The following is a 50,354-nucleotide window of genomic DNA, read 5'->3' on the forward strand; positions in this document are numbered from 1 at the left end:
GGACTGGACAGTCCGGCGGCGTTTTGCTGTTTGGGGGATGGCGCGAGGCGGCGCGTCGTGCGACGCTAGCCGCACCGGGGCTATCAGTTGGCCGCGCGGGCCGAGGCCATCAGGCTGTTGTCCAGGCGGCGGGCGCCGTTGTAGCGCTTGGTCCAGTACGCCATGGTCATGTTTTCGACACGCACCACGCCACCGGCGCTGGGCGAGTGCACGAAGCGGTCGTCGCCCAGGTAGATGCCCACGTGGGAATACCGGCGGCCCATGGTGTTGAAGAAGACCAGGTCGCCGGCCTTGAGTTCGTTCTTGTCGACAGAAACACCCTGCTGGGCGATTTCGGCGGCGTTGCGGGGCAGTTTCAGGCCCAGCGAGCGTTCGGCGGAATAGGCCACCAGGCCGCTGCAATCGAAACCGGTATCGGGGGAACTGCCGCCGAAGCGATAGCGGATACCCAGGTAGTTCAGGGCTTCGCTGACCATGGCGTTGTCGCTGTTGACGCCCGATTGGGTGCGCTGGCGGTCACGCTTGAATTTCTGTACCACCAGCATGCCGATGGGGTCATCGGCGGTGGCGACCCATTCCGTTTCGTACGGATCGATCTCGGACGAATAGGCGGTGGACTTTTGATGAGTGCCAGCACAACCCGCCAGACCCGCGACGCACGCCATCAGCGCCAGCAAACGCAGACCGCGGTGTGCTTGGCCAGTGGATGAATTCAGTCGCGCGCTTTTGGAGTGTCGATGCATTCGCCTGGGGATGATTGCCACTTTTTCGCAGATCAGAAGCAATAAAGCGTCAAAAACGCTAAAAAACACCTGAATAGCTGGAATAAAGCAGCGAATCAACAGATATGTTGTCACAACTTCGCGGGGATTCTACCAAACTTTTAAGACTGGTTCGTTACTGTAACCAGCCCGGCGCCCGTGAGGCGTAGACGCGTGGCAGAATTTTTTGACCTGGGGCAAGCCTGGTGCAAGGTTTGCCCACCAAAATGACCGAAGGATTCAAAAAGAAAGCAATCAGCCTTAAGGCGTATGCACAATAACAGGAGACAAAAATGCAAAAAACCAGGGATTTCCATTACCGCTCGGTCCACGATCGTGATGCGTTCTGGCGCGAGGAGGCCAGCCGGGTGCACTGGGAGACGCCATTCGAGTCGGTCCTGGACTTTTCCCGGCCGCCCTTCGCCAAGTGGTTCGTGGGCGGCAAGACCAACCTTTGCTACAACGCGGTGGACCGTTGGCTGCCCACCCAGGCCGACAAGCCGGCCCTGATCTGGGTGTCGACCGAGGTCGATCGCGAACGCATCTACACGCGCCAGGACGTCTATGACGAGGTCAATGCCGCCGCCGCCATGCTGCGCGACCTGGGTGTGGGCCGGGGCGACCGGGTGCTGCTGTACATGCCGATGGTGCCCGAAGCCGTGTTCACCATGCTGGCCTGCGCCCGCATCGGCGCGGTGCACTCGGTGGTGTTTGGCGGATTCGCCTCGGTCAACCTGGCGCAGCGCATCGACGATGCCGCGCCCAAAGTGATCGTGTGTACCGACGGCGGGTCGCGCGGCGGCAAGGTGGTGCCCTACAAACCGCTGCTGGACCGGGCGCTGACCCTGTGCAAGACGCCGCCGGCCTCGGTGGTCGTGTTCGACCGCGGCCTGGCGCCGTTCGAGCCGGTGGCGGGGCGCGACCTGGACTACGCCACGCTGCGCGCCGCCCAGCATGGGGTGCACGTGCCCGTGACCTGGCTGGAATCGTCCGAACCCAGCTACATCCTGTATACGTCCGGCACGACAGGCAAGCCCAAGGGCGTGCAACGCGACACGGGCGGCTATGCCGTGGCGCTGGCGTCGTCGATGGAATACCTGTTCAACGGCCGCGCCGGCGACACGTTCTTCTGCACCAGCGACATCGGCTGGGTGGTGGGGCACTCCTATATTGTGTATGGGCCGCTGATCGGCGGGCAGGCGACCGTGCTGTACGAGGGCACGCCGGTGCGTCCGGACGGGGCTGTCCTGTGGAAGCTGGTCGAGCAGTTTGGCGTCAACACGCTGTTTTCGGCCCCCACGGCAGTTCGGGTGCTCAAGCGGCAGGACCCGGCGCTGCTCAAGAAGCACGACCTGTCCACCCTGCGGGCGGTGTACCTGGCGGGCGAGCCGCTGGACGAGCCCACGGCGCAATGGATTTCGGAAGGCCTGGGCAAGCCCATCATCGACAACTACTGGCAGACGGAATCCGGCTGGCCGATCCTGTCGGCGCAGCCGGGCGTGGAAAAGGTGGCCACGCGTTATGGCAGTCCGTCGTTTCCGGTGTATGGCTTCGATGCGCGCATCGTCAGCGAGTCCAGCGGCGAAGACCTGGGCGCCAACGAGAAAGGCGTGGTGGCGATCGTGCCGCCGTTGCCGCCCGGCGCCATGTCCACCATCTGGGGCGACGACGAACGTTTCGTCCAGACCTATTTCACGTCGATTCCCGGCCGCCAGGTCTATTCCACCTTCGACTGGGGCCTGGTCGATGCGGACGGCTACTGGTTCATCCTGGGCCGCACCGATGACGTGATCAACGTGGCGGGCCACCGCCTGGGCACGCGCGAGATCGAGGAATCGGTCAACAGCCACAGCGGCATCGCCGAATGCGCGGTGGTGGGCGTGGCCGACGCGCTCAAGGGCCAGGTGGCGATGGCCTTCGCCGTGCTGAAGAATCCCGCGATGGCGGACGCATCCGAGGGCGCAAAGCAGCTGGAAGCGGATATCATGCGGCTGGTGGAAGATCAGCTGGGCGCAGTGGCGCGGCCCGCCCGGATCCGGTTCGTGGGCGCCTTGCCCAAGACCCGCTCCGGCAAGGTACTGCGCCGCGCGATCGTCGCCGTCTGCGAAGGTCGCGACCCCGGAGACCTGACCACCATCGAAGACCCCACCGCCCTGGAACAGATCAAGGAGTCGCTGCAATGAACACCAAACCCGTGCTGACCGCCGAAGACGTCAAGAAAATCCTGGCCGCGGCCGAAGCACACGCCCTGCAGAACAAGTGGGCGGTCACCATCGCCGTGTCGGACGATGGCGGCCATCTGCTGGGCATGCTGCGGCTGGACGACGCCGCCCCCATCTCTTCGCACATCGCGCCGGCCAAGGCCAAGACCGCGGCCCTGGGCCGCCGCGAATCGCGCGTCTACGAAGAAATCATCAACAACGGCCGCTACTCCTTCCTGTCGGCGCCGCTGATCGAAGGCATGCTGGAAGGCGGCGTGCCTGTGATCGCCAACGGCCAGGTGGTCGGCGCCGTCGGCGTGTCGGGCGTGAAGTCCACCGAAGACGCCCAGATCGCCCAGGCGGGCATCGCCGCGCTGGGCCTGTGAACCCAGAAGAATCGCGGCAGCCGCCGGCGGGCCAGGTGCCCGCCGGCCTTGCCGCGCCGGCCGACGGGGCTGCGGACTCCGGTCCGCTGAACCCCGGCGTGGCCAAGCGCGAAGTCTGGGCCTGGGCCATGTACGACTTCGCCAATTCCGGCTACACCACCGTGATTCTCACGGCGGTGTTCAGCACCTATTTCGTTGGCGTGGTCGCCGGCCGTGCGCCGTGGTCCACGCTGGCCTGGACGGCGGCGCTGTCGCTGTCCTACCTGCTCATCATGCTGACCATGCCCACGCTGGGTGCGCGGGCCGATGCCCGCGCCGCCAAGCGGCGCCTGCTCTACACCAGCACCACCGGCTGCGTGGCGGCCACGCTGGTGCTGACCCAGGCGGGACCGGGCGACGTCTGGCTGGCCCTGGCGGCGATCGTCGTCTCCAATTACTGCTATTGCATCGGCGAATCCATGGTCGCGGCCTTTCTGCCCGAGCTGGCCAGGCCGTCGGCGCTGGGCCGGGTGTCGGGCTGGGGCTGGAGCTTCGGCTACTGCGGCGGCATGCTCACGCTGGGCCTGTCGCTGTGGGTGGTGACGCTGTCCGAAGCCAATGGCCTGGACGCCCAGCATTTCGTGCCCCGGGTCATCCTGGTGACCTGCGCCGTGTTCGCGTTGGCGGCGTTGCCGTCGTTCTTCCTCTTGCGCGAGCGTGCCAGGCCGCTGGCTGAACCCAAAGAGGCGCTGGACGTCTTCAAGCGCCTGGCGTTCGCGTGGCGCGAAACCGGCCAGCACTTTCCCGAATTCCGCCGCCTGTTGATGTGCATCGCCTGCTACCAGGCAGGCATCTCGGTGGTCATCACCCTGGCCGCGGTGTACGCGTCCGAGGTCATGGGTTTCAGCACCCCGCAGATCATGCTGCTGGTGTTCACCGTCAATATCGGCGCGGCCGCGGGCGCGTTCTCGTTCGGCTACGTGCAGGACCGCATCGGCCACAAGCCGGCATTGGCCATCACCTTGTGCGGCTGGATCGTGATGGTGCTGGTGGCCTATGCCGCCGTCACGGCGCCGGTGTTCTGGGTGGCCGCCACGCTGGCGGGCCTGTGCATGGGTACCACGCAAAGCGCGGGCCGCGCGATGACCGGCGCGTTGGCGCCGGCCGGACGCCTGGCGGAATTCTTCTCGCTCTGGACCTTCGCGGTGCAACTGGCCGCCGTCATCGGGCCATTGACCTACGGCCTGGTCACCTGGCTCACGCACGGCAACCACCGCCTGGCCATCCTGGTGACCGGACTGTTCTTCGTGGGCGGCCTCATCCTTTTGTCGCGCGTGGACATGGCGCGTGGCCTGGCACGGCGTGTTGCCTAGCGCCACGGCCGTTCGCCGCAACTGATATTCTTATGAAGTTCCGGACGTTGCCCCGCGCGCCTTGCAGTGCGCGGCGTCCGGTGGGTTTGCGTTTGCGCAGTCAGGTTGTCGATGCCGTTGCCGCCCTGGCCGGCGGTTGTACGCTTGCGGTGATGCGGGCTCTGGCCCGCATTTTGCGTAAGGTGCCCGTAAGAGCGTGGCGATACGGTTGCGAGTGGGCAATAAAAGAAAACGGCATCAACAACAGAATCACAGATTGGAGACAAGATCATGTCGAATGCTATTGAGTCCGTACTGGTAGAAACCCGGGTCTTTCCGCCGCCCGAGCGCGCGGCCCAAGGCGCCGCGATTCCCAGCATGGACGCCTACAACGCGCTATGTGCGCAGGTCGAAAAGGACTTCGACGGCTTCTGGGCCGGCCAGGCCCGCGACAACCTGCAATGGACCAAGCCGTTCACCGAGGTGCTGGACGAATCGAATGCGCCGTTCTATCGCTGGTTCGGCGACGGCGAACTGAACGTCTCGGCCAACTGCCTGGACGTGCACCTGACCAACGGCAATGCCGACAAGACCGCCATCATCTTCGAGACCGACGATGGCAAGGTCAACAAGGTCAGCTACCGCGAACTGCTGGCCCGCGTGTGCCGCTTCGCCAACGGCATTGCCGCGCTGGGCTACAAGAAGGGTGATCGCGCCATCATCTACATGCCCATGTCGATCGAAGCCGTGGTGGCCATGCAGGCCTGCGCGCGCCTGGGCGTGACGCACTCGGTGGTGTTCGGTGGCTTTTCGGCCAAGAGCCTGCAAGAGCGCATCGTCGACGTGGGCGCCTCGCTGGTCATCACCGCCGACGAGCAGGTGCGCGGGGGCAAGACCATTCCGCTCAAGCCCGCCGTGGAAGAAGCCATCGCCATGGGCGGCTGCGAGGCCGTGCGCAAGGTCATCGTCTACCGCCGCACCGGCGGCAAGGTGCAATGGAACGACAGCCGCGACCTCTGGATGCACGATGTCGAAGCCGGCCAGCCCGACACCTGCGAACCGGTGCCGGTCAATGCCGAGCATCCGCTGTTCATCCTGTACACGTCCGGTTCGACCGGCAAGCCCAAGGGCGTGCAGCATTCGTCGGCGGGTTACCTGCTGTGGGCGCTGTTGACCGTCAAGTGGACCTTCGATGCCCGCAAGGACGACGTCTACTGGTGCACGGCCGACGTGGGCTGGGTCACCGGCCACACCTACATCACCTACGGCCCGCTGGCCGCCGGCCTGACGCAGGTGGTGTTCGAAGGCGTGCCCACGTTCCCCAACGCCGGCCGCTTCTGGGACATGATCGCGCGCCACAAGGTCACCACCTTCTACACGGCGCCGACCGCGATCCGTTCGCTGATCAAGGCGGCCGAGGCGGCGCCCGAAACCCATCCGTCCAAGTTCGACCTGGACAGCCTGCGCATCATCGGCACGGTGGGCGAGCCCATCAATCCCGAAGCCTGGATGTGGTATCACAAGAACATCGGCCGCGAGCGCTGCCCGATCGTCGATACCTGGTGGCAGACCGAAACCGGCGGCCACATGATCACTCCGCTGCCGGGCGCCACGCCCACCAAGCCTGGTTCCTGCACGCTGCCGCTGCCGGGCATTGCCGCGGCCATCGTGGACGAAACCGGTGGCGACGTCGACCAGGGCAATGGCGGCTTTCTCGTCATCAAGCGTCCGTGGCCCGCCATGATCCGCAACATCTGGGGCGACCCCGAACGCTTCAAGAAGAGCTACTTCCCGCCCGAATTGCGCGGCTACTACCTGGCCGGCGACGGCGCGCAGCGCGATGCGGACGGCTACTTCTGGATCATGGGCCGCATCGACGACGTGCTGAACGTGTCGGGCCACCGCCTGGGCACCATGGAAGTCGAATCGGCGCTGGTGGCGCACGAGCTGGTGGCCGAAGCCGCCGTGGTCGGTCGGCCCGATGACACGACCGGCGAGGCCGTGGTGGCGTTCGTGGTGCTCAAGGGCGCCCGTCCCGAAGGCGCCGATGCGCAAGCCATCGCCAAGACGCTGCGCGACTGGGTGGCCAAGGAAATCGGCCCCATCGCCAAGCCCAAGGACATCCGCTTTGGCGACAACCTGCCCAAGACCCGCTCCGGCAAGATCATGCGGCGCCTCTTGCGCGTGGTGGCCAAGGGCGAAGAAGTGACCCAGGACGTCTCGACGCTGGAAAATCCGGCGATCCTGGATCAGTTGTCCAAGCCGCTGTAAACGGCGCGCGCCGTCCGCCTTCCGGACGGCGCGGGCCGATCCCGCGCCGCGGGAGCATAATGCGAGATGCCCATACCGGTTTGCCGGTATGGGCATCGTCGTTTTGTTCCCCTTCAATGCTTTTACCGGAGACGCCGCCGTGAGCCGCAGCAGTTTCGATCGCGCAGGGCTTGCCCTGATGTTCAGCACCATCCTCGTGTGGGCAGGCAGCTGGATCGCGATGAAACTGATCGTGCCTTACATCGGCCCCTTCGATTTCGTGGCGCTGCGCTATGTGGTGGGCGCGCTGGTGCTGTTCGCGCTGGTGATCGCCACGCGCCGGCCCCTGGCCATGCCGCCCTGGAAACTGACCCTCTTGATCGGCTTGACCCAGACCGCCGGGTTCCAGGGCTTCGTGCAGACCGCGTTGGTGTCCGGCGGCGTGGGCAAGGTGTCGCTGATGGCCTATACGATGCCGTTCTGGGTCGTGCTGTTTGCCTGGGGGCTGCTGGGCGAGCGGCCGTCGGCGCGTCATGGCGCGGGCATCGGCCTGGCGGCGATCGGACTGGTGCTGTTCATCGAACCCTGGCATGGCCTGGGCGACCTGAAACCCGTATTGCTGGGGTTGGGCAGCGGGCTGTGCTGGGGCGTGGGCACCGTGCTGTCCAAGCGCATGTTCGACCGCCATGCGCCGGATGTGATGACGTTCACCGCGTGGCAGATGCTGTTCGGCGGGCTGGCGGTGACGCCGGTGGCGTTGCTGGTGCCGCAGATTCCCGCGCAGTGGGGCTGGCAGCTCTGGACCGGCATGACCTACATCGTGCTGATTGCCACTGCGGCGGGCTGGCTGCTGTGGCTGCAAGTGGTGCGGCGGGTGCCGGCGTCGATTGCCGGACTGTCCAGCCTGGGCGTGCCCGTGGTGGCGATGCTGATGGCGTGGGCGGTGCTGTCCGAACGCCCGTCGGTGGCCGAGCTGGGCGGCATGGCCTTGATTCTGGCCGGCATCTTCGTGGTGAGCCGCGCGGCGCCGGCCGCGCGCGCCCGTTGAACCCGCCCGTCTTTTACGAATTCCGTTTCCTATCCGAGGATGTCTCATGATCGATTTGCGCAGCGATACCGTTACCCGGCCGACCCCGGCCATGTTGCAGGCCATGACCTCTGCGCCGCTGGGCGATGACGTGATGGGCGACGACCCGACCGTGAACCGCTTGCAGCAGGCCGTGGCCGAGCGCGCCGGCAAGGCGGCCGGCCTGTTCTTCCCGTCCGGCACGCAGAGCAACCTGGCCGGGCTGATGGCGCATTGCGAACGCGGCGATGAATACCTGGTGGGCCAGCTCGCGCACACCTACAAGTACGAAGGCGGCGGCGCGGCCGTGCTGGCCAGCATCCAGCCCCAACCCATCGAGCATGCCGAAGATGGCTCGCTGCCCCTGGAAAAACTGGCCGCGGCATTGAAGCCCGAAGGCGATCCGCATTTTGCCCGTACTCGTTTGCTGGCGCTGGAGAACACCTTCCACGGCAAGCTCATTGCGGCCAGCTACATCCGGGCGGCCACCGACTGGGCGCGCGGACACGGCCTGGCCACGCACCTGGATGGCGCCCGCGTCTTCAACGCCGCCGTCGCCAGCGGCAAGCCGCTGGCTGAGATGTGCGAACCGTTCGACTCGGTCTCGATCTGCTTTTCGAAGGGCCTGGGCGCGCCCGTCGGGTCCGTGCTGGTGGGTAGCGCCGACTTGATCGCCCGCGCGCGCCGCTGGCGCAAGATGCTGGGCGGCGGCCTGCGCCAGTCCGGCGTGCTGGCCGCGGCCTGCCTGTATGCGCTGGAGCACAACGTCGACCGCCTGGCCGATGACCACGACAATGCACGCCAATTGGCCGAGGGCCTGCGCGGCATCGCGGGAGTACGCGTGCTGAGCCAGGACACCAACATGGTGTTCGCGGAATTCGAACCGGCGCGCTGCGACGCGCTGACCGCGGCGCTGGCCGCCGACGGCATCATGATGCGCGCCGTCTACGGTGGCCCGACGCGCCTGGTGACCCATCTGGACGTGTCCGCCGAGGACGTGCGCCGCGTGGTCGAGGCCGTGGCGCGCCACCTGGGCTGAGCGGTGCGCAGTTGCCCACGCCGTCGCCACGGCGTGGGTGTTGTCAGGCAGGCGGGCCGTGCCGCCGGGCGCTGGCCTCAGGCCGCGGCGCGCAGCACGTCCGACAGCCCGGTGAACAATTCGTCGATCTGCGCCCGCTCGATGATGAGCGGCGGCGACAGCAGCATGGTGTCGCCGGCCGCCCGGATCAGGCAGCCGCGTTCCAGGCAGGCCTGGTGCACCGCGAAGCCGCGTTGCCCGGGCTTGCCGTCCTGCGGCGCCAGTTCGATGGCGGCCAGCAGGCCGATGTTGCGGATGTCCACCACGTGGGGCAGGCCCTTCAGGCTGTGGGCGGCGTCTTCCCAGTAACGCCATAGCTCGCGGCTGCGCTGGAACAGGCCTTCGCGCCGGAAGATGTCCAGCGTGGCCAGTCCGGCCGCGCAGGCCACGGGGTGGCCCGAGTAGGTGTAGCCGTGGGCCAGTTCGATGGCGCTGTCCGGGCCTTGCATGAAGGCGTCGTAGACAGGCTGGCGCACCAGCGTCGCACCCATCGGAATGGCGCCGTTGGTCAGCCCCTTGGCGCTGGTGATGAGGTCAGGCGTGACGCCGAAATGGGCCGATGCGAAGGCGCCGTCGATTCGGCCGAACGCGCAGATCACTTCGTCGAAGATCAGCAGGATGCCGTGCGCATCGCAGATCTGCCGCAGCTTTTGCAGGTAGCCCTTGGGCGGCACCAGCAGGCCGGTGGATCCGGCCACCGGCTCGACGATGACCGCGGCGATGGTGGACGCATCGTGCAGCGCCACGATGCGCTCGAGCGTGTCGGCCAGGTGTGCTCCCCAGTCGGGCTGACCGCGGGTGTAGGCCATGTGCTCGCGGTCGTAGGTGTGCGGCAGGTGGTCGACGTAGGGCAGCAGGTTGCCGAAGGGCTTGCGGTGGCCGCCGATGCCCGACACCGACAGGCCGCCGAAGCCCACGCCGTGATACCCGCGTTCGCGGCCGATCAGGCGCACGCGCTGGCCCTGGCCGCGGGCCCGGTGGTAGCCCAGCGCGATCTTGAGGGCGGTATCGACGGCCTCGGAACCGGAATTCGAGAAGAACACATTGGAAAAGCCGGCCGGGGCCTCCTGGCACAGGTTTTCGGCCAGCTCGAACGCCAGCGGATGGCTCATCTGGAACGACGGCGCGTAATCCAGCGTGTAGGCGGTGCGGCTGATCGCCTCGACGATCTCGGGGCGGCGATGGCCGGCATTCACGCACCACAGGCCCGCGATGCCGTCCAGCACCCGGCGTCCGTCCGGGCGGATGTAATGCATGCCTTCGGCGGCGCTGAACAGTACCGGGTCACGCTTGTAGCGCCGGTTGGCGGTGAAGGGCATCCAATAGGCTTCGGCGTTCAGGGCGGGGGATCGAGGGGCGGGCGACGACATGGGAATCCTGTTTTCGGGAAGTTCAGGGTTCGGTCATTTTGTATTAATACAAAGAAAAATACAATTCGGGTCAAAGTATCCCTGGCGTCCCGGTCGCCCTGACCGTCAGGATGCCTGCCGTGAAGCCTGCAAATGGCGGCGCATCAACTGGGCTGTCCGTTCCTGGTCGCCGGCTTCCAGGGCGGCGATGATCTCCAGATGTTCCTGGGTGGATCCGACGTAGCGCGCGTCGCGGTGGAACGCGGCGTGTTCTTCCAGGCGTCGCAATTGGTTCTGTTGCTGCACGGCCTGCAGGATGTAGCGGTTGCCCGAGAAGCGCGCCAGCAGCTCATGGAACGACGCGTTCAGGGCAAAGAATTCGGTGGCCGAGAAGTCGGCGTCCTGGCGCTGCGCCAGGGCCTCATGGGCGGCGCGCATGCGGGCCAGCGCATTGCGGTCCAGCTTGAAGGTCGGCTCCAGCAGGCCGGCGCATTCGATCGCCATGCGGAAACGGTAGCTTTCATCCAGGGCCGCGCGGCTTTCCAGGGAAGGCGCGAATTGCCAGCCGTGGCCTTTGCGCTTTTCGATCAGGCCGTCGGCCGACAACTGCAGCAGCGCCTTCATCAGCACGCTGCGCGGCGCGGGATAGCGTTGCAGCAGCTCGCTTTCGGTGAACTGATCGGGCAGCACGCGGGTGGCGCGGTCGTCGATCAGCCGGCGGTACAACTCTTGCTGGGTCGGGCCTGAGCCGGAGATGGCCGGCGGCGGCAGGGCACCCGTGTCGGCCACGGTGTAGCCGCTGTTGGGCCGATGCGTGATCAGGCCTTGCGTGGCCAGCAACCTGAGCGCGCCGCGCACGGGGGTGCGCGACACGTCATAGTCGGCCGCCAGCGCTTCTTCGGACAGGTGCGTGCCGGGCGCGTAGCGCCGGGCCAGGATGTCCTGGGCGATCAGGCGGGCCAGATCGACTTGCAGCGGGGTGGGGCGGGCAGGGGCGGCGGGGGGCATGGACGAGCGCAGGGGCGGCGGTGGGGCAATGGTAACGGACGGACAGGGCAAACCGGTCCGCGGTGACGCTCATGCGGACGGTATCCCCTGCGCGGAAGAAAAAAAAGGCGTACCGACTTGCGTCGATACGCCCCAAGAGACCCGGTTGGCCCACCAGGCCCCTCTCCAGCGATATCCGCGCTTGCACGCGGATATCCAGCGATCTTGCCTTCAGAAGCGCCAGCTGACGTTCACGGTGCCCGTGTTCTGCTGGTTGCCGTTGCCGAACTGGCCGGAATAGGCCAGGCCGAGCGTGGCGCTCTTGCTCATGGCCATGTCCACGCCCAGCGCGACCACCGCGGCGTCGCGCGACAGCGGGGTGCCGGCCACCGTGAAGGGCTGGCTGCCGTCGAACGACATCGTGGTTTCCGGATTGACATCGCCGTAGGCATGGCGCCAACCCAGCGTGCCGCGCAGGCGGGCGGCGTTCTGGCCCATGTCGAACGTGGTCTGCGCATGCAGGCCCAGGGTGGTGGTGGCCACCTTGTTGCTGTTGCTGCGGCCGCTGAGCGCGGCGTCGCCGCCCGATTCCGAGAAGCCGCGGGTGCGCAGGTCGCTGAAGTCGGCGCCGACGAACGGTTCGAGCGTGACGCGGTCGTTCAGCGGGATGGCATAGCCGACTTCGGTGAAGACCTGGCCGGTGCTGGCGCTGTAGTCCGCCTTCAGGGCCTGCAGTTGGCCAGCCGCGTTGATGTTGCGCTTGCTGCTGACATCGTGCCACGTGTAGGCCACGCCTGCGCTGACGTTGAGCTTGCCCGCGCCGGCTTCAAAGGCCTTGCCCCCGTAGATGATCGCGCTGTAGCTGTCGACGTCGGTCTTGGCCGAGCGATCGTTCACGGTGATGCGGCTGCTGGTGTAGCCCAGCGCGCCGCCCAGGCGCCAGCCATTGCCTACGCCGTGGTCGCCACCGACGAACAGGCCGGCGTCGGTTTCGCGGGCCTTGGCCGCGTTGCCGTTGCCGTCCATGGTGCGCCAGTTGCCGAACACCTGCGCCCACATGGGTTGGGCGGCCGAGCGCGGCAGGGCGGACGCGTCGCCGCGGCCGACCTGGGCCGTGGCCGGGCCGGGCACCCAGCCGGCGTTCATGTTGGCGTGCAGGTGGGCCAGCGGCAGGTTCACCACGTTGTTGGTCACGTTCTGCATTGCCGATACGGTGCTGACGTGCGATTCGCCCGCCAGGTCGGCGAACACGCCGGCCGGGGCCCCTTCAGGCAGGTTCAGCACGCGGCTGTACAGGGCATTGGTGGTCGGCAGGCTTTGCAGCGCGCGGGCGGTCGAGCGCTGGTTGCTCGTCACGGCCAGGTCGGCGAACTCGATGGGACGGGTGGCGCCGCCCGAACCGCTCGAACCGCCGGGGGCGGCGGGCGGCGTGCCGGTGTCGACCGGGGGCGTGGCCGGGTCAACCGGCGGCGTGCCGGGATCGACTGGCACGGTCTTGAGGTCCACTTTCAGCACGACATCGTTGCCGTTGTAGGCAAGCTTGGGGTCCAGGAAGGCCAGGTTGCTGGAGACGCCGGTGAACTTGCTGCCGTTCAAGCCGCCGTCCGCCGTCAGGATGGTGTAGGCGGTGGAGGCCGCGTAGGTACCGCCGGAACCCACGTGCAGCACGGAACCGGCCAGGTTGGCCACGCCCAGCGCATGGACTTTGTCGCTTCTGCCGTCGGCGGTGGCGTCGACGCGGTAGGTCGAATTCGCGTCGAAGGTCAGGTCGCCGTTGACCTGCAGGGTGCCGACCGGGGTTGCCGTGGTGCCGGGCGACAGGGTCGCGCCGGCCAGCAGCGTGGTGGGGCCGACTTCGCCCGAACCGGCCAGCGTGCCGGCGACCGACAGCAGGCCCTTCACTTCGAAGCTGGCCATTGTCAGGGTGGCGTAGCTGGCCACCGTGACGTCGCGGCCGCGGATGATGGCCAGCGGGGTGTAGTCGGTGTTGATGTTGACAGTGCCGGCGCTGCCGTCGACCACGCCGTTGACGGTGCCGCCGTTGATGTCCAGCGTTCCCGAGCCCAATCGCACGATGCCGTTGATCGTGCCCGTGTTGGCGATCGACACGGGGGTGGTCGCGGCCGACACATCAATGGCGACACCGTCGAGCTTGCTGTTGATCGTGCCGGTATTGGTGATGCCGCGCCGAACCGTCGCGCCCGACACCACGAGGCCTGCGTCGATGGTGCCGCTATTGCTGATGCGTCCGCTGACCGTACTGCCGCCGGTCACCTCAAGGCCCACGCCGGTGCCGTAGCTGCCGGAGATGCGGCCAATGTTGACGATGTCGCCGGTGATCGAGCTGGCATTGCGAATGCTGATGGCCGTGTCGCCGGTCACCTGCCGGGTGGCTTCATTGCGGATCGAACCGTCCACGGTCGAAGCGTCGACCTTGATGCCCGAGCCCCCCGTGGCCGAGTTCCACACCGTGCCATTGTTGATGACGTTGCCCCGCAGGGTGGCGCCATTGATGATGTTGATGGAGACGTCGGTGCCGGTATTCGTGAGGTTGCCGCTTTGCGTCGTGCCGTCGAGATCTACCGCGAAGGCGGTCGTGGCGGCCAGGGGCGAGAAGCTGACGGCCAGGACGAGCGCCAGCGGGGTGAGTTGGAAGCGGGGATGCATGTGTAGGGACCATGTAAATTTCGTGTCTGAAATATACCGATCATTGCATCGCCAAATCTGAGCAAATCTGAGCGCTTTGTAAGACGGCCAAAGAACGAGGAAATTGACCGATAAATAGGCAGAAAATGAATTCAGATGCCTGAAATTATAGGCTTTCCGGATTGGCGCGAAAGATACAAACAGATGCTTTCGCGCAACATATTGTCGACAGCCGACATCGGGGGGCGGCGTCAGCCTACCTTGCGTCGCGCTGCGGCAAGCTCAGCCGAAAGCACACCGGTTCGTCGCCGCCGGCACCCGCCAGCACCACCGTGCCGCCCAAGCGTTCGGCGATCGCCTTCACCAGATACAGCCCCAGCCCGGCGCCCGGGTGGCGCAGCGCGTTCTGGCCCCGATAGTATTTCTGGAACAGGCGTTCCTGTTCTTCGGCGGGAATGCGGTTGCCGGGGTTGGCGACCTCGATGTGCAGCTTGTCGCCCTGGGCATGTACCGAGACGGCCACCGCTTCCCCGTCGGTGCAGTGCCGGTCCGCGTTCGCCAGCAGGTTGCGCAGGGCGATATGCAGCATGCTGGCATCGCATTGCAGCCTGTGTTCGCCCGGGCCATAGCGGCACTGGATGCGGCCGGGTGCGAAGTCCCGTTCCAGGTCGGCCAGCATGGCCGGCACGTCGCAACGGGCCAGGCGCAGTTCGGCCCGTGGTTCACGCATGCGGTCGTGGGTCAGGTATTCATCCACCAGCGCCAGCAGGCGCACGGCGGCGTCGCGGATGTTGCCGCAGCGCGCCAGGGTCTTCTCGGCCGGCGCCGCCAGGTTGCGCCCCAGTTGCTGTGCCGAGGTGGTGATGATTGCCAGGGGGGTACGGAACTCGTGCGACACCATGGCGACGAAGTCGCGCTGTTCGGCGAACACCTGCCGCTCTTTGTCCAGCGACGTACGCAGCTCGCCTTCCAGTTCCACGCGGCGTTCGATCTCGTTCTGCATCTCGGCCGTGCGCAGCGCGACTTCCTTTTCCAACCGGTGGCTGTGCTGCCGCGCCAGGTCCGCGGCCAGGTTGGCCTGCTGCCGCTCGCGGATGCGCCGTTGGCGTTCATGGCGGCCGACAATGTACAGGCTCAGCAGCAGCATGTGCAGCATGGTGCCCAGCGTCGACACGTATTCGGTAAACGTGTTGACCGGCAGCACGCCCAGATTGCGCAGGAAGGCGATCAGCACGCTGATGTAGAACACGCCGAAAGCCAGCGCGAAAAAGCGCGCCGGACGCCAGCCGCGCTTGAGCAGGTAGCCGGTCAGGGTCGAGAAGCCGACGATCGCCAGCAGGGCCAGCGTCTGGATGGGCTGCACGCCCCAGGCGTAGTGGCCGGACACGACCAGCGCCGAGCAGACGATCGCGATGGTCCAGACGATCCGGTCCAGCCACCGCACCGCCCGCGGATACAGCGTGGCCAGGTTCAATTGGCGGAAGGCGACACGCAGCGCCACCGGCAGGCTGATGGCGATGCCCACGCCCAGCAGGCGGTCGCTCCAGCCTACCGGCAGGCCCGTCAGTTGCTGCACCAGGCCCAGCGACAGCACCTCGTTGAAGACGCAGTTGCCGATATAGGCCAGGAACAGGCCGCTCATCGAGGCGCGAGTCACGAGCCAGAAGGCCCCGTGCGCGCAGATCAGCAGCAGATAGAAACCGAAGTACAGGCCGAACATCAGGCCTTCGCGGCGGGACTGGTTGTCGTAGGCCAGGCGCTGCCAGATTTCCAGCCGGGTCGCCAGCGCATTCTTGCTTTGCAGCCGCACCAGGATGACGTAGTTGCCGGGGGCGGGCGGCTCGAACGAGATCACGGGGCTGCGGTAGTCCACCGGCCAATCCTGGCGCGGCAGGTCTTCGCCGCTGCGTCCCAGCAATGTCCAATAGCCGTCCTGGCCCATATAGACCCGCACGTCATCGAGCAGCGCATTGCTCAGGCGCAGCATCCATCCGCCCTGGGGAATGCGGTCCACCCGCACCGGCAGGCGCAGCCACACCGTCGCGGGCGTGAAGCCCGCGCTCAAGCTGTCGGGCAGCGTGGTCCAGCCGGCTGCCTGGGCGACATCCGCGGCCCCGAGCTTGCCGCTCGCGTCGTCCAGCCGTTCGAGGTGACCGCCCGCGTACAGCATCCGCGCCTGTCCATCAAGGACCAGCGGCTCGCCACGAGCGGGGGCCGCGGCCGCCATGGCCGCGATCAACAATGCCAGCAGCCACAGCCACGCGTGCGCCGTGGGATAATGATTCCGTCTCATCAAGTCATGATTCCCGTGCAGCCGGCAAGATTACATCAGGGCCGGGGGAATCCGCCGCCGCACTCCATGCTTGAAGTCATTCTCCTCGAAGACGAACCCGTGCTGCGTCAAGAGCTTGGCGAGTTTCTCGACGAGTTGGGCTACGCACCGCTGTGCGTATCCAGCCTGCAGGAATTCGACCAACATTTCGACGCCGGCCGGCACCACCTGGCCGTCATCGACATCGGTTTGCCGGATGGTTGCGGCCTGGACCTGATCCAGCGCCTGCGCCGCGACGGCCAGCAGGTGGGCATCGTGGTGTTCAGCGCGCGCCAGACCAGCCCGGACAGGATCATGGGGTTGGGCATGGGGGCCGACCACTACCTGGGCAAGGGATGCGACCTGGATGAGCTTGCGGCCACGCTGGCCGCGCTGGTGCGGCGTCTGGGCCTGCCGCGGTCCGCGTCGAACCCGGGGCCCGACAGCTGGGTGCTGGATGTCGGCCCGCGCCGGCTGCTCATTCCAGGCGCGCCCGCCGTGCCGCTGTCGCAGCAGGACCTGACGGTGCTGCGTTGCCTGATGGACCAGCCCGGCGAAAACATCAGTCGCCGGCAGATCGTCGAAGCCCTGGGCGCCGATTACCTCGACTACGACCAGCGCCGCCTGGACACGCAGATGCGGCGCTTGCGCCGTCGTGTCGAGGCGGCCAGCGGCCAGGCGCTGCCCGTCAAGACCCTGCGCAACAGCGGTTACTGCTTCTACCAGGCCGCGCGAGTCCAGGCCTGATCCCCGTTCCCGATGGCCTGACCGGCTCAGCCGTGCCGTGCGCGGCTGTCGTCCGGCGCCTCGCCGCGTTCGTGCATGCCGTAGTCGCGCAGCACCTGCGCCACGCGCAGCCGGTAATGGGCGAACACGCCGCCGCGCCCGGCCTCCTGCGCCTGGCGATGCGATTCCAGCGAACGCCAGCGCTTGACCGCTTCTTCATCGCGCCAGAACGACAACGACAGCAGCTTGCCCGGCGTGGACAGGCTCTGGAAGCGCTCGACCGAGATGAAGCCATCGATGGATTTGAGTTCATCGATCAGGCGGGCGGCGATGCGCAGATAAGGATCGGGGTTGCCCTCGGCGGGCTCGACTTCGAATATCACGGCGATCATGGGAGGGTGTCCTTGGAATAGGAAAACAGGGGAATACGGGCATTGGGCAGGGGGCGATAGCGAACGCGCGCCGCCAGCGCGCAGGCATCGGCGCCCGCCCGCAGCAGATGGACCAATGCACCTGCGGCATGCTGGCGCGCCAGGTCGCGACCGGGACAGGCATGGGCCAGGGCGCCGAAGGTCCAGTGGGACTGAGGCTGCACGGTCGCGGCGGCGGCCAGCACCAGCAGCACGGTGGCACCGGCCTCGATGCGCTGGCCGCCGATGTGGGCGGATTCGGCCAGGAAACGGCGCGTGTTGTGGATGGGGGGATCTTGCCGCAGCGTTGCGTCCACCCAGGCTTGGGCCTGTGTCGGTGTCCATGGGGCCGATGCGCCTTGCCGGCCGGCAAGCACCAGGGCGTTGCCCAGCAGACCGGCGCCCGCCTCGCAGGACTGGAACAACAGGCCCGCGAGATTGGCGGCCAGCATGGTGGCGGGCAGGCCGGCGCGTGCGCCGTCATGGCGCAGTTCACGCAGGGCCGGGCTGGCGTCAGGGTGTGTCAGATGGGCGTGCAAGGTTGCCGACAATTGCCGGGCGGCGACGTGTGCGGCCGCAATGACAGGGGCCGGCGCGGCGGGCGTCAGCGCCGCGAGGAAATCGCGGATGTCGCGGGCGCACCCTTCCAGGATGTCGGGCGCCAATCCCAGGAACGCGGCCTGCGCGTGGACGGGGGCGGCATGCAGATAGCGATCGACATCCGCCGCGCAAGGGCCGGTGCCTGACGCTGTTTGCAGATCAGGCCATCGTGGGGTACAGGCTTGTTGCGATTGCCGCGCGAGGAAAGCGGCCAGCAGCGGCTTGATCCGGGCGTGCGATTCACCGTCCGTCATGCGCGCGAACTGGCCGAACAGCGCGCCCGCCGGGCCGCCGCAAACATTGTTGGGCACCGGCTCGGCCACGGGCCGCACGTGTGCGGCGGGATGGCGCATGACCTCCAGGATCAGCGCGGGACGGCTCACCACCCACAGGCTCAGCGAGGCGTCGTAGTACAGCGGTCGGTCGCGGACAAGCGCGCGGTAATAGGGATAGGGATCGGGATGTACGACCGCCTGGAGCGGATCGAGCGGATCAGGGGCTGGCATGGCAGGTCCGGCGGGGAAACAGGGGCCAGTATCTCCCTGCCGCTCATGCAACGATTCGTTGGCGGCCGAACTATGCCTGCGCTGCGGCAGCCAGCAACGCGGCATAGCCGGCCCGCGAGTCGGGCCATTGCAGCGTCAGGCCGCTGGCCCGCAGGCGGGCGTTGCTGAGTTTCTTGCTGCCGATGTTGGCGGGGGCGGGGGCTTCGGCCGGGGCGGGGGCGCCGATCAGGCAGGCCAGGTCCGCGTACAGCACGTGCAGCGGCAGCGGGGTGTCGTCGCAGCCGATGTAGACCGGCTGCGCGTCGGGCAGCCGCGCCAGGTGGGCGATGGCGGCCGCGGCGTCGTCGATGTGGATGCGGTTGGCCCAATGCGGCGGCTGGGTCGGCGCGCCGGCCGCGCCTGCCCGCAGGCGTTCGATCAATTGCAGGCGGCCGGGGCCGTACAGGCCGGCAAAGCGGATCGTGGTGTGCGGCAGCGGCCGTGCGGCCAGTGCGGCTTCGGCCTCGAGCAGGATGCGGCCGTTGAAGCCTTGCGGCGCGGGCGGCGTGTCTTCGGTGACCCAGTCGCCGTGGTGTTCGCCATAGACCGCGCTGGACGACACGAACACCACGCGTTCGACCTGGGACGTATCCAGCGCGTCCAGCACGCGGTTCAGTCCGTCGACGAACACGCCGCGGTAGGCGGCGGGGTCGCGTGCCCCGGCGGTGGCGACATGGATCGCGCGGGTGATGCCGGCCGGCAGGGCCGGCAGGCCATCCGGCCGGGTGATGTCGCCTTGCAGCCAGTGGATGCCGCTGGCGTCGTCCGCGGGCGGGTGGCGGCGCAGCGCGAAAACCTGGTCGCCGCGCGCCAGCAGCAGACGGGCGGCACGTTGGCCGAGGTCGCCGCAACCGATGAAGAGCACGCGTTCAGCCATGTTGCGCGGCGCCGGTCACATGCCGCTGTAGACGGGCCCTTCGCCGCCTTGCGGGGCCACCCAGACGATGTTCTGGGTCGGGTCCTTGATGTCGCAGGTCTTGCAGTGCACGCAGTTCTGCGCGTTGATCTGCAAGCGGTCGTCGCCGTGGTCGTCCTTGACGAACTCGTACACGCCGGCCGGACAGTAGCGCGATTCCGGTCCGCCGTACTTGGCCAGGTTGACCTGCACCGGCACCGATGGGTCTTTCAGCGTCAGGTGGACGGGTTCGTTTTCATCGTGATTGGTGTTCGAGATGAACACCGAGCTGAGCTTGTCGAAGGTCAGCTTGCCATCGGGCTTGGGGTAGTCGATGCGGGCGCATTGCGACGCCGGCTGCAGGCAGGCGTGGTCCGGCTTGCTGTGGCGCAGGGTCCAGGGCATCTTGCCCTTGAACACCAACTGCTCGATGCCGGTCATCAGCGTGGCCACGGTGCGGCCCTTCTTGAACCACTGCTTGAAGTTGCGCGCCTTGTTCAGTTCGGCGTGCAGCCACGAGGCCTTGAAGGCTTCGGGGTAGGCGGCCAGCTCGTCCTGGCGGCGGTCGGCGACCAGCGCGTCGAACGCGGCTTCGGCGGCCAGCTTGCCCGACTTGATGGCGGCATGGCTGCCCTTGATGCGCGAAGCGTTCAGGAAGCCGGCTTCACAGCCGACCAGCACGCCGCCCGGGAAGGTCAGCTTGGGCAGCGACAGCAGGCCGCCGGCCGTGATGGCGCGCGCGCCGTAGGCGATGCGCTTGCCGCCTTCGAAGGTGCCGCGGATGGCCGGGTGGGTCTTGTAGCGCTGGAATTCGTCGAACGGCGACAGCCAGGGGTTGGCGTAATCCAGGCCGACGATCATGCCCACGGCCACCAGGTTGTTGTCCAGGTGATAGAGGAACGAGCCGCCGTAGGTGTCGGCATCCAGCGGCCAGCCGGCGGTGTGGATCACCAGGCCGGGCTTGGACTGGGCCGGGTCGACTTCCCACATTTCCTTGATGCCGATGCCGTAGGCTTGCGGGTCGCGGCCGTCGTCCAGCTTGTAGCGGTCGATCAGCTGGCGGCCGAGCTGGCCGCGCGCGCCTTCGGCGAACACCGTGTAGCGCGCATGCAGTTCCATGCCGGGCTGGTAGTGGTCGGTATGGCTGCCGTCGCGGGCCACGCCCATGTCGCCGGTGGCCACGCCGCGCACGGCGCCGTTTTCGTCGTACAGCACTTCAACCGCGGCAAAGCCGGGGAAGATGTCCACGCCCAGCGCCTCGGCCTGTTCGCCCAGCCACTTGACGACGTCACCCAGGCGGACGATGTAATTGCCTTCATTGTGGAAACAGGGCGGCAGCAGCCAGTTCGGCGTGGCGCGCGCGCCGTTCTGCGACAGGAACAGGAACTTGTCCTGCGTGACGGGCACGTTCAGCGGCGCGCCTTTTTCCTTCCAGTCGGGGATCAGTTCGGTCAGCGCCAGCGGGTCCATGACGGCGCCGGACAGGATATGCGCGCCCAGCTCGGCGCCTTTTTCAAGGACGCAGACGCCGATTTCCTGGTTTTTCTCAGCGGCCAGCTGTTTCAGACGGATGGCGGTGGCCAGGCCGGCGGGTCCCCCGCCAACCACGACCACGTCATATTCCATCGACTCGCGTTCAGACATTGCAAAGCTCCCCGTATGTATTCCATATATGGCTGGAAGTATTATCGGCGATTGTATTGCAGGCGGAGACCTTCTACGTCTTCGCATTTCTTTCAGTCTTCAGGAGCAATTGGTGAACCCGGACACTCAGTCTGCGCGGATTCTGGCGGTGGGCGACACCCATCAAGTGGATTTGCCCTTGCGTTGGGGCGACTCCGACGCCTTGAACCACCTCAACAACACGCTGTACTTTCGCCTCATGGAAGAGGCCCGCATGCAGATCCTGTACGACGCGGGCTTCGAATTGCCGGCCAATGATGGCGCCATCCTGGCCCATGCATCCTGCGATTTCCTGCGTCCGTTGACCTATCCGGCGACCGTGCGGGTCACGCACAAGGTCACTCGCATCGGCCGCTCCAGCGCCGAATTCGAACTGCTGCTCGAGAAGGTCGGCGACGATGCCGGCCCCTACGCGCGCGGCCGCAACGTGCTGGTCTGGATGGATTACGTGGCCAATACGTCCGCACCGTGGCCGCCCGAAGTGCTGGCCAGGATGGCCACGCAGTTCCAGCCGGCGGCGTAGTTCAAGGCGTGGCGCTTGGTCCGGCTTTGTGGCGCTGTTTGAAACAGCGCGCGCATTTGCCGGGCATGCCGTTAAAATCAAGCGCAAACCATAATAGAAATAAAAGGGCGCGCCACCCTCGGCGACGCGACCCGGCAGGCATCGGGCCCCGCTGCGATGCCGCCGGCAAGCGTCACCGGCAGCCGCGCCTCAAGGAAAAACAGGGCTCGCCGCCACGCGTGGCTCTCTTCAGTTCGACCTTAATTAGGAGTTGGAGCGATGGACAAGGTTTTTGCAAGCGCCCAGGAGGCGCTGGCAGGCATCGTCAAGGACGGCCAGATGATCGCCGTGGGCGGTTTCGGCCTTTGCGGCATTCCCGAGGCCCTGATCGCCGCGTTGCGCGATTCGGGCGTCAAGGACCTCACTTGCATCAGCAATAACGCGGGCGTCGACGGCTTCGGCCTGGGCCAGCTGCTGAATACTCGCCAGGTCCGCAAGATGATCGCGTCGTACGTGGGCGAAAACAAGGAATTCGAACGGCAGTACCTGTCGGGCGAACTCGAACTTGAATTCACGCCCCAGGGCACGCTGGCTGAAAAGCTGCGCGCGGGCGGCGCCGGCATTCCGGCCTTCTTCACCCGCACCGGCGTGGGCACCATCGTGGCCGACGGCAAGGAAATCCGCGAATTCGACGGCCAGCAATACGTGATGGAACGTTCGCTGGTGCCGGACGTGTCGCTGGTCAAGGCGCACATCGCCGACCGCAGCGGCAACCTGGTGTTCCGCAAGACGGCGCGCAACTTCAACCCGAACGTGGCCATGGCCGGCAAGTTCACCGTGGTCGAGGTCGAAGAGATCGTCGACACCGGCAGCCTGGACCCCGACCAGATCCACCTGCCCGGCATCTATGTGCACCGGATCGTGCTGAACGCCAATCCGGAAAAGCGCATCGAACAACGCACCACTCGCCCGGCCTAAGGAGAACACGACATGGCATGGTCCCGCGATGAAATGGCGGCGCGCGCCGCGCGCGAGCTGCAAGACGGTTTTTACGTGAACCTGGGTATCGGTCTGCCGACCCTGGTGGCCAACCACGTGCCCAAGGGCGTCGAAGTCTGGCTGCAATCCGAAAACGGCCTGCTCGGCATTGGTCCGTTCCCGACCGACGCCGAGGTCGATGCCGACCTCATCAACGCCGGCAAGCAGACGGTCACGACGCTGCCTGGCTCGTCGATCTTCTCGTCGGCAGACTCGTTCGCGATGATCCGCGGCGGCAAGATCAACCTGGCCATCCTGGGCGCGATGCAGGTGTCCGAAAAGGGCGACCTGGCCAACTGGATGATCCCGGGCAAGATGGTCAAGGGCATGGGCGGCGCCATGGATCTGGTGGCCGGCGTCGGCCGCGTCGTGGTCCTGATGGAACACGTGGCCAAGAAAAAGGACGGCACCGAAGACATCAAGCTGCTGCCCGAATGCAACCTGCCGCTGACCGGCGTGGGCGTGGTCGACCTGATCATCACCGACCTGGGCGTGATGGAAGTCACCGACAACGGCCTGAAGCTGCTGGAAACGGCGCCGGGCGTGACGGTGGATGAAATCCAGTCCAAGACCGGCGCCAAGCTGGACGTGTCGGCGGTCAAGTAAACGCCGCTGGCCTGAAAACGAAAACGCCCCGCAAGGGGCGTTTTTCATTGGGGCCAGCAAAGGCGGAGCGCTGCGCACCGCGTCAGGCCGCTTCCTGCAACAGCATGCCCACGTGCGGGATACCGTCTTCGATGTATTCCTCGGTGACCGGCACGAAGCCGTGGCCGGCGTAATACGCCTTGAGCCGGGCCTGGGCGCCCAGGTACACCGGCTGGCCGGGCCACAGACGGGCGGCTTCGGCCTTGGCGCGGCGCATCAGTTCATGGCCCAGCCCGGTGCCCCGGGCAGCCGACGCCGTAATCACCCGGCCAATGACGGCCTGGCCGTCGTTCAGCGCGGGTTCGAGCAGGCGGCAATAGGCCAGCAGCGCGCCGTCCTGCCAAGCCATCAGGTGTTCGGTCTGCCCCTGCAGGTCCTTGCCGTCCATGTCCAGGAAGACGCAGTTCTGTTCCACCACGAAGACTTCCGAGCGCAGGCGCAGGATGGCGTAGAGCTCGGCGGGGGTGAGTTCGGCGTGGGGTTTGCTGATCCAGGCGGGCATGCGGACGGTTCCGGAAATCGGGAGTGAAAGGAGGGCAATAAGGGTACCGCAAGCCGGCCCCGTTTCTTTTGAAGCACTGTTACATAAATTCACGGGTATACCCTTAGTATGAAAATGAATTTTCTTATCTAAAATTTATGTGTAAACAGATTTACACAATCGTCCGCTACTCTCCCGCTCCCCACCCCCACGATGACCAAGGCCGTAATCACGATCGCTGATCGGATCGCCCGGGCCCAGCCCGCGCTGAGCCGCACGCAGCACAAGATGGCCGAGTACGTCCTGGCGCACCAGTTCCGCGTCGCCACGATGACCATCGACGAATTCGCGGCGGCGGTGGGCGTATCGGTGGCCACGGCCAACCGCTTCGCACGCGCCCTGGACTTGCCGGGCTACCCGCAATTTCGCGCCGAGTTGGCGCGCGGCTTCGAAGCCGCGCTGGAACCCGTCGAAAAGCTGCGCACGGAATTGGCGCACTCGGCCAGCGCCGTGCAGATCTTCGCGGCCACGCTCGAAGAAGACATCCGCAACGCGCAGCGCAACCTGCAATCGCTGGACCCGGCCGCCTGTGACCAGGCGGTGGAAGCGATTCTTGCCGCCGAGCGCGTTTTCATCATCGGCTTTGGCGCCAGCGGTTTTCTGGCTGGCCTGCTGCAGCGGGGCCTGTGCATGCATCTGCACTCGGTCGAGTCGCTGGCCGGCCCAGGCGGCGTGTCGCATGCCGCGCGCCAGATGTCGCGCATGACCAGCAAAGACCTGGTGATCGCCATCGGTTTCCCGCGGTATCTGGCCGACACGGTGACCCTGGCGGGCGCGGCGCAGCAAGCCGGCGTGCCGGTGCTGGTGCTGACCGACAAACCCACGTCTCCGCTGGCGCCCACGGCTTCCGTGGTGCTGTACGCGTTTTCCGCGCGCCAGCTGATTCCCAATTCCGAAACCGCGGCGCTGGGGCTGATCGAAGCCCTGTCGGCCGCGGTGGCCTATCGGGCCAAGAATTCCGTCGCGGCCGCCGCTGGGGTGACCCAGTCCGTCATGCCGTGGCTCATCCATGGAGTAGGTAAACGATGATTCAACCCGTGATTGCCATTCACGGTGGCGCCGGCGCAATGTCCCGCGCGGCCATGTCGCCCGAGAAAGAACAGGAATACCTGAGCGCCCTCGAATCCATCCTGGCCGCCGGCCAGGCCGTGCTGGCCCGCGGCGGCAGCGCCCTGGATGCCGTCACCGAAGCCGTGCGCCTCCTGGAAGACTGTCCGCTGTTCAACGCCGGCCATGGCGCCGTGTTCACCAGCGCCGGCACCCACGAACTGGACGCCGCCATCATGGACGGCGCCACGCTGCGGTCGGGCGCCATCGCCAACGTCAATCGCGTGCGCAACCCGGTGTTCGCCGCGCGCGCCGTCATGGAAACCAGCAAGCACGTGTTCTTCGTGGGCGAGGGCGCGGAAGCCTTCGCCAAGGACGCGGGCCTGGAACTGGTCGACCCGTCGTATTTCTCGACCGAAGCGCGCCGCGAGCAACTGCTGCGCGTGCAGCGCGAAACGCCCGAAGCCGCGGTGCTGGACCACGATGGCCAGGCCATGGTCGCGCGCGGCCAGCCGGCTCCGGCCGATCCGCTGGATTCGGACAAGAAGTTCGGTACGGTCGGCGCCGTGGCGCTGGACGCCCAGGGCAACCTGGCCGCGGCCACGTCCACCGGCGGCATCACCAACAAGCAGGTCGGCCGCGTCGGCGACGCGCCCTTGATCGGCGCCGGCACCTACGCCAGCAACAAGACCTGCGCGGTGTCCACCACGGGCACCGGCGAAATGTTCATCCGCATGGTTGCCGCCTACGACGTGGCGGCCCAGATGGAGTATTGCGGCGCGTCGCTGGAAACGGCGGCGGACCGCGTTGTCATGGAAAAACTGCCCACCATCGGCGGCAAGGGCGGCCTGGTAGCCGTCGACGCCCAGGGCAATGTGGCCTTGCCGTTCAACACGGAAGGCATGTACCGCGGTTACGCCCGCGTCGGTGAGAAGCCGGTCGCCGCCATCTATCGCTGAGCGGCGCCGCGTTTCGTTTTTGTCAGTTTTGGGGATGACTAAAGATATGGTTGATCGCGCAAACAGCCTGGCGCTGCCGGATAACCGCGTGGTCCAGGTCGACGACCTGACGGTGCGCTTCGTGGGTTCGGAGCGCACGGTCGAAGCCGTGCGCAACCTGTCGTTCCATGTGGACCGGGGCGAGACCCTGGCCATCGTGGGCGAATCGGGTTCGGGCAAGTCGGTGACCTCGCTGGCGCTCATGCGCCTGGTGGAACATGGCGGTGGCCGCATCGCCCAGGGCCGCATGGCCCTGCGCCGGCGCAACGGCTCGGTGATCGACCTGGCCGGCTCCAGCCAGCGCGTCATGCGCAATGTGCGCGGCGCCGACATGGCCATGATTTTCCAGGAGCCGATGACCTCCTTGAATCCGGTGTTCACGGCCGGCGACCAGATCGCCGAGTCCATCCGCCAGCACCAGGGCAAGGACGCCGCCGCTGCGCGCGCCGAAGCGCTGCGCATGCTGGAACAGGTGCGCATTCCGGAAGCCAGGTCGGTGCTGGACCGCTACCCGCACCAGTTGTCGGGCGGCATGCGCCAACGCGTCATGATCGCGATGGCGCTGGCCTGCAAGCCGGCGCTCTTGATCGCCGACGAGCCGACCACCGCGCTGGACGTCACGATTCAGGCGCAGATCCTGCAACTGATCCGCCAGCTGCAGGAAGAAATGCACATGGGCGTGGTGTTCATCACCCACGACATGGGCGTGGTGGCCGAAGTGGCCGACCGCGTGCTGGTGATGTACCGCGGCGACAAGGTCGAGGAAGGTCCGTCGGAATCCGTCTTCGCCGCGCCCCAGCATGCCTATACCAAGGCGCTGCTGTCGGCCGTGCCGAAGCTGGGTGCGATGCAGGGCACCGACCTGCCTGCGCGTTTTCCCCTGCTGCAAGTCGATGGCAAGGCGCAACCCGTGGCCGAGCCCGGCGCGACCAGCACGCAGGAAGTGCCGGCCGCCCACCGCGAGCCGATCCTGAGCGTGCGCAACCTGGTGACGCGTTTCGACCTGCGCGGCGGCATCCTCAGCCGTGTGCAGCGCCGCGTGCACGCCGTGGAAAAGGTCAGCTTCGACCTGTACCCCGGCGAAACGCTGTCGCTGGTGGGCGAGTCGGGTTGTGGCAAGTCCACCACCGGCCGCTCGCTGCTGCGCCTGGTGGAAAGCCAGGGCGGCGAAATCCGCTTCGGCGGCCGCGACATCGTGCGCTTGAAGAACAGCGAACTGCAATCCCTGCGCCGCGACATCCAGTTCGTGTTCCAGGACCCGTTTGCCTCGCTCGACCCGCGCGTGACCGTCGGCTTCTCGATCATGGAGCCCCTGCTGGTGCACGGCGTGGCCAAGGGCCGCGAAGCCGAGCGCCGCGTGTCCGAACTGCTCGAGCGCGTCGGCATGCCGCCTGAAATGGCGCAGCGCTACCCGCATGAATTCTCGGGCGGCCAACGCCAGCGCATCTGTATCGCGCGCGCCCTGGCCCTGAATCCCAAGGTCGTGATCGCCGACGAATCGGTGTCGGCGCTGGATGTGTCGATCCAGGCGCAGATCGTGAACCTCCTGATCGACCTGCAACGCGACATGGGCATTTCGTTCCTGTTCATTTCGCATGACATGGCCGTGGTCGAACGCGTGAGCCATCGCGTGGCCGTCATGTACCTGGGGCAGATTGTCGAGATCGGCCCGCGCCGCGCGATCTTCGAGAACCCGCAGCACCCGTACACCAAGAAGCTGATGTCGGCCGTGCCGATCGCCGATCCGGCGCGCCGCCACCTCAAGCGCACCTTGCTGTCCGACGAGATTCCCAGCCCGATCCGCAGGCTCGACGACGAGCCGGTGGTGCAGCCGCTGGTGCAGGTAGGAACCGATCACTTCGTCGCCCGCCATGCGGTCGGCGGAGCGTATTGAGTCAGTTGTTGTACTTGTTTTTCTTCCACCAAACCCCCTAATTCCGTTTTGGAACCAGGAGTTGCAATGATGAAAGTTCTGCGCCCCACCAAACTGATGGCCGCCGCCGCGGTGGCCTTCGGCGTGCTCACTTCGCCGCTGGCGCATGCTGCCAAGGACGTGACGTTTGCCGTCTCCATCGCTCTGGAAACGCTCGACCCGTACAACACCAACAGCACGCTGAACCAGGCGGCCGGCAAGGCCTACTACGAAGGCCTGTTCGAGTTCGACAAGGACCTGAAGGTCCAGAAGGTCCTGGCCACCGACTACACCGTCAGCGAAGACGGCCTGGTCTACACCTTCAAGCTGCGCGATGGCGTCAAGTTCCATGACGGTACCCCGTTCAACGCCGAAGCCGTCAAGATCAACTTCGACCGCCCGGCCAATCCGGAAAACCGCCTGTCGCGCTACATCCAGTTCAGCGTCATCGAAAAGATCGACGTGATCGATCCGCTGACCGTCAAGATCACCCTGAAGAAGCCGTTCTCGGCCTTCATCAACGCGCTGGCCCACCCGGCCGCCATGATGATCTCGCCGGCCGCGCTGGCCAAGTACGGCAAGGAAATCGGTTTCCACCCGGTGGGCACGGGCCCGTTCGAATTCGTCGAATGGAAGCCGGCGGAATACCTGAAGGTCAAGAAGTTCGACGGCTACTGGAAGAAGGGCTACCCGAAGGTCGACACCCTGACGTTCCGCACCGTCACCGACAACAACACCCGCGCCGCCGTGGTGCAGACGGGCGAAGCGCAATTCGCTTTCCCGGTGCCGTTCGAGCAAGCCGCCGTGCTGAGCAAGAACGACAAGCTGGACGTGGTCGACCACAAGAACTCGATCATGGCCCGCTACCTGTCGATGAACGTGCAGCAAAAGCCGTTCGACAACGTCAAGGTGCGTGAAGCCATCAACTACGCCATCAACAAGGATGCCCTGGCCAAGGTCGCATTCTCTGGCTACGCCACCGTCGTCGACGGCGTCGTGCCGACCGGCGTCGACTTCGCCCACAAGACCGGCCCGTGGCCGTACGACATCAAGAAGGCCAAGGCCCTGCTCGCCGAAGCCGGCTACCCCAACGGCTTCGAAAGCCAGCTCTGGTCCGCCTACAACGACGGCACCTCGGTGAAGGTGGTGCAGTTCCTGCAGCAGCAGCTGGCGCAAGTCGGCATCAAGGTTTCGGTCGAAGTGCTGGAATCGGGCCAACGCGTGCAGCGCGTGCAGCAGGTGCAAAAGCCGGAAGACGCCAAGGTCCGCATGTACTACGCCGGCTGGTCGTCCTCGACCGGCGAAGCCGACTGGGGCCTGCGTCCCTTGCTGACCACCCCCGCTTTCCCGCCGGTGCTCAACAACGTCTCGTACTACTCGAACAAGTCGGTTGACGATGGCATCCAGCAAGCCCTGGCCACGACCGACCGCGCCAAGAAGACCGAGATCTACAAGACCGTTCAGGAAACCATCTGGAAGGACGCCCCGTGGGCCTTCCTGGTGACCCAGAACAACCTGTACGTCAAGTCCAAGAACCTGTCGGGCGTGTACGTGGAACCGGACACCTCGTTCTGGTTCGGCGACATCGACCTGAAGCAGTAATCCGGCGGTAACTCTCGGGGCCGCAAGGCCCTTGCAAGGCCACATACGGCGGGGACGCGGTGTCCCCGCCGATGTTGCAGGAATTTCAATGCTGACCTACATCGTCAAACGTCTTTTGGGCATGATCCCCACGCTGCTGCTGGTAGCCGTGGTCGTGTTCCTGTTCGTGCACATGCTTCCGGGCGACCCGGCGCGACTGGCCGCCGGCCAGGAGGCCGACCAGCAAACCGTTGAACTGGTGCGCAAGGAACTGGGGCTGGATCTGCCCCTGCCGCAGCAATTCGTGCGCTACTTCAGCCACATGCTGCAAGGCGACCTCGGTACCTCGCTGCGTACCAAGCGTCCCGTCTCGACCGAAATCGCCGACCGCTTCATGCCCACGCTGTGGCTGACGGTCGCAAGCATGGCCTGGTCCGTCACCTTCGGCATGATCATCGGGATCGTGTCCGCCGTCTGGCGCAACCGCTGGCCCGATCGCCTGGGCATGACGCTGGCGGTGTCCGGCATTTCGTTCCCCGCATTCGCGCTGGGGATGATGCTGATGCAGGTGTTTTCCGTGAACCTGGGCTGGCTGCCGACCGTGGGCGCCTCGACCTGGCAACACTACATCCTGCCGTCCATCACGTTGGGTGCGGCCGTGGCCGCGGTGATGGCGCGCTTTACCCGCGCTTCCTTCGTGGAAGTCATCCAGGAAGACTTCGTGCGGACCGCCCGCGCCAAGGGCCTGACCGAGCGCCGCGTCGTCATCAAGCATGCGCTGCGCAACGCGTTGATTCCGGTCGTCACCATGATGGGCCTGCAGTTCGGCTTCCTGCTGGGGGGCTCGATCGTGGTCGAGACGGTGTTCAACTGGCCCGGCCTGGGCCGCCTGCTGGTCGATGCCGTGACCCAGCGCGACTATCCGGTGATCCAGGGCCTGGTGCTGCTGTTCTCGTTCGAATTCATCCTGATCAACCTGATTGTCGACGTGCTGTACGGCGTCATCAATCCCAGCATCCGTTACAAGTGAGGCGGCCATGAGCAATACGACCCCCGCCGCGACCATCGCCGCCGTTCCCAAGAACGACGTGCGCACGCCCGCCACCGAGTTCTGGCGCAAATTCAAGAAGCAGAAGCTGGCGGTGGGCGCCGGCATCTTCGTCCTGCTGCTGGTCGTGGTGGCGATTTTCGCCCCCTGGATCGTGCCGTTCGACGCCGAGAACTTCTTCGATTACGACGCGCTCAATGCCGGCCCGTCGCTGACCCACTGGCTGGGCGTGGATTCGCTGGGCCGCGACATCTTCAGCCGCATCATCATGGGCGCGCGCATCTCGCTGGCCGCCGGTTTCCTGTCCGTCGCCATGGGCGCCGTCGTCGGCACCTTCATGGGGCTGATGGCCGGTTACTACGAAGGCTGGTGGGAACGCATCACGATGCGTATCTCCGACGTGCTGCTGGCCTTTCCCGGCATGCTGCTGGCCATCGGCGTGGTCGCCATCCTGGGCTCCAGCATGGTCAACGTGATCGTGGCCGTGGCCGTGTTCAGCGTGCCGGCGTTTGCCCGCCTGGTGCGCGGCAACACGCTGTCGATCAAGCAGATGACCTACGTCGAAGCCGTCAAGAGCGTGGGCGCGTCCGACTGGACCATCATCATGCGCCACATCCTGCCCGGCACGATCTCGCCGATCGTGGTGTACGGCACGATGCGTATCGGCACCTCGATCATTACCGCGGCCAGCCTGTCGTTCCTGGGCATGGGGGCATCGCCTCCCACGCCCGAGTGGGGCGCGATGCTGAACGAGGCGCGCGCCGACATGGTGATCGCCCCGCACGTGGCGATCTTCCCGGCGCTGGCGATCTTCCTGACCGTCCTGGCGTTCAACCTGCTGGGCGACGGCCTGCGCGACGCGCTCGATCCCAAGATCGACCGCAAGTAGGCACACGCAATGGCTTGCCGCCCGCCTCGCCCCATCGGTACCGGGCAGGGCGTGGCGGGCGCCCATCTCGCCGCCGCCCGCGTTCCGGCGCTTGCCACCAGGCAGGCGCACCGGCCACGCAGGACGGCGGCGTTTCGCATTTCGGGGCCTGCATTCGGGGTCCTCTGGACAGGCAGTCATCATGGATAGACAAATGCAGGACATTCCTCGCATCGGCACGTTGCCGTCGGGGCCGCTGGATTCGATCTGCGACGTGGGCGACATCACCGTCGGTCACTGCACGCTGGCCGACGGCGCTCGGCAGACCGGCGTGACGGTGGTCAAGCCGCATGCCGGCGATCCTTACCTCGACAAGGTGCCGGCCGCCGCCACCATCCTGAACGGCTTCGGCAAGAGCACGGGGCTGGTGCAGGTGCAGGAACTGGGCGTGCTGGAAACGCCGATCGCGCTGACCAACACCTTTGGCGTGGGCACGGTGGCCAACGCCCAGATCCGCGCGGCGGTGGCGGCCAACCCCGGCATCGGTCGCGGCATGGCGACGGTCAACCCACTGGTCTTCGAGTGCAACGACGGCTACCTGAACGACATCCAGGCGCTGGCGGTAGAGGAATCGCACTACGCCGATGCGCTGGCCGCCGCGGGCAAGCACCCGGCGCAAGGCGCGGTGGGCGCGGGCCGCGGCATGTCCTGCTTTTCGTTCAAGGGCGGTATTGGTTCGGCCTCGCGGGTGGCGACGATTCAGCCGGAGCAGCGCTATACGGTCGGCGCGCTGGTGCTGTCCAACTTTGGCCGCTTGCCCAACCTGATCGTGGCGGGCCGGCCGTTCGGCCGCCGACTGGCGGGCCAGCTGGAAGGCAACCTGGCGCAGGCGGGCGAAAACGCCGCCATCGTGCCGGAAAAGGGTTCCATCATCTTGCTGGTGGCGACCGACGCGCCGCTGGATGCACGCCAATTGCGGCGCCTGTCGCTGCGCGCGGGCGCGGGCCTGGCGCGCACCGGTTCGGTGTTCGGCCACGGCAGCGGCGACATCGCGCTGGCGTTTTCCACGGCCTACACCGTGCCGCAAGAAGCCGAACGCCCGATGCCGGCCATCGCCATGCTGCACGAAGCCCGTATCGATCCGCTGTTCGAAGCCGCCGCCGAGGCCTGCGAGCAGGCCATCATCGCCGCGCTGTGGCGGGCTGACAGCGTGCAGGGCCGCGACGGCCACGTCCGCACCGCCATCCGCGACGCCGCGCCCGACTGGCGGCAGTGGCTGGCCGACACCGAATTCCAGAATCCCACCAAGGCACTCCCATGAAGATCCTCATTTCCACCGATATCGAAGGCGTCGCCGGCGTCTTTCATGCTGAACAGATCCGCGCCGGCAACGGCGAATACGAGCGCGCCCGCGCCTGGATGACCGCCGAGGCCAACGCCGCGGTGCAAGGCGCGATCGCCGGCGGCGCCGAAGAGATCCTGGTCAATGATTCGCACGGCGGCTTTCGCAACCTGCTGCCGGACGGCCTGGACGAACGTGCCCGCCTGGTGCTGGGCAAGCCGCGCTACCTGGGCATGATGGGCGGGCTGGAAGAGGGCTGCGATGCCGTCTTCATGATCGGCTATCACTCGCGCTCGCAGGGCCGCGGCGTCCTGGCCCATACGATCAACAGCTTTGCCTTCGCCCGCGTCTTCATCAACGGCATGGAACTGGGCGAAGCCGGCCTGTACGGCGCGCTGGCAGGCGAAATGGGCGTGCCCGTCATCCTGGCCACGGGCGACGACGTCTTCATCTCGGAAAACACCGACCTGTTCCCCGGCGCCCAATGGGTGCAGACCAAGGTGGCCCACGGGCAGGGCAGCGGCGTGACCTTGTCGCCGGCCGCCTCGCGCCGCGCCATCACCGCGGCCGCCGAAACCGCGGTCAGAAACATCAAGAAGGCCGTTCCTTTCCGCATCCCCGCCCCTATAGAATGCCGGTTGCAGACGCAGACCTCGGCGCTGGCTGACCTGTTCTGCATGTGGCCCACGCTCGAGCGCGTGGATGGCGTGACGCTGCGGTTCACCACGGACAGCATGCAGGCTGCCATCCGCACGCTGAACAGCCTGGCCGCCATGTCTTTCATGTTGCGCTAAGGAAACCCATGTCTAGCACCGACGCCCGTATTGCCCAACTGCGGCAGGCCATGAGCCGCCGCGGCCTTTCCGCCTATATCGTGCCGTCCTCGGACCCGCACCTGTCCGAATACCTGCCCGCGCGCTGGCAGGGGCGGCGTTGGCTGTCGGGCTTTACGGGATCGGTGGGCACGCTGGTCGTCACGGCGGATTTCGCCGGCTTGTGGGTCGACAGCCGCTACTGGGTGCAGGCCGAAGCGCAACTGGCCGGCACCGGGGTGAAACTGATGAAAATCGCCGTGGCCACCACGCCGGGGCATGTGGACTGGCTGGCCGCCAACACCCGCCCGGGTGACGTCATCGGTGTCGATGGCCAGGTGCTGGGCCTGGCGGCCTTCCGCGCCTTGTCGGTGGCCGCGGCCACGTCGGGCGCCACGCTGGAAATCCGCGCCGACCTGCTGGACGACGTCTGGCCCGACCGCGCCGGCCTGCCCACGGCCGCCATCTACGAACACGTGGCGCCGCAGGCGTGCGTGTCGCGCGCCGACAAGCTGGCCCAGGTGCGCCATGCCATGCGCGGCCATGGCGCCGACGTGCACTTTGTCAGCACGCTGGACGACATCGCCTGGCTGTTCAACCTGCGCGGCGCCGACGTCGACTACAACCCCGTCTTTGTCGGCCACGCCCTGATCGGGCTGGATCACGCCACGCTGTTCGTGGCCGAAGGCAAAGTCGATGATGCCCTGCGCGCCGTCCTGGCCGCCGATGGCGTCGAGGTGGCGGGCTATGCCCAGGCCGCCGACGCGCTGGCCTCGCTGGAACGGGACCAGAAACTGCTGATCGACCCGGCCCGCGTCACCTGCGGCGTGTTCCACGCCATGGACTCGGCCGTGCCCCGCGTCGAAGCCATCAACCCGTCCACCCTGCTCAAGTCGCGCAAGACCGACGCCGAGCTGGCCAACGTGCGCCAGGCCATGGCGCAGGACGGCGCGGCGCTCTGTGAGTTCTTCGCCTGGTTCGAAGGCGCGCTGGGCCGCGAGTCCATCACCGAGCTCACCATCGACGAACAGATCACCGCCGCCCGCGCGCGCCGGCCCGATTACGTCTGCCCCAGCTTTGCCACCATCGCCGGCTTCAACGCCAACGGCGCCATGCCGCACTACCGCGCCACGCGCGAATCGCATTCGGTCATCGAAGGCGACGGCCTGCTGTTGATCGATTCGGGCGGCCAGTACCTGGGCGGCACCACCGACATCACCCGGGTCGTCGCGGTGGGCACGCCCAACGCCGACCAGAAGGTCGACTTCACGCTGGTGCTCAAGGGCATGATCGCGCTGTCGCGCGCCGCGTTCCCGCGCGGCACGCCGTCACCCATGCTGGACGCCATTGCCCGCGCGCCCATCTGGGAAGGCGGTGCCGAATATGGCCACGGCACCGGCCACGGCGTGGGCTACTTCCTGAACGTGCACGAAGGCCCGCAGGTCATCTCGTACCGCGCGGCCCCGGGCCCGCACACGGCCATGGAACCCGGCATGATCACGTCGAACGAACCGGGCATCTACCGCCCGGGCCGCTGGGGCGTGCGCATCGAGAACCTGGTGGCCAACCGCAGCTGGCTGACCTCCGAACTGGGCGAGTTCCTGTGCTTCGAGACCCTGACGCTGTGCCCGATCGACACCCGCTGCATCGAGCCGACGCTCTTGCGCACGGACGAAATCGCCTGGCTCAACGACTATCACAAGACGGTGTTCGAGCGCCTGTCGCCGCTGGTGCAGGGCGAGGCCCTGGCCTGGCTGGAACGCCGTACCGCGGCGATCTGACCGCATCGTCCGGCGAATGGAAAAAAGGCCCCGCGGGGCCTTTTTTCGTGGGGGCCGGCCGGGCTGTGTTGCAGCCGTTCAGACCCGCCCGGCATCGAGCAGGGTATCCCGTTCGGCTTCGCGGCGGCGGTAGAACAGCCGCGCGCCAATGACGCAGCCCAGCACCAGCAGCGCGAGGTACACCGCCAGCGAGAACACGGCGGCACTGTTCGAGGACGATGCGCGGGCCAATTGGCTCCAGCTCATGGCCCGCAGGGCCAGGATCGCCAGGCCGACGCCCAGTACCTGGGCCATCCAGAAGGCGAAACTGCCATGCGCCACGGCGCGGCCGACGCCCGCGGCGCCCAGCGCCTGGGGCACCGACTTGCGGCAGGCCAGCACCGCCGCCGCCATCACCACCGCGGGCAACAGCCAGTAGCCGAATGCGTACTGGACCAGGTCGGCCGACAGCGTCTGCATCTGCAGGAAAGCGCCCAGCGCCAGGGACACGTGCACCTGCCACAGCAAGAGCGTGGCCCCGGCGATCCAGGCCGCATGGCGGGCCAGGTAGGGCCGCGCCCCGGCGCCGACGGCGGGCGTCACGCTCCAGGCGGCCACGCGCACGGCCAGCCAACTGCCCAGGCCCCCCAGCAGGATGCCGGTCAGCTTGAGCGGCACGCCCATCACCAGCGCACGCGTGATATCGCGGTAAAAGCCCAGGTGCTCGTCCAGCCATTCCTTGTACGTCACGATCAGCCAGAACATGCCTTGCTGCAACAGCATCAGGGCCGCGGAATTGAGCACGTTGTAGACCAGCAATACCGCCAGCAGCACGGCCACCATCTTGCCCGGACGGTCCACGCCGCCCGCGCCCTGGCGGGCCAGCCAGCGCTGTGCGGTGCTCCAGGCCACCAGGCCGCCCAGCAGGGCGCCTGCGATCATCTGCGCCACGGCGGGCGCCAGCATCTCGGGGCGCGCGTAGACCTCGCGCATCCGCTCGGCAAATGGCGACGCCAGCACGATGTAGGCTTGCAGCAGGATGGCGTAGACAAGGTTCAGGCAGGCCGCGGCGGTGGCCAGGCGCCAGGGCAGGGAGGGGGAACGGTGGGACAGGGCGGTCATTGGGGGCGGGTGGGTTTCCGGTCGGGCAGAGAAAATCGGGGACGAACATAGCACGAAGCGCTCGACCGCCCCTGCCGCGGGCGGGCCCGGGCAGGGGCCGGCAAATGTTACTCCTCGTCGCTAGGGGAAAACCCAGACAAGTTTCGCCTCCCGGCTATAATCCAAATTTCCCGCACGCGCCCGCTCGTCCCGGGCGCTTATTACGATGACCAAATACGTATTTGTCACCGGCGGAGTGGTGTCTTCCCTGGGCAAGGGCATCGCCGCTGCGTCGCTTGCCGCCATCCTCGAGTCGCGTGGTCTGCAGGTCACCATGCTCAAGCTCGACCCCTACATCAACGTCGATCCGGGCACCATGAGCCCGTTCCAGCACGGTGAAGTGTTCGTCACGGAAGACGGCGCCGAAACCGACCTGGACCTTGGCCACTACGAGCGCTTCGTTTCGGCTCGCATGCACAAGGTGAACAACTTCACCACCGGCCAGATCTACGAATCGGTGCTGCGCAAAGAGCGCCGCGGCGACTACCTGGGCAAGACCGTCCAGGTCATCCCGCACATCACCAACGAAATCCAGGACTTCATCGCCCGTGGCGCCGATGCCGCCTGGAACGGCAATACCGATGTCGCCATCGTTGAAATCGGCGGCACCGTGGGCGATATCGAATCGCTGCCGTTCCTGGAAGCCGCGCGCCAGATGAGCCTGCGCATGGGCCGCAACAACGCGGCCTTCGTGCACCTGACGCTGGTGCCGTTCATCGCGTCCGCCGGCGAACTCAAGACCAAGCCCACCCAGCACTCGGTGCAGAAGCTGCGCGAAATCGGCATCTACCCGAACGCGCTGCTGTGCCGCGCCGACCGTCCCATCCCCGACGACGAGCGCGCCAAGATCTCGATGTTCTCGAACGTGCCCCTGGATGCGGTCATTTCCGTCTGGGACGCCGATTCGATCTACAAGATCCCGGCCATGCTGCACAAGCAAGGCGTGGACAACATCGTCTGCGAAGCGCTGGGCCTGACCCCGCCGCCGGCCGACCTGTCCATGTGGGACAACCTGGTCGAGGCGCTGGAACACCCCGAGCACCAGCTCACGATCGGCATGGTCGGCAAGTACGTCGACCTGACCGAATCGTACAAGTCGCTGACCGAAGCGCTGGTGCACGCCGGGATCCATACGCGTTCGAAGATCAACATCGAGTACATCGACTCGGAAGACATCGAAACCCGCGGCACCGACCAGCTCAAGCATCTGGACGCCATCCTGGTGCCGGGCGGCTTCGGCAAGCGCGGCACCGAAGGCAAGATCGCCGCCATCCGCTACGCCCGTGAAAACGGCGTGCCCTACCTGGGCATCTGCCTGGGCATGCAACTGGCCGTCATCGAGTTCGCGCGCCACGTGGCCGGCCTGGGCGGCGCCAACAGCACCGAATTCGATCCGTCGGCGCCGCACCCCGTGGTGGCCCTGATCACCGAATGGATGGACCGCGAAGGCAAGGTCGAAAAGCGCGACAATTCGTCCGACCTGGGCGGCACCATGCGCAAGGGCGCGCAACGCGTGCCGATCAAGCCGGGCACCCGCGCCCAGACCATCTACGGCGACGAAGTCAACGAACGCCATCGTCACCGCTACGAGGTCAACAACGTCTACGTGCCGCGCCTGGAAGAGGCCGGCATGGTGATCAGCGCGCGCACGCCGACCGAAAATCTGCCGGAAATGATGGAACTGCCCGACCACCCCTGGTTCGTCGGCGTCCAGTTCCACCCGGAATTCACGTCGACCCCGCGCGATGGCCATCCGCTGTTCTCCAGCTACATCCGCGCCGCCATCGAGCAAAAGGCTCGCCGCGGCCAGGAGGCCTGATGCGCGCCTGCGGCCGCGAGTTCCGCATGCGGATCCTCGCGGCCGCGGGCCGTCTGCCCCGCGCCGCCCTATACGGCGGCGCTTCTTTCGGATACAACCAATTAGCATCGGATATGCGTTGCCGGGCCGCCTTGGGCGACACTGGCAGCTTGCCCGTATCCGGCGGCTGATACCCGTCAACCCACTGCCCTGAAGGAACCCCATGAGTGCTTACCTGATCGCCGACGTCACGGTGACCAAGCCCGCGCAGTACGAGGACTACAAGCGTCTGTCCACGCTCGCCATGCGCGCGTACGATGCCAAGATCCTGGTGCGGGGCGGACAATCCAAGCACCTTGAGGGCCGTGAGCCTGGCCGCACCGTCGTCATGGAATTTCCGTCCATGGCCGCCGCCCAGGCTTTCTACGACTCCTGGCAGTACCGCCGTGCCCGCAATGCCCGCGAAGGCGCGGCCGTCATGAATATGTTTATCGTTCAGGGAATGTAAAGTCATGAGTGCAATCGTCGACATCATCGGCCGCGAGATTCTGGATTCGCGCGGCAACCCCACCGTGGAATGCGATGTGCTGCTGGAATCCGGCGCCATGGGCCGTGCGGCCGTGCCGTCGGGCGCATCCACCGGCGCCCGCGAAGCCATCGAGCTGCGCGACGGCGACAAGAGCCGTTATCTGGGCAAGGGCGTGCTGCGCGCCGTTGAAAACCTCAACACCGAGATCTCCGAAGCGCTGATGGGCCTGGACGCCCAGGAACAGACCTTCGTTGACCGCACCCTGATCGAGCTGGACGGCACCGAGTCCAAGGAACGCCTGGGCGCCAACGCCATCCTGGCCGCCAGCATGGCCGTGGCCCGCGCTGCCGCCGACGAATCCGGCCTGTCGCTGTACCGCTACTTCGGCGGCAGCGGCCCCATGAGCATGCCCGTGCCGATGATGAACGTCATCAACGGCGGCGCGCACGCCAACAACACGCTCGACCTGCAGGAATTGATGATTCTGCCGGTGGGCGCGGGCAGCTTCCGCGAAGCCCTGCGCTGGGGCGCCGAAGTGTTCCACATGCTCAAGAAGCTGATTCACGGCCAGGGCATGTCCACCGCCGTGGGCGACGAGGGCGGTTTCGCGCCCAACGTGGCCAGCCACGAAGCCGCCATCCAGCTGATCCTGAAGGCCATCACCGAAGCCGGCTACGAGCCGGGCACGCAGATCGCCCTGGGCCTGGATTGCGCCAGCTCCGAGTTCTACCGCGACGGCAAGTACACGCTGGCCGGCGAAGGCGGTATTTCGCTGTCCTCGCAGGAATTCACCAACCTGCTGGCCACCTGGTGCGACAAGTACCCGATCATCTCGATCGAAGACGGCATGGCTGAAAACGACTGGGACGGCTGGAAGCTGCTGACCGACCAGCTCGGCAAGAAGGTGCAACTGGTGGGCGACGACCTGTTCGTCACCAATACCAAGATCCTGCGTGAAGGCATCCAGAAGGGCGTCGCCAACTCGATCCTGATCAAGATCAACCAGATCGGCACCCTGACCGAAACCTTCGCCGCCATTGAAATGGCCAAGCGCGCCGGCTACACCGCCGTCGTGTCGCACCGTTCGGGCGAAACCGAAGATTCGACCATTGCCGACATCGCCGTGGCCACCAACGCCATGCAGATCAAGACCGGCTCGCTGTCGCGTTCGGACCGCATGGCCAAATACAACCAACTGCTGCGCATCGAAGAAGAGCTGGCTGAGGTTGCCTCGTACCCCGGCCTGGAAGCCTTCTACAACCTGCGTTGATGCAAGCCGGCCGCGGCGCCTGCCGCGGCCACTTTCACGCCACGACTGCTGAGGGTTCCCGCGTATGCGCCTGTTGTTCCTGGTGCTGTTCGTGCTGCTAGGCCTGATCCAATACCCGCTTTGGCTGGGTAAGGGCGGGTGGTTCAAGGTCTGGGACCTGCAACGCCAGGTATCGGCCCAGCGCGAAACCAACGAAGGCCTGCGCGCGCGCAACGCGGCGCTCGAGGCCGAGGTGCGCGATCTGGACAACGGCTCGGGCGCCATCGAAGAGCGCGCCCGCGGTGAACTCGGCATGATGCGCGACGGCGAGGTTTTCGTGCATATCCTGCCGCAGAACATTCAGCCTCCCGCAGGCGGTGCATCGCTGGCGACCGACGCCGCGAACAAGCCCGCCACCGCCACGCGCGCCAGCGCGCCGGCCGGGGCACCCAAACCGGCTGCCGCCAAGCCCGCGGCCGCCAAGCCTGGCACGTCGCAGCCTGCCGCCACCCGGCCGGGCAACGCCAAGCCGGCCAACGCCACCCCCTCCCGCCAGCAATAGCAACATCGCGCAAGCGATGGCCGCCGGACGTCGCGCAACGCCAGCGACGGCCGCGCTGCTGTCCGCGTCAAGAGCAGCGCAGGCTGCGGCATGCGCCCGCCACCATGCCGGCCGGGTACGGCTTGCCGACGGACCAATCCACCGGGTGTGACTGCATCTCTATTTCAAGTTCCATGCCGATGGCCGCCAGGCCATGTGCCTGCGCGACATGGGCGTAGCTGCCGTCGGCCGGGGCCAGCGCGGCCAGCAACACCCGCAACGGGGGCAGCATGGGCTGGTACAGATAGGTCAGGCGCAGCTTCAGGGTATTGGCGCGGAAGATGTCGCGACCGTCGGGCAAGGGGCGGCGCGCGTGTTGCAGGGCCTGGTAATTGTGGTCGATGGCGCGCAAGCCGCGGGGAGCGGTCGTCTCCAGCCCGGGGCGGGCATGGTCGCGAAAGGCCTGGGCGTCGGGCTGCAGGATTTCGATGCGCCAGGCAGGCGTGCCCATCATCGCGGCCAGGCGGTCAAGCTCGCGCCCCTGGCGTCGCCGGGCGCCCGCCTGGCCCTGGGCGTCTGCGTGCAGTGGCAGCAACGCCTGCAGAAAGGCCGTGCGCATGCGTGTCGGGTCGCCATGCGAGGTGGCGCCGGCGCGGGCGGCTTCCATCAGCGCCAGGTGAGCCACCTGGCGCACCCCTTGCCAACGGGCCGCCTCGGTCGTCAGCAGGCCTGCCAGCAGCACGGCGGCCGCGGCAACGGCGAATTCGATGGCGGCTGCCCCGCATTGAAGCGGGCGCGTGGCGCGCGGACGGGCAAGAAAAAAGGCGGTCATGGCCGGCCAGTGTGGCGCGGGCATGACCGCCTGTCGATCCGTAGAAGCCGAGGGAAGGCGTTGCCGCCAGGTCGCGCTATCGTGTGCGGCGTTCCGAGGGCTGCGCCAAATCAGTGCACCGTCGGCGGGGTGTCACCCGGGGCTGACGTATTGGGCGTGAAAAGGGCGGCGCAGTCGACGGCGTCGAAGGCGTAGGGCTTGCCGCAGAAGTCGCAGGACACGTCGACCTGGCCGCGTTCGGCCAGGATGTCGTTCACTTCTTCTTCGCCCAGCGAACGCAGCATGTTGGCCACGCGCTCGCGGGTGCAGGGACAGTGCCAGCGCACCGGCTGCGGGTCGAACGCCACCAGGGTTTCTTCCCAGTACAGGCGATGGATCAGGGTGTCGATCTCGGTGGCGAGCAGCTCGTCGCGCTTGAGCGTGCTGGCCAGCGCCACCGCGCGGTCCCAGGTCTCGGCGGCGGCCTGTTCGCTCAGGATCGGGGCGTCCGAGCCGCCGTGATACGGCAGGCGCTGGATCAGCATGCCGGCGGCGTGGTCGGCATCGGCCCCCAGCCACAGGCGGGTGTCCAGCTGTTCGGACGCCTTCATGTAGTGCTGCAGCGCTTCGGCCACCGTTTCGCCTTCCAGCGGCACGATGCCTTGGTAAGTCTGCTGGCCCGGCACCTTGCGCTGGGGGTCCAGCACCACGATGAAGCGGCCGTTGCCGCCGGGGTTCAGCAGGCTTTGCATGGTGCCGTCGGCCGGGACTTCATGGCCTTCGCGCACCTTGACGGTGGCGCGCAGGCTCAGGTCGGAGCGGCATTCGACCACCAGCAAGGCGATCGGGCCGTCGCCCTGGATCTGCAGCACCAGCGAGCCGTCGAACTTGATGTTGGCGGCGAGCAGGGTCGACGCCGCGACCAGTTCGCCCAAGAGATGGGTGATGGCGGGCGGGTAGTCGTGGTTGGCCTGGACGGCCTTCCACGTATCCGTCAGGCGCACCGCTTGAACGCGGACGCTACGGTCTTCGAGGAGGTATTTTTTAAGCTGATCGGTCATGGAGGAATGTTAGCCGATCAGGCGCCCCGATTTCCCCTGCCGGCAGCAGGGGCGTTGCGGGCGGGGGGACGCTTTCCCAGGGGGAGTCAGGCCAGCCGCTTGAGCGCCGTCTTGTAGTGTTGGCCGCGCGCCACGTAATGGGCCGTGTTCTGGTGCAGGTTGGCGATTTCTTCGGGCGACAGCTCGCGCACGATCTTGCCGATGCCGATGACCAGGGAATTGTCGGGAATGACCCGGTCTTCGGGGATGATGGCGCCCGCGCCGATCAGGCAGTTGCGCCCGATCACGGCATTGTTCAGCACGATGGCCTGCATGCCGACCAGCGCGCCTTCATGGATGGTGCAGCCGTGCAGCATGGCCTGGTGGCCGACGGTGACATTGGGGCCGATGGTCATGGGACAGCCGGTATCCACGTGCAGCACGCTGCCTTCCTGGATATTGGTGCCCTGGCGGATCAGGATCGTGTCGTTGTCGCCGCGAATGGACACATGCGACCAGATGCTGACGCCGGCCTCCAGGGTGACGTTGCCGATGATGTCGGCGCTGTCGGCCACGTAGGCGGCGGGATCGATGCGGGGAATGAGGTCGTCGAGCTGGTAAATGGGCATGCCGTGTCTCCGGATGCGGCGGCGGGCCAGGCGGGCCCGCCCGCCGTCAGTGTGGCTTGGCGGCCCGCGCGCGTTCTTCTTCGCGCAGGCGCAGGATGCGACGCTGGATTTTACCGGTGGTGGTCATGGGCAATGCTTCGACGAATTCGATTTCCTTGGGGTACTCGTAGGGCGCCAGGCGCTCGCGCACATGTTCCTGCAGGTTCTCGATGATGTCGCTGCGGTCGCGCTGGGCGAATTCCGGGGTCAGCACCACGTAGGCCTTGACCACCGCACCACGCTCGGCGTCCGGCTTGGGCACCACGGCGGCGTTCGCCACGGCCGGATGGCCGATCAGGCAGCTTTCGATTTCACCCGGGCCGATGCGGTAGCCCGACGACTTGAATATGTCGTCGGCCCGGCCCGCATACCAGAGGTAGCCGTCGGCATCGACCCGGGCCAGATCGCCCGTCAGGCACCAGTCGCCCTGGAACTTGGCCTGGGTGGCGGCGTCGTTGCGCCAGTACCCCAGGAACAGGACGGGGTCCGGGTAGCCGTGGATGTCGTAGCGGTTGACCGCGATTTCGCCGGTTTCACCGGCCGCCACGGGCTGGCCCGCATCGTCCAGCACGGCGACGCGGTGGCCCGGGTAGGGGCGGCCCATGCTGCCCGGCTTGGCCGGCCAGCGCTTCTGGCTGTTGCCCACCACGTAGTTCATTTCGGTCTGGCCGAACATTTCGTTGGGCGTCACGCCCAGCGCGGACTGGCACCATTCGAAGACGGTTTCCCCCACGCTCTCGCCGGCGCTCATGATGGAGCGCAGGGCCAGTTGGTAATGATTGCGGGGCTCCGGCACCGTTTTCATCATCATCTTCAGCGCGGTGGGGAAGAGGAAGGTGTTGGTGACCTGGTAGCGTTCCATCAATTCGAAGGCGCGCTCGACCGAGAAGCGTCCGCGCGTGCCCACGATGGGATGGCCGAAATACAGCGTGGGCAGCAGTGCGTCCATCATGCCGCCGGTCCAGGCCCAGTCGGCCGGCGACCAGAACACGTCGGCCGGTCGCGGAAACCAGTCTTGCGAGGCCACGAAGCCCGGCAGGTTGCCGATCAGCGCGCTGTGCGGCAGCAGGGCGCCCTTGGGCGCACCGGTGGTGCCGGACGTGTAGAGCAGGATGGCCGGGTCCGATGAGCGAGTGGGCACCGGCTTGAATTCACTGGGTTGGCGCGCCAGCAGGCTGCGCCAGGGCAGCACGCGCTCGTCGGCGAAACCGATGCCGATGATCTGCTGCAGGGCGGGGCAATGGTCGCTGACGGCCAGCAGGTTGGCGCTGGAGGCGTGGTCCACGATGGCGACGCGGGTGTCCGAATCGCACAGGCGGCTTTGCAGGGCTTCGGGGCCGAACAGCGCGGACAACGGCAGCACGACCGCCCCCACGCTGTAGATGGCCATGTGGGCGACGACGGTTTCCGGGCGTTGCCCCAAAACCACACCGACCCGGTCGCCCCGGCCCACGCCCATCTTCACCAGGCCATTGGCCAGCTGATTGGCGGCCTCGGCCAGCCGTGCATAGGTCCAGACCTCGCGGTTGCCGGCTTCATCTTCGTAGTAGATGGCAATGCGCCGCGCATCCGGACTACTGGATGCCCAGCGGTGGCAGCACGCTTCCGCAATGTTGAACTGGGTGGGAACCAGCCAGCGGAATGATTGGTAGAGCGCCTGATATTGGTCGTTCATGGCCCTATGTTGTAAGCATGTTGCAGCGTGAACGGGTCTGTTTTTGCCCGTTGCCCCAACTGCAAGCATGACCTAGAGGGCCGTGAACTGCAATATCCCCGTTGCGTAACGGGGACGTATAAGGGTTATCACGGGTGTTTGCCCTGGCGGCGCAGGGCGGAAGGCAAGGCGGGCAGCGACAGGGAACGCGGCTTGCGCTGGGCTGGATCGGCCTGCCGTTCGGCCTGGATGGCGGCCCAGTCCAGCAGCTGCAACTGGCCGTCATGGGTCTCGGCCAGGGCCGACAGGCTTTCCACCCAGTCGCCATCGTTGCAATACAGGATGCCGCCGACGTCGCGCAGCTCGGCCTTGTGGATGTGGCCGCAGACCACCCCGTCCAGGCCGCGGCGGCGGGCTTCGCCGGCCAGCGCTTCCTCGAAGTCGGTGATGAACGACACCGCGTTCTTGACCTTGTGCTTCAGATACTGCGACAGCGACCAGTAGTGCAGCCCCAGTCGGTGGCGCAGGCGGTTGAAGTGGTGGTTGATCCACAGCGCCAGTTGATAGAGGCCGTCGCCCAGATGCGCCAGCCAGCGGCTGTGCTGGATCACGCCATCGAACTGGTCGCCGTGCAGCACCAGCAGGCGCAGGCCCTTGGCCGTGACGTGCACGTCTTCATCCAGGATTTCGATGTCGCCGAAGGCAAAGCCGGCGAATTCTCGGGCGAATTCGTCATGGTTGCCAGGGATGAACACCACCCGGGTGCCGTTGCGCGCCTTGCGCAGGATACGCTGGATCACATCGTTGTGGGCGCGGGGCCAGTGCCAGTGCTTGCGCAATTGCCAGCCGTCGACGATGTCGCCCACCAGGTAAAGGGTGTCGGACTCGTTGTGCTCAAGGAAATCCAGCAGGAACTCCGCCTTGCACCCGGCGGTACCCAGGTGAATATCGGAAATCCAGAGGGCGCGCCAATGCGTGGGGCGGATTTCGTTCACGGTCGTATCCATGTGGGCTGTCGTCATGCCTGGGAATGAGACCACCCCGCGATGACGGGGACATGAAGAATCCGTGACGCTGTTGTGACGGCACCGGTCAGCCGCGCAGATGTCCCAGCATGTCGTGCACGTCGTGGGCCATGATGGCCAGCAAGCACACCAGGCCCAGGTAGGCGCAGGTATAGGTCACTTTGCTTTCCAGCGAGGTGCCGTAATAGGCCTGGTTCTCGGGCAGCGTCGGGTCGTACTTGAAGGCCCGCAGCACATTGGGGAAGGCCAGCACGGCCACCAGGATGAGGATGGGACTGGGACGCCAGAAGAACAGCGCCACCAGCACCGGCACGCCGACCAACCAGATGCGTGGCGACAGCACCGCGGTGATGCGGCCGCCGTCAAAGGGCGACAGCGGGATCAGGTTGAACAGATTGATGAAGAAACCCGCATACGACAGCGCCAGCAGCAGGTCGCTGCCGGTGCTGCGCGCCGCGAAGTAGCAGGCCAGCGACGCCACCGTGCCGGCCAGCGGGCCGCCCAGCCCCACGTAGGCCTCGGTATCCGCGTCGTGCGGCATGTCCTTGAGCTGGATCCAGGCACCCACGAACGGAATGAATACCGGCGCGCCCACGTCCAGGCCGCGTTGGCGCGCCGCGATGTAGTGCCCCATTTCGTGCAGCAGCAGCAACAGGACGAAGCCCGCGGCGTAGCGCCAGCCGAACACCAGGGCATACGCCGCCACCGACAGCAGCATGGTGCCGCCGGTGGCCAGCAGCTTGCCGAACTTCAGGTACTTGAAGCCCGACAGCAACAGCAGGATCAGCTTCATCGTTCAGGACGCAAGCCGGCTCAGGGTTGGGCCTGATCGGCCTTCTTGCCGCGCATGCGCTTCCACAGACCGCCACCCAGCGCCGCGGCGGCCAGGATGCCGACCTTGGCGAACTTGGCCAGGAAGGCGGCGATCACGGCGAACAGCCCCAGCTTCTTGGCGGCCACGCCGGCCACCAGCGCGGCCAGGCCGTATTCGGCCACCTTGTCGGTCGACGAATTGAAGTCGGCGTAGCGCTTGCCTTCGACGTACTTCAGGTTGTCCAGCAGCGTCAGCACGGCGGTCTTGTCCTTGGGCACCAGGCTCTTCTGCGTGATCAGGTCCAGCGTGATGTAGCCGTCACGACCCAGCGCGTAGGTGTTGTAGTTGACGGTGGGGTTGTCGTTGGCGGTTTCGCCCTTGTGCTTGACGGCCACCGACCAGACCAGGCGCTGCGAGTTGCTGTCGTACTTGGGCGATTCGACCCAGCCGTCCATCACCAGTTCGGGAAAGCCGCGCTTCTTGCGTTCTTCGTTGGACTGTTCAGTGCCTTCACGCAGGCTGTCCAGCAGCTCGTTGACGTTCCAGTTCTTGGCGTCATCGTCCTTGATGTAGCCGGCCTTGTCGAAGTTCACGGTGATGACCCAGTCGTCATCGTCGCTCTTGGGCATGACCACGCCCAGCAGCGAGGGGTCCTTGCCGTTGCCGTAGGCGGCCATCAGGCGGTCGGCCTGGGCGCGCGGCACGAAGAACATGGATTCGGGCAGATGCACGACGGCCTGGTCGCCCAGTTTGACGTCGGCCGGGCCTTCCTGGGCCGCGGCGAAGGCGGCTTTCATGGCCGCTTCGATTTCCTGCTGCGCAGCGGCATTCTGGGCGGAGGCGCCCAGGGGCAGGAACAACAGCACGCTGGCGGCGGCCAGCGACAGGCGGGAAAGGAAAGCGCGCATGATTTTTTTGAGGCGTCTGTGAAAGGGGCCTCATTGTCTTTGCGGGCGACTTTCAACTTTCTGAAAGCCAACGCCAAAATCGGCGCACGATTTTGCTGTTTGTAAGCAGGTGTGTTCAGCAGGCGGTCAGCGCCCGCCCTTGCCGGATGTCAGCGTGCCTTCTTGCGATTCGGCGCATTGCGCAGGCGGGTGCCCAGGATGCGGTCATGCAGGAACTGGCCATCGGGGTCGAACCAGGACCAGACGAAGATCGCGAAAGGGGCTGCGACGATGAACATGTCGACCGACGCCCAGCCCGTGGCCATGGCGGCCAGCTTGACCAGCGCGGCGCCCGCCAGCACCAGCGGCCAGGCCAGCACGTAGCGCAAGACCAGGCGTGGCGTGGTTGGCGTATTGCCGTCGCGGTCGACCAGCCGGATGTTCCAGGTCTTCATGGGCAGGGTCTGCCCACGGCGGCGCCAGCACAGCACGAAATAGGCGCCGATCGCCACGAACAGCCAAGCCTGGCGGGCTGATCGCAGTTCCAGCGCATTCTTGCTCTGGGTCAGCGTGTCCATCAGGTAGCCTGCCAGGAACACCACGCCAAACAGCAGCACGGCTTCGTACATCATGCAGGCAAACCGGCGCAGCCGGTTGGGAGTCTGGTCAAGGAGGGTGTCGGTCATGGGCCGGTATTATCCGACAAAGCGGCCGACCATAAAAAAAACCCGCCGGTAAGGGCGGGTCTATAAAAGGGGCTATGCAGCCCCCAAGGGGAAAACGGTCAGGCCCGAGGGCCTTGGGCCATGCTCAGGCGGCGGAGTGCGCGTTCTTGGCGCTCGTCTTGCCAGCCAGGGCACGGACGCCGTGGGCCAGCTTACGCAGGCCTGCGGCCAACGCACGCATCGGATGCGGGCGGAATTGTTCTTCGATGGCCTGGAGCATCAGTTGACGCTCGAGTTCGTCGGTCAGGCGGATGGTGTTGTTCGGGTTGATCACAATAGCCTCCACGGGCTTGCACAGTTGTTTAGCTACTAGGGATTACCCGAATTATAGGGTTAACCCTGAAACTGTGCAAGCGTCCGGTGCATTTCGGCAACACCATGGTGCTGATGATGCCCCAAATCGGCGCTGCGGGGCACCATAAGCAAAGATACGGGCGCCATGTTGCGGCGCTTTTACAACGAGCAGGGGGCGGGGTCAGGCAGGCCGCCGCCCAGGGGCAAGCCCCCGGGCGGGGTAGGGGAAGGTCAGGCGTCGCGGTAGCCGGCGGCGACCAGCTCGAAGCCGAACAGGCGGCAGTCCAGGGCGCCGTTGTGCAGCGGCACGCGGCGCTTGGGTTTCAGGCGCATCTGGTTGGGCAGGGTCATGTCGCTGGTGATGACGTGCAATTGCCAGCCGGCGAAGTTGCGCTTCAGGCAGGTGGCCCAGTCGCGCCACAGGTCGGCGTCCGGCTCGGTCAGCATGCGCTCGCCGTAGGGCGGGTTGGTGACGATCCAGCCATGGTCGGCCGGGGCTTCGATGTGGCGGGCGTCGCCCACTTCGAAACGGATGGAATCGGCCGTCAGCCAGGCGCGCTCGGCGTTGTTGCGGGCAAATTCCACGGCCTGGGGGTCCAGGTCGTACCCGACCAGAGGGGCGTCCAGCTGCGGCAGGATGCGCGAGCGGGCGTCGTCCTTCAGGTCGCGCCAGCGGTAGGCGTCGTGGTCACGCAGGCGCTCGAATCCGAACGGGCGCGAGATGCCGGGGGGCACGCCCAGGGCGATCCAGGCCGCTTCGATCAGGATGGTGCCCGAGCCGCAGAAGGGATCCAGGAGCGGCGCGGCCGGGTCCCAGCCCGCCAGCGCCAGCATGCCGGCGGCCAGGTTTTCGCGCAGGGGCGCTTCGCCCTTGTCCAGGCGCCAGCCGCGCTTGAACAGCGATTCGCCGGAGGTGTCCAGGTACAGGGTGGCGGTGTGGCCGGTCAGGAACAGGTGCACGCGGGCGTCGGGGCGCACGGTGTCGATGCTGGGGCGTTCGCCTTCCAGTTCGCGCAGCCGGTCGCAGATGCCGTCCTTGGCGCGCAGATTGCAGTACTGCAGGCTCTGCACCGGGCTCTTGATGGCGGAGGTGTCGACGCGCAGGGTCTGTTCGGCGCCGAACCAGCGTTCCCAGGGGGTATCGCGGGCCAGGTCGAGGATGTCGTCTTCGTGCGAGATCTCGGCATGGGCGACCTGCACGAGGATGCGGGTGGCCAGGCGCGAATACAGGTTGGCGCGCTGCACGCCGGACCAGTCGGCGGTGAACGAGCAGCCGGCGCGGCCGGCTTGGGCGTCTTCGTAGCCCAGGGCCTGCATTTCGGCGGTCAGGGCTTCTTCGAGGCCCTGCGGGCAGGGCGCGAACACCTTGAAGGTTTCGGCCTGGCGGGTTTCGCGGGGGCGGCGGCTGCGCACCTCGACGACGGGCTCGCGGTCGCGATGATCGTGGTCGTGTGCGTCGTCGTGGCGGCCGGGCGGGGCGTGACCCACGTCAGCGGCGTCATCGTAGTCGGGTTCGGGCGCGAATTCGGGGGCGGGGCCGTCGTCTTCGAAGGGGTCGTAGAAGCGGCCGGCCGGGGTGGCGGGCGCGATGTACTGGTCATCCAGGCGCGGCGCGCGCTGCGGCGGGCGGCCGGATCGCGTGCTGGGGGCGGCGTCGCGGCGCGGGGCGTCGCCGCGCTTGCGGGCGGGCGGACGTCTCTTATACACATCCGACGCCGCCGACGAAACGGGCGATGCTGTGAATTCTGTGGGGGCCGTGTCACTAAAAGAAAAAAACAATCTTACTGACATCTACGTCGCGTCTCTACTGTGTGTCATCACCAATTAACTAAATTGAAT

Annotated in this window: 44 protein-coding genes; 23 read left to right on the forward strand and 21 right to left on the reverse strand. The window is 66.5% G+C overall.

Annotation, left to right across the window (positions count from 1 at the left end; translation table 11 throughout):
• Positions 1-83 precede the first annotated feature (83 nt).
• Positions 84-743, reverse strand: coding sequence for a C40 family peptidase (locus AC6LJ2_RS19975; protein ID WP_263910533.1), 660 nt, complete (start codon positions 741-743; stop codon positions 84-86).
• A gap of 311 nt (positions 744-1,054) precedes the next feature.
• On the opposite strand from AC6LJ2_RS19975, the gene AC6LJ2_RS19980 reads away from it, so the two are divergent.
• The 6 genes from AC6LJ2_RS19980 to ltaE all read left to right on the forward strand — a co-directional run bounded on the left by AC6LJ2_RS19980 (position 1,055) and on the right by ltaE (position 9,034).
• On the forward strand, positions 1,055-2,944 hold the full coding sequence (locus AC6LJ2_RS19980) for a propionate--CoA ligase (RefSeq protein ID WP_263910534.1): 1,890 nt from the start codon (positions 1,055-1,057) through the stop codon (positions 2,942-2,944).
• Positions 2,941-3,348: a heme-binding protein gene (locus AC6LJ2_RS19985; RefSeq protein WP_025137160.1), complete on the forward strand. Its 408-nt coding sequence runs from the start codon at positions 2,941-2,943 to the stop codon at positions 3,346-3,348. Before AC6LJ2_RS19980 ends, AC6LJ2_RS19985 begins: the two co-directional genes overlap by 4 nt.
• Positions 3,349-3,476: 128 nt before the next feature.
• Positions 3,477-4,700: an MFS transporter gene (locus tag AC6LJ2_RS19990; protein WP_263910783.1), complete on the forward strand. Its 1,224-nt coding sequence runs from the start codon at positions 3,477-3,479 to the stop codon at positions 4,698-4,700.
• 270 nt (positions 4,701-4,970) lie between these two features.
• Positions 4,971-6,950 (forward strand): acetate--CoA ligase, encoded by a 1,980-nt coding sequence (gene acs, locus AC6LJ2_RS19995; protein WP_263910535.1) that lies wholly within the window; start codon positions 4,971-4,973, stop codon positions 6,948-6,950.
• A 139-nt stretch (positions 6,951-7,089) separates the two neighbouring features.
• Positions 7,090-7,977: a DMT family transporter gene (locus AC6LJ2_RS20000; RefSeq protein ID WP_263910536.1), complete on the forward strand. Its 888-nt coding sequence runs from the start codon at positions 7,090-7,092 to the stop codon at positions 7,975-7,977.
• Positions 7,978-8,023: 46 nt separating this feature from the next.
• Positions 8,024-9,034, forward strand: a complete 1,011-nt coding sequence (ltaE, locus tag AC6LJ2_RS20005) for a low-specificity L-threonine aldolase (RefSeq protein ID WP_263910537.1) — start codon at positions 8,024-8,026, stop codon at positions 9,032-9,034.
• Positions 9,035-9,111: 77 nt separating this feature from the next.
• On the opposite strand, the gene aptA is transcribed toward ltaE, so the two are convergent.
• From aptA to AC6LJ2_RS20025, 4 genes are all read right to left on the reverse strand, one after another.
• A complete protein-coding gene (aptA, locus tag AC6LJ2_RS20010; protein ID WP_498152017.1) occupies positions 9,112-10,443 on the reverse strand; it encodes an omega-aminotransferase AptA in 1,332 nt (443 codons plus the stop codon).
• Positions 10,444-10,548: 105 nt separating this feature from the next.
• A complete protein-coding gene (locus AC6LJ2_RS20015) occupies positions 10,549-11,430 on the reverse strand; it encodes a GntR family transcriptional regulator (RefSeq protein WP_498152018.1) in 882 nt (293 codons plus the stop codon).
• Between the two features lie 210 nt (positions 11,431-11,640).
• Positions 11,641-14,076 (reverse strand): autotransporter domain-containing protein, encoded by a 2,436-nt coding sequence (locus AC6LJ2_RS20020; RefSeq protein WP_263910543.1) that lies wholly within the window; start codon positions 14,074-14,076, stop codon positions 11,641-11,643.
• 235 nt (positions 14,077-14,311) lie between these two features.
• A complete protein-coding gene (locus AC6LJ2_RS20025; protein WP_498152019.1) occupies positions 14,312-16,348 on the reverse strand; it encodes a sensor histidine kinase in 2,037 nt (678 codons plus the stop codon).
• A gap of 66 nt (positions 16,349-16,414) precedes the next feature.
• Between AC6LJ2_RS20025 and AC6LJ2_RS20030 the strand changes: the two genes are divergently transcribed.
• A complete protein-coding gene (locus tag AC6LJ2_RS20030; protein ID WP_263910546.1) occupies positions 16,415-17,113 on the forward strand; it encodes a response regulator transcription factor in 699 nt (232 codons plus the stop codon).
• 26 nt (positions 17,114-17,139) lie between these two features.
• On the opposite strand, the gene AC6LJ2_RS20035 is transcribed toward AC6LJ2_RS20030, so the two are convergent.
• The 4 genes from AC6LJ2_RS20035 to AC6LJ2_RS20050 form a co-directional block, all read right to left on the reverse strand.
• On the reverse strand, positions 17,140-17,484 hold the full coding sequence (locus tag AC6LJ2_RS20035; protein WP_263910547.1) for an antibiotic biosynthesis monooxygenase family protein: 345 nt from the start codon (positions 17,482-17,484) through the stop codon (positions 17,140-17,142).
• Positions 17,481-18,608 carry a cytochrome P450 family protein gene (locus AC6LJ2_RS20040; RefSeq protein ID WP_498152020.1) on the reverse strand — a complete coding sequence of 376 codons (1,128 nt, stop codon included), beginning with the start codon at positions 18,606-18,608 and terminating at the stop codon, positions 17,481-17,483. Before AC6LJ2_RS20040 ends, AC6LJ2_RS20035 begins: the two co-directional genes overlap by 4 nt.
• A 70-nt stretch (positions 18,609-18,678) precedes the next feature.
• The gene (locus AC6LJ2_RS20045; RefSeq protein WP_498152021.1) at positions 18,679-19,524 is read right to left on the reverse strand and encodes an NAD(P)H-binding protein; all 846 of its coding nucleotides are present in this window, start codon (positions 19,522-19,524) and stop codon (positions 18,679-18,681) included.
• Positions 19,525-19,539: 15 nt separating this feature from the next.
• On the reverse strand, positions 19,540-21,186 hold the full coding sequence (locus AC6LJ2_RS20050) for a 4Fe-4S dicluster domain-containing protein (RefSeq protein WP_263910552.1): 1,647 nt from the start codon (positions 21,184-21,186) through the stop codon (positions 19,540-19,542).
• A 112-nt stretch (positions 21,187-21,298) separates the two neighbouring features.
• Between AC6LJ2_RS20050 and AC6LJ2_RS20055 the strand changes: the two genes are divergently transcribed.
• The 3 genes from AC6LJ2_RS20055 (at position 21,299) to AC6LJ2_RS20065 (ending at position 23,371) form a co-directional block, all read left to right on the forward strand.
• Positions 21,299-21,748, forward strand: coding sequence for an acyl-CoA thioesterase (locus tag AC6LJ2_RS20055; protein ID WP_263910553.1), 450 nt, complete (start codon positions 21,299-21,301; stop codon positions 21,746-21,748).
• Between the two features lie 258 nt (positions 21,749-22,006).
• Positions 22,007-22,705 carry a CoA transferase subunit A gene (locus AC6LJ2_RS20060; protein WP_445658426.1) on the forward strand — a complete coding sequence of 233 codons (699 nt, stop codon included), beginning with the start codon at positions 22,007-22,009 and terminating at the stop codon, positions 22,703-22,705.
• 12 nt (positions 22,706-22,717) lie between these two features.
• Entirely contained in the window at positions 22,718-23,371 is a 654-nt protein-coding gene (locus AC6LJ2_RS20065; RefSeq protein WP_263910554.1) for a CoA transferase subunit B, read from the forward strand.
• 82 nt (positions 23,372-23,453) lie between these two features.
• Here AC6LJ2_RS20065 and AC6LJ2_RS20070 read toward each other — a convergent pair whose 3' ends face one another.
• A complete protein-coding gene (locus tag AC6LJ2_RS20070) occupies positions 23,454-23,912 on the reverse strand; it encodes a GNAT family N-acetyltransferase (RefSeq protein WP_445658427.1) in 459 nt (152 codons plus the stop codon).
• Positions 23,913-24,104: 192 nt separating this feature from the next.
• Between AC6LJ2_RS20070 and AC6LJ2_RS20075 the strand changes: the two genes are divergently transcribed.
• The 9 genes from AC6LJ2_RS20075 (at position 24,105) to AC6LJ2_RS20115 (ending at position 35,340) form a co-directional block, all read left to right on the forward strand.
• Positions 24,105-24,980, forward strand: coding sequence for a MurR/RpiR family transcriptional regulator (locus tag AC6LJ2_RS20075; RefSeq protein WP_263910556.1), 876 nt, complete (start codon positions 24,105-24,107; stop codon positions 24,978-24,980).
• Positions 24,977-25,957: an isoaspartyl peptidase/L-asparaginase family protein gene (locus tag AC6LJ2_RS20080; protein WP_263910557.1), complete on the forward strand. Its 981-nt coding sequence runs from the start codon at positions 24,977-24,979 to the stop codon at positions 25,955-25,957. Before AC6LJ2_RS20075 ends, AC6LJ2_RS20080 begins: the two co-directional genes overlap by 4 nt.
• A 46-nt stretch (positions 25,958-26,003) precedes the next feature.
• Positions 26,004-27,890, forward strand: coding sequence for a dipeptide ABC transporter ATP-binding protein (locus AC6LJ2_RS20085; RefSeq protein WP_445658429.1), 1,887 nt, complete (start codon positions 26,004-26,006; stop codon positions 27,888-27,890).
• Between the two features lie 66 nt (positions 27,891-27,956).
• On the forward strand, positions 27,957-29,510 hold the full coding sequence (gene gsiB / locus AC6LJ2_RS20090; protein WP_263910560.1) for a glutathione ABC transporter substrate-binding protein GsiB: 1,554 nt from the start codon (positions 27,957-27,959) through the stop codon (positions 29,508-29,510).
• Between the two features lie 88 nt (positions 29,511-29,598).
• Positions 29,599-30,519 carry a glutathione ABC transporter permease GsiC gene (gene gsiC, locus AC6LJ2_RS20095; RefSeq protein WP_263910561.1) on the forward strand — a complete coding sequence of 307 codons (921 nt, stop codon included), beginning with the start codon at positions 29,599-29,601 and terminating at the stop codon, positions 30,517-30,519.
• Between the two features lie 7 nt (positions 30,520-30,526).
• Positions 30,527-31,426, forward strand: a complete 900-nt coding sequence (gsiD, locus tag AC6LJ2_RS20100) for a glutathione ABC transporter permease GsiD (protein ID WP_263910562.1) — start codon at positions 30,527-30,529, stop codon at positions 31,424-31,426.
• Positions 31,427-31,607: 181 nt separating this feature from the next.
• Positions 31,608-32,726 (forward strand): DmpA family aminopeptidase, encoded by a 1,119-nt coding sequence (locus AC6LJ2_RS20105; protein WP_498152022.1) that lies wholly within the window; start codon positions 31,608-31,610, stop codon positions 32,724-32,726.
• Positions 32,723-33,541, forward strand: coding sequence for a M55 family metallopeptidase (locus AC6LJ2_RS20110; RefSeq protein ID WP_263910564.1), 819 nt, complete (start codon positions 32,723-32,725; stop codon positions 33,539-33,541). The genes AC6LJ2_RS20105 and AC6LJ2_RS20110 overlap by 4 nt, the downstream gene beginning before the upstream one ends.
• Positions 33,542-33,549: 8 nt before the next feature.
• Positions 33,550-35,340, forward strand: coding sequence for an aminopeptidase P family protein (locus AC6LJ2_RS20115; RefSeq protein WP_498152023.1), 1,791 nt, complete (start codon positions 33,550-33,552; stop codon positions 35,338-35,340).
• 78 nt (positions 35,341-35,418) lie between these two features.
• Here the strand turns inward: AC6LJ2_RS20115 and AC6LJ2_RS20120 are convergent, their stop codons facing one another.
• Complete coding sequence (locus AC6LJ2_RS20120; RefSeq protein ID WP_498152024.1) at positions 35,419-36,441, reverse strand: hypothetical protein; 1,023 nt, start codon at positions 36,439-36,441, stop codon at positions 35,419-35,421.
• 205 nt (positions 36,442-36,646) lie between these two features.
• On the opposite strand from AC6LJ2_RS20120, the gene pyrG reads away from it, so the two are divergent.
• The 4 genes from pyrG (at position 36,647) to ftsB (ending at position 40,618) form a co-directional block, all read left to right on the forward strand.
• Positions 36,647-38,299 (forward strand): CTP synthase, encoded by a 1,653-nt coding sequence (pyrG, locus tag AC6LJ2_RS20125; RefSeq protein WP_175191068.1) that lies wholly within the window; start codon positions 36,647-36,649, stop codon positions 38,297-38,299.
• 202 nt (positions 38,300-38,501) lie between these two features.
• Positions 38,502-38,786, forward strand: a complete 285-nt coding sequence (locus AC6LJ2_RS20130; protein ID WP_025137188.1) for a DUF1330 domain-containing protein — start codon at positions 38,502-38,504, stop codon at positions 38,784-38,786.
• Positions 38,787-38,790: 4 nt separating this feature from the next.
• The gene (gene eno, locus AC6LJ2_RS20135; protein ID WP_175191069.1) at positions 38,791-40,077 is read left to right on the forward strand and encodes a phosphopyruvate hydratase; all 1,287 of its coding nucleotides are present in this window, start codon (positions 38,791-38,793) and stop codon (positions 40,075-40,077) included.
• Between the two features lie 64 nt (positions 40,078-40,141).
• On the forward strand, positions 40,142-40,618 hold the full coding sequence (gene ftsB / locus AC6LJ2_RS20140) for a cell division protein FtsB (RefSeq protein WP_263910567.1): 477 nt from the start codon (positions 40,142-40,144) through the stop codon (positions 40,616-40,618).
• A gap of 67 nt (positions 40,619-40,685) precedes the next feature.
• Here the strand turns inward: ftsB and AC6LJ2_RS20145 are convergent, their stop codons facing one another.
• The 10 genes from AC6LJ2_RS20145 to AC6LJ2_RS20190 all read right to left on the reverse strand — a co-directional run bounded on the left by AC6LJ2_RS20145 (position 40,686) and on the right by AC6LJ2_RS20190 (position 50,222).
• Positions 40,686-41,453, reverse strand: a complete 768-nt coding sequence (locus AC6LJ2_RS20145; protein WP_498152025.1) for a TadE/TadG family type IV pilus assembly protein — start codon at positions 41,451-41,453, stop codon at positions 40,686-40,688.
• An 86-nt stretch (positions 41,454-41,539) separates the two neighbouring features.
• Positions 41,540-42,469 carry an Hsp33 family molecular chaperone HslO gene (gene hslO, locus AC6LJ2_RS20150; protein ID WP_263910570.1) on the reverse strand — a complete coding sequence of 310 codons (930 nt, stop codon included), beginning with the start codon at positions 42,467-42,469 and terminating at the stop codon, positions 41,540-41,542.
• Between the two features lie 86 nt (positions 42,470-42,555).
• Positions 42,556-43,077, reverse strand: a complete 522-nt coding sequence (locus AC6LJ2_RS20155; protein WP_263910571.1) for a gamma carbonic anhydrase family protein — start codon at positions 43,075-43,077, stop codon at positions 42,556-42,558.
• 46 nt (positions 43,078-43,123) lie between these two features.
• Positions 43,124-44,791 (reverse strand): acetate--CoA ligase, encoded by a 1,668-nt coding sequence (locus tag AC6LJ2_RS20160; protein ID WP_445658435.1) that lies wholly within the window; start codon positions 44,789-44,791, stop codon positions 43,124-43,126.
• A gap of 128 nt (positions 44,792-44,919) precedes the next feature.
• Positions 44,920-45,792, reverse strand: a complete 873-nt coding sequence (locus tag AC6LJ2_RS20165) for a UDP-2,3-diacylglucosamine diphosphatase (RefSeq protein ID WP_263910573.1) — start codon at positions 45,790-45,792, stop codon at positions 44,920-44,922.
• Between the two features lie 70 nt (positions 45,793-45,862).
• Positions 45,863-46,588: a site-2 protease family protein gene (locus AC6LJ2_RS20170; RefSeq protein WP_445658436.1), complete on the reverse strand. Its 726-nt coding sequence runs from the start codon at positions 46,586-46,588 to the stop codon at positions 45,863-45,865.
• Between the two features lie 20 nt (positions 46,589-46,608).
• Positions 46,609-47,517: a DUF2167 domain-containing protein gene (locus tag AC6LJ2_RS20175; protein WP_263910576.1), complete on the reverse strand. Its 909-nt coding sequence runs from the start codon at positions 47,515-47,517 to the stop codon at positions 46,609-46,611.
• 149 nt (positions 47,518-47,666) lie between these two features.
• Positions 47,667-48,182, reverse strand: a complete 516-nt coding sequence (locus AC6LJ2_RS20180) for an RDD family protein (RefSeq protein ID WP_498152026.1) — start codon at positions 48,180-48,182, stop codon at positions 47,667-47,669.
• A 124-nt stretch (positions 48,183-48,306) separates the two neighbouring features.
• The gene (locus AC6LJ2_RS20185) at positions 48,307-48,495 is read right to left on the reverse strand and encodes a hypothetical protein (RefSeq protein WP_006393542.1); all 189 of its coding nucleotides are present in this window, start codon (positions 48,493-48,495) and stop codon (positions 48,307-48,309) included.
• A 251-nt stretch (positions 48,496-48,746) separates the two neighbouring features.
• Positions 48,747-50,222, reverse strand: coding sequence for a THUMP domain-containing class I SAM-dependent RNA methyltransferase (locus AC6LJ2_RS20190; RefSeq protein WP_498152027.1), 1,476 nt, complete (start codon positions 50,220-50,222; stop codon positions 48,747-48,749).
• Positions 50,223-50,354: the final 132 nt, after the last annotated feature.

It is taken from the genome of Achromobacter sp. 1014246743 (genome assembly GCF_059760725.1).

Bases quoted from the DNA above. Each gene is read 5' to 3' on its own strand.
- AC6LJ2_RS20180 (WP_498152026.1), bottom strand. From the start codon at position 48,182: ATGACCGACACCCTCCTTGACCAGACTCCCAACCGGCTGCGCCGGTTT.
- AC6LJ2_RS20105 (WP_498152022.1), top strand. From the start codon at position 31,608: ATGGATAGACAAATGCAGGACATTCCTCGCATCGGCACGTTGCCGTCG.
- AC6LJ2_RS20165 (WP_263910573.1), bottom strand. From the start codon at position 45,792: ATGACGACAGCCCACATGGATACGACCGTGAACGAAATCCGCCCCACG.
- AC6LJ2_RS20145 (WP_498152025.1), bottom strand. From the start codon at position 41,453: ATGCCCGCGCCACACTGGCCGGCCATGACCGCCTTTTTTCTTGCCCGT.
- AC6LJ2_RS20070 (WP_445658427.1), bottom strand. From the start codon at position 23,912: ATGCCCGCCTGGATCAGCAAACCCCACGCCGAACTCACCCCCGCCGAG.
- aptA (WP_498152017.1), bottom strand. From the start codon at position 10,443: ATGTCGTCGCCCGCCCCTCGATCCCCCGCCCTGAACGCCGAAGCCTAT.
- ftsB (WP_263910567.1), top strand. From the start codon at position 40,142: ATGCGCCTGTTGTTCCTGGTGCTGTTCGTGCTGCTAGGCCTGATCCAA.
- gsiD (WP_263910562.1), top strand. From the start codon at position 30,527: ATGAGCAATACGACCCCCGCCGCGACCATCGCCGCCGTTCCCAAGAAC.
- AC6LJ2_RS20015 (WP_498152018.1), bottom strand. From the start codon at position 11,430: ATGCCCCCCGCCGCCCCTGCCCGCCCCACCCCGCTGCAAGTCGATCTG.
- AC6LJ2_RS20155 (WP_263910571.1), bottom strand. From the start codon at position 43,077: ATGCCCATTTACCAGCTCGACGACCTCATTCCCCGCATCGATCCCGCC.
- pyrG (WP_175191068.1), top strand. From the start codon at position 36,647: ATGACCAAATACGTATTTGTCACCGGCGGAGTGGTGTCTTCCCTGGGC.
- AC6LJ2_RS20085 (WP_445658429.1), top strand. From the start codon at position 26,004: ATGGTTGATCGCGCAAACAGCCTGGCGCTGCCGGATAACCGCGTGGTC.
- AC6LJ2_RS19985 (WP_025137160.1), top strand. From the start codon at position 2,941: ATGAACACCAAACCCGTGCTGACCGCCGAAGACGTCAAGAAAATCCTG.
- AC6LJ2_RS20065 (WP_263910554.1), top strand. From the start codon at position 22,718: ATGGCATGGTCCCGCGATGAAATGGCGGCGCGCGCCGCGCGCGAGCTG.
- gsiB (WP_263910560.1), top strand. From the start codon at position 27,957: ATGATGAAAGTTCTGCGCCCCACCAAACTGATGGCCGCCGCCGCGGTG.
- AC6LJ2_RS20080 (WP_263910557.1), top strand. From the start codon at position 24,977: ATGATTCAACCCGTGATTGCCATTCACGGTGGCGCCGGCGCAATGTCC.
- acs (WP_263910535.1), top strand. From the start codon at position 4,971: ATGTCGAATGCTATTGAGTCCGTACTGGTAGAAACCCGGGTCTTTCCG.
- AC6LJ2_RS20160 (WP_445658435.1), bottom strand. From the start codon at position 44,791: ATGAACGACCAATATCAGGCGCTCTACCAATCATTCCGCTGGCTGGTT.
- AC6LJ2_RS20040 (WP_498152020.1), bottom strand. From the start codon at position 18,608: ATGCCAGCCCCTGATCCGCTCGATCCGCTCCAGGCGGTCGTACATCCC.
- AC6LJ2_RS20115 (WP_498152023.1), top strand. From the start codon at position 33,550: ATGTCTAGCACCGACGCCCGTATTGCCCAACTGCGGCAGGCCATGAGC.
- AC6LJ2_RS20025 (WP_498152019.1), bottom strand. From the start codon at position 16,348: ATGAGACGGAATCATTATCCCACGGCGCACGCGTGGCTGTGGCTGCTG.
- AC6LJ2_RS20060 (WP_445658426.1), top strand. From the start codon at position 22,007: ATGGACAAGGTTTTTGCAAGCGCCCAGGAGGCGCTGGCAGGCATCGTC.
- gsiC (WP_263910561.1), top strand. From the start codon at position 29,599: ATGCTGACCTACATCGTCAAACGTCTTTTGGGCATGATCCCCACGCTG.
- AC6LJ2_RS19980 (WP_263910534.1), top strand. From the start codon at position 1,055: ATGCAAAAAACCAGGGATTTCCATTACCGCTCGGTCCACGATCGTGAT.
- AC6LJ2_RS20130 (WP_025137188.1), top strand. From the start codon at position 38,502: ATGAGTGCTTACCTGATCGCCGACGTCACGGTGACCAAGCCCGCGCAG.
- ltaE (WP_263910537.1), top strand. From the start codon at position 8,024: ATGATCGATTTGCGCAGCGATACCGTTACCCGGCCGACCCCGGCCATG.
- AC6LJ2_RS20045 (WP_498152021.1), bottom strand. From the start codon at position 19,524: ATGGCTGAACGCGTGCTCTTCATCGGTTGCGGCGACCTCGGCCAACGT.
- hslO (WP_263910570.1), bottom strand. From the start codon at position 42,469: ATGACCGATCAGCTTAAAAAATACCTCCTCGAAGACCGTAGCGTCCGC.
- AC6LJ2_RS19975 (WP_263910533.1), bottom strand. From the start codon at position 743: ATGCATCGACACTCCAAAAGCGCGCGACTGAATTCATCCACTGGCCAA.
- AC6LJ2_RS20020 (WP_263910543.1), bottom strand. From the start codon at position 14,076: ATGCATCCCCGCTTCCAACTCACCCCGCTGGCGCTCGTCCTGGCCGTC.
- AC6LJ2_RS19990 (WP_263910783.1), top strand. From the start codon at position 3,477: ATGTACGACTTCGCCAATTCCGGCTACACCACCGTGATTCTCACGGCG.
- AC6LJ2_RS20170 (WP_445658436.1), bottom strand. From the start codon at position 46,588: ATGAAGCTGATCCTGCTGTTGCTGTCGGGCTTCAAGTACCTGAAGTTC.
- AC6LJ2_RS20175 (WP_263910576.1), bottom strand. From the start codon at position 47,517: ATGCGCGCTTTCCTTTCCCGCCTGTCGCTGGCCGCCGCCAGCGTGCTG.
- eno (WP_175191069.1), top strand. From the start codon at position 38,791: ATGAGTGCAATCGTCGACATCATCGGCCGCGAGATTCTGGATTCGCGC.
- AC6LJ2_RS20075 (WP_263910556.1), top strand. From the start codon at position 24,105: ATGACCAAGGCCGTAATCACGATCGCTGATCGGATCGCCCGGGCCCAG.
- AC6LJ2_RS20110 (WP_263910564.1), top strand. From the start codon at position 32,723: ATGAAGATCCTCATTTCCACCGATATCGAAGGCGTCGCCGGCGTCTTT.
- AC6LJ2_RS20050 (WP_263910552.1), bottom strand. From the start codon at position 21,186: ATGTCTGAACGCGAGTCGATGGAATATGACGTGGTCGTGGTTGGCGGG.
- AC6LJ2_RS20030 (WP_263910546.1), top strand. From the start codon at position 16,415: ATGCTTGAAGTCATTCTCCTCGAAGACGAACCCGTGCTGCGTCAAGAG.
- AC6LJ2_RS20120 (WP_498152024.1), bottom strand. From the start codon at position 36,441: ATGACCGCCCTGTCCCACCGTTCCCCCTCCCTGCCCTGGCGCCTGGCC.
- AC6LJ2_RS20035 (WP_263910547.1), bottom strand. From the start codon at position 17,484: ATGATCGCCGTGATATTCGAAGTCGAGCCCGCCGAGGGCAACCCCGAT.